Here is a 52,407-nt window from a genome sequence, read left to right on the forward strand (position 1 = left end):
GCGGCCAACCCCGCGCCGCCGGTCGGCCCGGCGCTGGGTCAGCACGGCGTCAACATCATGGAGTTCTGCAAGGCCTACAACGCCGCGACCGAGTCGCAGCGCGGGGACGTCGTCCCGGTCGAGATCTCCGTCTACGAAGACCGGTCGTTCGACTTCAAGCTGAAGACGCCGCCGGCCGCCAAGCTGCTGCTCAAGGCCGCGGGCGTGGAGAAGGGCTCCGGCGAGCCGCACAAGACCAAGGTCGCCAAGGTCACCTGGGACCAGGTCCGCGAGATCGCGAAGACCAAGGAGACCGACCTCAACGCGCACGACATCGACCAGGCCGCGAAGATCATCGCCGGCACCGCCCGTTCCATGGGCATCACGGTCGAAGGCTGACTTTCAAAGCAACCCGTGGGAGAGCCAGTGCTGGCTCGCCACCACACTGATCCATTGATTTGAGGACAGAAGCATGACCAAGCACAGCAAGGCCTACCGCCAGGCCAGCGAGCTGATCGACAAGGCGCGCCTGTACGCGCCGCTCGAGGCCGCGAAGCTGGCGAAGGAGACCTCCAAGACGAAGATGGACGCGACCGTCGAGGTCGCGATGCGTCTCGGGGTCGACCCGCGCAAGGCCGACCAGATGGTCCGCGGCACCGTGAACCTGCCGCACGGCACCGGCAAGACCGCCCGCGTCATCGTTTTCGCCGTCGGCGACAAGGCCGCTGAGGCCGAAGCCGCCGGCGCGGACGCGGTCGGCACCGACGAACTGATCGAGCGCATCCAGGGTGGCTGGCTCGACTTCGACGCCGCGATCGCGACGCCGGACCAGATGGCCAAGGTGGGCCGCATCGCCCGCATCCTCGGCCCGCGCGGCCTCATGCCGAACCCGAAGACCGGCACGGTGACCCCTGCGGTCGAGAAGGCCGTGAAGGACATCAAGGGCGGCAAGATCAACTTCCGCGTCGACAAGCAGGCGAACCTGCACCTGGTGATCGGCAAGGCGTCGTTCGACACCGAGAAGCTGGTGGAGAACTACGCGGCCGCGCTGGACGAGATCCTGCGCGCCAAGCCGTCGTCGGCGAAGGGCCGCTACGTCAAGAAGATCACCTTCACCACCACGATGGGCCCGGGCATCCCGGTCGACCCGGCGCGGACCCGCAACCTCCTCACCGAGGACTCGGCGGTCTGAGTCGCACATCACGCGAAAGGGTGGTCACGCTTCGTGCGTGACCACCCTTTTTTCGTGTCTCATGGACATATGCCAACGACGTTCATCGCCCCCGACGGGCTCCAGCTGAGCTACACCGTCTGGGAGGGCGACGGACGGCACCGGCGGCCCGTCGTGCTGCACCACGGTTTCGCCGCCGATTCCCAGGTGAACTGGGTCAACCCCGGAGTTGTGGACGCGCTGGTCAAGGCGGGCTTCACGGTGATCGCGCTGGACGCGCGCGGGCACGGCGAGTCGGAGAAGCCGCACGATCCGGCGGCCTACGGCGAGGACATCATGGCCGCGGACCTGACCGCGCTGTTCGACGAACTCGGTCTCGAAGAGGTCTGCCTGGCGGGCTATTCGATGGGCGCGATCGTCTCGCTGCTGGTGGCTACGCGTGACCGGCGAGTCCGCTGCCTCGCGGTCGGCGGGGTCGGGGCGGGAATCGTGGACTTCGGCGGAGTGGACGCCCGGGTGGTCAACCGGAGCCAGATCGCGGCGGGGCTGCTGGCCGAAGACCGGTCGGAGGTGCCCTCGGCGGCGCGCCCGTTCCGCCGCCTGGCCCGCCGGGCGGGCGCGGACGTCGAAGCGCTGGCCGCGGTCATGCACGCGACCCCGCACGGCCCGATGCGGCTGTCGAACCTCTCGGCGGCGACGCTGATCCTGGCCGGGGAATCGGACGAACTCGCGACTCAGCCGGAGCGTCTCGCGGCGGGGATCGCGGGCGCACGACTGGTGCGGGTCCCGGGGAACCACATGGAAGCGGTGGCGCACCCGGCTTTCGCGGCGTCGCTGGTGGACTTCTTCGCGTACTCGGACACGGGGGAGACCCGGTTGCCGATCAGTTCGCCTGCCTGACGGTCAGCCCGGAGTAGAGGTCGCCGTGGGTGCGGGGCACTTCTCGGGGCCGGACGAATGGCCGGTGATCAGCCACTGGCCTTTGTCCACTTTGGTCACCTCGAACACGCCGAGCGCCGGACCGCCGCTGACGCTGAACGCGCAGGAATCGATCTTCACCACCGGCGGGGGCGTCGGGCCGGAGACATAGGACGGGAGCGACTCGGCGTAGTCGTTCACGTTCTTCACCTGCGCGTGGAGCTTTTCGACCGCGACCTTGCAATCCGGCTGACCAGTGGTGTCCTTGGCGAACTTGTCCTGAACGTCCTCGCGGAAACGCCCGCAAGCGTCGTCGACCCGGCCCTGGGCGATGTTGTGGTAGACGAACCGCACCGCCTCGTTCGGATTGGTCGAGAAGATGTGGTTCGTGTGGTAGGTCCCGCCGCCCTCGGCGGCGATCTGGGCTGAGGTCTTGCCGTCGTCGCTGGGGAAGATCTGGTGGTAGCCCCAGTTGATCAGGATGCCGAGGATGACCAGGGCGATCACCCAGCCCAGGATCTTCCCGCCGAGGCGCTTCACCCAGCGCGGCACCGGGCGGCGCTCGCGCGGCGGCTCCTCGTACGCGGTCAGCGCGCCCGGCTGGTTCGGCGGGGCTGGCGGCTGGCCGCCGGCGAGCGGCTGCGGCTGGCGGTTGCCGACCGGGACCAAGCCCGCGTCGGGGGCCGGAGCCGGTTCGGTGCCCTGCTGGGACTGGGTGAACCGCAGGTACTCCTGGAACCGCTGGAATTCCTGGAACTGGCGCAGCTGCTCGGGATTCAGCTGGGGCTCGGCAGATCCGCTCGGCTGCGGAAGCGCGGGCGGCTCGTTCGGAGCCGCCGGTTGAGCGGGAGTCCGCGGCGCGACCTCGGCCCCGCCCGGCTGCGGAAGTGCGGGCGGCTGCGCCGAGGACCCACCCGGGCCGGGAGGGGGAGTTTCTTCCGGCTTTCCGTGATCACGCTGTTCCGCCACGTCACCAATGATGCCCGCTCCGCCGCGATTTCCCGAGACTGCCCCGGTTCTCGCAGCTCAGCCAGGGGGTGCCCGCGAACCTCGAACCGCCCTCCCGTATGCTGGTCGACGGTTCTACCAAAGACCGCTGGTTTTCTCCGGATTCCCGGGGAACGAAGGTTCCGTAGTACGGCGGACGGCCTGCGCAGGAGGAACGAGGCTTTCACCCCGGTCGCGAGACTGGGCAACGCCCCGCGTCTGCTGCGCGTGGGCGTTTTTGTCGTTCGGAGGCGCCTCCGTCATGGCCAGTGGTGACACTAGCCAAGAGAGGAGGCGACCATGGCGAAGCCCGACAAGGTGGCGGCCGTCGCCGAGATCGCGGAGAGCTTCCGCAGCAGCTCGGCCACCGTCGTTACCCAGTACACCGGCCTCTCCGTGACTCAGCTGTCCCAGCTGCGCCGCGCTCTCGGCACCAGTGCCAAGTACCGGGTCGCGAAGAACACCCTCGTCAAGCGTGCCGCTGAGGACGCCGGCCTCGAGGGGATCGAGGACCTGTTCGTCGGCCCTACCGCGATCGCCTTCGTGCAGGGCGAGGCAGTCGACGCCGCGAAGGCACTTCGCGACTTCGCGAAGGACAACAACGCGCTTGTCATCAAGGGCGGCTACATGGACGGCCGCGCGCTGTCCGTGGACGAGATCTCCAAGATCGCTGATCTCGACAGCCGTGAGGTGCTGCTCTCCAAGGCGGCGGGCGCGTTCAAGGCGAAGCTTTCCCAGGCCGCGGCGCTGTTCCAGGCGCCGGCGTCCCAGGTTGCCCGCCTGGCTGCCGCGCTGGAGGAGAAGCAGCGCAACGCCACCGGTACCGAAGCAGCCGAAGCACCCGCCGAGAGCTGAACCACCCCACCCCGAACGTTTTAGTTCGTTTTTCTGAGAGGAAGCCATCATGGCGAAGCTGAGCACCGCCGAGCTGATCGACGCCTTCAAGGAGCTGACCCTCCTCGAGCTGTCGGACTTCGTGAAGGAGTTCGAAGAGGTCTTCGACGTCACCGCCGCCGCCCCGGCCGCCGTTGTCGCGGCCGCCCCGGGCGCCGCTCCGGCCGAGGCCGCCGCGGAGCAGGACGAGTTCGACGTCGTCCTCGACTCGGCCGGCGACAAGAAGATCCAGGTCATCAAGGTCGTCCGCGAGGTCGTCTCCGGTCTGGGCCTGAAGGAGGCCAAGGAGCTGGTCGAGGCCGCTCCGAAGGCGCTCCTGGAGAAGGTCGACAAGGAGGCCGCCGAGGCCGCCAAGGAGAAGCTCGAGGCCGCTGGCGCCAAGATCTCCATCAAGTGATCCCGGGCGCGCAAGCGCCTGCGTCACGTCGAAAAGGGCGGACACCCGACACGGGTGCCCGCCCTTTTTGCTGTCCGGAACAAAAAGACGCACAGTCGCCGAACCGGATCGCGAGCGCCCTCGTTCAGGCGAACAAATCGTTCACCCGACGGGTCCGGGTCACCCCCTGTTTGCCGCGTTTCCGCCGGTTAACCCGTCAGGGTGAGTGTCGGTCGGCCATCTGGATCTGCGCCCGAACGTGACGTGCACTACCGTGCTGCCAGCGGTCGCCGTACTGGATCCCCGTCGCGTGAGGTGTGCACGGGGGCTGGCCAGAGAACAAAACTGGTGAGTAACCTGTTCGCGCTCAGCTCGTTGCACCTGGTTGAAGCGGAGTTCGCCGCGCGAGCTCCGCCGCTGCCAGCGGTGACGGGGCGGCGGTGCGCGACGACGCGGAACAGCTCCTGGAGGTGCGATGGGTGCCGAGGTGGTCATCGAAGGTCTGACGAAGTCCTTCGGAAAGCAGACCATCTGGCGGGACGTGACGCTGACCCTGCCTCCCGGCGAGGTCTCGGCGATGCTCGGCCCGTCCGGAACCGGCAAGTCCGTGTTCCTGAAGTCGATGATCGGCCTGCTCAAGCCGGACCGCGGACGGTGCGTCATCAACGGCGTCGACATCGTCACCTGCTCCGAGCACAAGCTGTACGAGATCCGGAAGCTCTTCGGCGTCCTCTTCCAGGACGGCGCGCTGTTCGGCTCGATGAACCTCTTCGACAACGTGGCCTTCCCGCTGCGGGAGCACACGAAGAAGTCCGAGACCGAGATCCGCCGGATCGTGCTCGAGAAGCTCGAGATCACCGGCCTCGCCGGCGCGGACAAGAAGCTCCCCGGCGAGATCTCCGGCGGTATGCGCAAGCGCGCCGGCCTCGCCCGCGCCCTCGTGCTGGACCCGGAGATCATCCTGGTCGACGAGCCGGACTCCGGTCTCGACCCGGTCCGCACGACCTACATCTCGCAGCTCTTCCTGGACGTCAACGCCCAGATCGACGCGACGTTCCTGATCGTGTCGCACAACATCAACCTCGCCCGCACGGTGCCGGACAACCTCGGCATGCTGTTCCGCAAGGAACTCGTCATGTTCGGCCCGCGCGAGGTGCTGCTGACCAGCGACGAACCGGTGGTCGAGCAGTTCCTCAACGGCCGCAAGCTCGGCCCGATCGGCATGTCCGAGGAGAAGGACAGCGCCCAGATGGCCCGCGAGCAGGCCGAGGCCGAGGCGGGCCACGGCGACGTGCTCAACGAGGACGTGCGCGGCGTCGTGCCGCAGATGCAGGTCAGCCCGGGCGTGCCGGAGCGCGGCGGGGCCAAGCGCCGGATGGACCGCGTGATGCGGATCCTGCACACGCTCCCGGCGGCGGCGCAGGAGGGGATCATCGAATCCCTCACCCCGGAGCAGCAACGGCACTACAACGTGCGGCCCAACCCCGGTGCGTTCCACCACCAGGCTGGCCCCGAGGACACCCAGCAGCTGCCCCCGGTCAGCGCGCCGGGTCCGGTGCCGAACCAGCACCAGGGACAGCTTCCCGCCGACCAGGTCGCGCGCATTCCGGGCGCGGACCGCCGGTCGCCCCGGCACGGGCAGGGTGGCGCGTGACCACCAGCACGGCCAAGATCCCCGGCTACGGAATGCTGCGGGAGACCGGGAACCTGTTCGCGCTCGGCCTCGACATCATCCGCGGCATCTTCCAGCGCCCGTTCCAGTTCCGCGAGTTCATCCAACAGGCGTGGTTCGTCGCGAGCGTGACGATCCTGCCGACCGCGCTCGTCGCGATCCCGTTCGGCGCGGTCATCTCGCTGCAGTTCGGCGCGCTCGCCCGCCAGCTCGGCGCGCAGTCCTACACCGGTGCCGGTTCGGTGCTGGCGACCGTGCAGCAGGCCAGCCCGCTGGTCACCGCGCTGCTGGTGGCCGGTGCGGGCGGCAGCGCGGTCTGCGCGGACATCGGCGCGCGGACCATCCGCGAGGAGATCGACGCGATGGAGGTGCTGGGCGTCTCCGCGGTCCAGCGCCTGATCGTGCCCCGCACGCTCGCCATGATGCTCGTCGCGCTCCTGCTCAACGGCATGGTCAGCGTCATCGGCGTGCTCGGCGGCTACTTCTTCAACGTCGTGCTCCAGGGCGGCACTCCTGGCGCGTACCTGTCCAGCTTCTCCGCGCTCGCGCAGCTGCCCGACCTCTGGGTCGGCGAGATCAAGGCGCTGATCTTCGGCTTCATCGCCGCGGTCGTGGCGGCCTATCGAGGCCTGCACCCGAGCGGCGGCCCGAAGGGCGTCGGCGACGCGGTGAACCAGTCGGTGGTCATCACGTTCCTGCTGCTGTTCGTGGTGAACTTCGTGATCACGCTGATCTACTTGCAGCTCGTGCCCGGAAAGCTGGACTGACCATGACGTTCCTTTCGGGGGCGAAGCGGATCGCCAACCGCCCGCTGGAGACCCTGGACACGCTCGGCGACCAGATGTCGTTCTACGGCCGGGCTCTGCTGTGGACGCCGCGCACGCTGCGCCGCTACACCAAGGAAGTGCTGCGGCTGCTCGCCGAGGTGAGCTTCGGCTCCGGCTCGCTCGCGGTCATCGGCGGCACGGTCGGCGTGATGGTCGGCCTGACGCTGTTCACCGGTGTCCTCGTCGGCCTGCAGGGCTACTCGGCGCTGAACTCGATCGGCACCTCGGCCTTCACCGGCTTCCTCACCGCGTTCTTCAACACCCGCGAGATCGCACCACTGGTTGCCGGGCTGGCGCTGTCGGCGACGGTCGGCGCGGGCTTCACCGCGCAGCTCGGCGCGATGCGGATCTCCGAGGAGATCGACGCGCTCGAGGTGATGGGCGTGCCGAGCCTCCCGTACCTGGTGACCACGCGGATCATCGCCGGGTTCGTGGCCGTGATCCCGCTGTACGTGATCGGCCTGCTGAGCTCGTACCTCGCCTCGCGGCTGGTCGTTATCTATATCTACGGACAATCCGCGGGTACCTACGACCATTACTTCGACCTGTTCCTACCACCGCAAGACGTGCTCTATTCGTTCATCAAGGTGCTGATCTTCAGCGTTTTGATCATTCTTTCGCACTGTTACTTCGGGTACCGGGCCAGCGGCGGGCCCGCCGGGGTGGGCGTGGCCGTCGGCCGCGCGGTGCGGCTTTCCATCGTCACGGTTTCGGTCGTGAACTTCTTCATCGGTTTCGCGATTTGGGGAACCGACGTCACGGTGAGGATTGCGGGATGACCACACTACGGCGCAGGTTGCTCGGCCTGCTGCTGGTGGCGGTGCTCGTCGGCGGGATCGCGCTCAGCATCGCGATGTACGACAAGGCGTTCAGCAAGTTCGTCACCGTGAAGCTCGACGCGGGCCACATCGGCAACCAGTTGCTCAAGCAGTCGGACGTGAAGGTCCGCGGTTTGATCGTCGGTTCGGTGCAGGACATCAAGGCGACCGAGAACGGCGCGGAACTGACGCTGGCGATGGACCCGGAGTCGGTGAAGCTGATTCCGGAGAACGTGTCCGCGCGATTCCTGCCGAAGACGTTGTTCGGCGAACGCTATGTGTCGCTGCAGATTCCGCAGGACCCGTCGGGCAAGACGCTTTCCCAGGGCGACGTGATCACCCAAGACCGCACGTCCGGCGCGGTCGAACTGGACCAGGCGCTCGAACACCTGATGCCGGTGCTGCAGGCGGTGCAGCCGCAGAAGCTGTCCAGCACGCTCACCGCGATCTCGACCGCGCTGCAGGGCCGGGGCAAACCGCTCGGCGAGACGCTTTCGCAGCTCGGCCAGTACATCGGCGACCTGAACCCGCACGAGCCGGAACTGCAGCACAACCTGCAGGCGCTCGCGGAGTTCTCCGGCCACCTGAGCAACGCGACGCCGGATCTGGTGCAGAGCCTGGACAACCTGAGCACGACCACCCGCACCGTGGTGGCCGAGCAGGGGAACCTGTCCAGCCTGTACGGCAACCTCACCACCGCGTCGCAGGACCTGCAGTCGTTCCTGGAGGCGAACTCGCAGAACCTCATCAGCCTCGCCAGCACCGCGCGGCCGACCGCCGAGCTGCTCGCGAAGTACTCGCCGGAATACCCGTGCGTGCTGAAGCAGATGGCGAAGGTCGTGCCGACGGCGGACGCGGCGCTGGGCAAGTTCAACGGCAAGCCCGGCCTGAACGCCACCATCGAGATCGTCGTGAACCGCGGGCCGTACAAGCCGGGCGAGGAGCCGAGGTTCGAGGACAAGCGCGGTCCGCGCTGCTACGACCTCAACCCCGCGCCGGACCCGTTCCCGCAGCAACCGCCGGACGGCCCGTTCAAGGACGGCACCAAACAGGGCGCGGCCCCGAAGACCGTCGGCGAGGGCCTGAACCCGGCCAACTTCAAGGCGGACGCGGCCGGGATCAACGGCGGCGGCGCCGCGGGCGGCAACCCGGTCAACACCGCGGCTGAGAACAACTTCCTCGCCGCGCTGGTCAGCCCGGAGACGGGGATGTCGCAGAACCAGTTCCCGGGCTGGGGCTCGCTGCTCGTCGGCCCGCTCTACCGGGGCACGGAGGTGACGGTCAAGTGAGGGGACTCGCCGCACCGCTGATCAAGCTGGCGATCTTCGTGGTGATCACGGTGCTGTTCACGACCGTGCTCGGCATCAGCATCGCGAACATCAACACCACCAGCACCAGCTCCTACTCCGCGCGGTTCACCGACGCCACGCTCCTGCTGCCGAACGACGACGTGCGCATCGCGGGCGTCCGCGTCGGCCAGGTCAAGGACGTGAAGATCGTCGACAAGCGCCAGGCGCAGGTGGACTTCGAGGTCGACTCGGGACGCAAGCTCCCGGCGGGCGTCACCGCGCAGATCAAGTTCCGCAACCTGGTCGGCCAGCGTTACGTCTCCCTCGGCGAGGGCGACGACACCAGCGGCGCGACGCTCAAGCCGGGCGATTCCATCCCGCTCGAGCGCACCACGCCCGCGCTGGACCTGACCGAGCTGTTCAACGGCTTCAAGCCGCTGTTCACCGCGCTGAACCCGGCCGACGTGAACAAGCTGTCGTACGAGGTCATCCAGGTGCTCCAAGGCGAGGGCGGCACGGTGCAAAGCCTGCTGTCGCACACTGCCTCGCTGGCCACCACGATCGCGAACAAGGACCAGGTGATCGGCGAGGTCATCGACAATCTCAACTCGGTCCTCGACACGGTCAACCAGCACACCCCGCAGCTCAACGACCTGATCGCGAAGCTGCAGCAGCTGGTGTCCGGCCTCGCCGCGGACCGCAAGCCGATCGGCGACGCGATCGAGGGGCTGGGCAACCTGGCCACCACGACCGCCGGGCTGCTGACCGACGCGCGGGCTCCGCTGAAGGACGACATCGCGGCCCTTGGCAAGCTCACCACGAACCTGAACCAGAACGAACCGCTCGTCGAGCACTTCATCCAGTTCATGCCGAAGAAGGTCAGCGCGCTCACCCGCACCGCCGACTACGGCTCGTGGTTCAACTTCTACGCGTGCGAGATGACGGGGACGGTCGGCGCGCCGCCGCTGCTGCCGAACACGAACTTCACGCTCTTGCCGACGAACCGGGACAGGTGCAAGGGATGAAGTCCTTCCAGAAACGCAACCCGATCCCGATCGCGCTGGTCGGCATCGCGGTCATGGCGCTCGGCCTCGTCGCCGCCATGAACTCCGAGGACCTGCCGGTGATCGGCGGCGGCACCACCTACAGCGCGGACTTCTCCGAAGCGGCCGGGCTGCAGAAGGACAACGACGTGCGGATCGCCGGCGTGAAGGTCGGCAAGGTGTCCGACATCAAGCTGGACGGCGCGTCGGTCAAGGTGTCGTTCAAGGTCAAGGACGCCTGGATGGGCGACAAGACCACGGCGGCGATCAAGATCAAGACGCTGCTGGGCCAGAAGTACCTCGCGCTCGACCCGCAGGGCAACGGCAACCTCGACCCCGGCGCGCCGATCCCGCGCGACCGCACGATGTCGCCGTACGACGTGCTCGACGCGTTCCGCGGCCTGTCGCAGACGGTCGACGCGATCGACACGAACCAGCTGTCGAAGAGCTTCGAGGCGATCACCCAGACGTTCTCGAACACGCCGCAGGACGTGAAGGGCGCGCTGTCCGGGCTGTCGAAGCTGTCGGACACGATCGCCAAGCGCGATTCGCAGCTGGCGAACCTGCTGGCCAACACGCGCCAGGTGTCGCAGACGCTGGTCGACCGCGACGCCGAGGTGCAGAAGCTGATCACCGACGGCAACCAGCTGCTGGACGAGATCGGCAAGCGCGAGCAGGCGATCAAGACGCTGCTGGAGGGTTCGAAGCAGCTGTCGACGCAGTTGCAGGGCCTGGTCGACGACAACGACGGCCAGCTGAACCCGGTGCTCACCCAGCTCGACCAGCTCACCTCGATGCTGCAGCGCAACCAGGATTCGCTGGCACAGGGGATCCAGAAGTTCGCCCCGTTCATCCGGGTCTTCAACAACACGATCGGCACCGGGCACTGGTTCGACAACTACATCTGCGGCCTGGTGCTTCCCTCGGTCGGCCCGCTCAATCCGGAGGGGTGCAACTCCAAATGACCGACACCCGCTTCGGCCAGTCGCTCACCCGCGGCTTCACGATCGCGATCGTGCTCGCGCTCGTGGTCGCGGGCGCGCTCTGGTGGACCCTCAAGGACGCCGGCCGCAACCACCTGACCGCGTACTTCGCCGGCGCCGTCGGCCTCTACGAGGGCAACAGCGTCCGGATGCTCGGCGTGGACATGGGCACGGTGACCAAGATCCAGCCGATGGGCAACCAGGTCAAGGTCGACCTCGAATACGACCGCTCGGTCGCGGTGCCCGCCGACGCGAAGGCGCTGATCGTGTCGCCGTCGCTGGTCAGCGACCGCTACATCCAGCTCGCCCCGGCCTACACCGGCGGCCCGCGCATCTCCGACGGCGCGACGATCGGCCTCGACCGCACCGAGGTGCCGCTCGAGGTCGACCAGCTCGCCTCCAGCCTCGCCAAGGTCAGCGAGACGCTGGGACCCAACGGGGCCAACAAGAACGGCTCGCTCTCGGACCTGCTGAACACCGCGGCGAACAACCTCGACGGCAACGGCAAGGCCCTGCACGACACGATCACCAAGCTCGGGCAGGCGTCCGGCACGCTGGCGGGCAACAAGGACGACCTCTTCCAGACGGTGCAGAACCTCGGCAAGTTCTCCCAGTCGCTCGCGGGCAGCGACGGCCAGGTGCGCCAGTTCGAGAGCCAGCTCGCCGACGTGAGCGGATTCCTGGCCGGGGAGAAGGACAATCTCGCCCAGACCGTGCAGCAGCTCGGCACCACGCTGCAGTCGGTGCAGGGCTTCATCGAACGCAACCGCGGTCGGTTGAAGTCCAATGTGGACAAACTGGCCAGCGTGACCAAGGTGCTGGTGGACCAGCGCAGCTCGCTCGCCGAGATCCTCGACGTCGCGCCGGTCGCGCTGTCCAACATCGTCGGCGTCTACAACGGCTCGTCCGGCACGCTCGACGCGCGGCCGAACCTCAACGAGCTGACCCAGCCGCCGCTGGTGATGATCTGCAGCCTGCTCAAGCAGACCTCGGTGACCAAGCAGCTGCTCGGCAATGCCTGCGACGGCATCGCGAAGGTGGTCGACGGCGTGGTTCCGCTCCCGTCCACCGCGCAGGTGCTGCAGGCGATGCAGAACGGCCAGCTGCCGCCGCTGCCGCTCCCGCTGCAGGGCCAGGTCTACGGGACGCAGGGGAGCTGACGTGAAGCGACTGACGAAGTTCGCCGCGGGCGGGGCGCTCACCACGGTGACCGCGCTCGTGCTGAGCGGCTGCGCGTTCAACGGCGTCTACGACGTCCCGCTGCCCGGCGGGGCCGACCTCGGCAGCCATCCGTACACGCTGAAGATCCAGTTCAAGGACGTGCTCGACCTCGTTCCGCAGTCCGGGGTGAAGGTCAACGAGGTGCCGGTCGGGCAGGTCAAGGCGATCGGGCTGACGCCGGACGGCTGGCACGCCGAGGTGACCGTCGAGGTCAACGGCGACGTGAAGCTGCCCGCCAACGCGATGGCCAACGTGAAGCAGTCGAGCCTGCTCGGCGAGAAGTACGTGGAACTGGCCTCGCCGGGCGGCACCGAGGCGACCGGGCAGCTGGCGAACGGGGCGACCATCCCGCTCGCGCGCACCGGCCGCGACGTCCAGGTCGAGGAGGTGCTCGGCGCGCTGTCCCTGCTGCTCAACGGCGGCGGCGTGGAGCAGCTCAACACGATCACCAAGGAGCTCAACAACGCCACCGCCGGCCGCGAGCCGGACATCAAGGCGCTGCTGTCCAACGCGAACGAGCTGGTGACGAACCTCGACAACCAGTCGGCCAACATCACCCGCGCGCTTGACGGCCTCAACCGGCTGTCGATGACCCTGCGGGACCAGAAGGACAAGCTGGTCGGCGCGGTCGACAACCTCGGGCCCGGGCTCGGGGTGCTGGAGCAGCAGCGCGGCCAGCTGGTGACCATGCTGAACGCGCTCAACAACCTCTCCGGCGTCGCGACCGACACGGTGAACAAGAGCAAGGCGGACCTGGTGGCCGACCTGAAGGCGCTCACGCCGACGCTGCAGAAGCTCGGCGAGGCGGGCAGCGACCTGCCGAAGGCGCTGGAGATCCTGCTGACCTATCCGTTCACCGACCAGGCCTACAACGACGTCAAGGGCGACTACTTCAACCTGTTCGCCAAGGTCGACCTGAACCTGAAGAACGTCATCGACAACCTCGGCCGCAGCAGGCAGAACGGGCTCAACGGCCTGGTCCCGGTTCCCGGGCTGACCGGCGGCGTCGAGGGCACGCCGTCGAACCAGCCGCCGCCGCTGTCGTTCCCGGGCAGCCAGCCCGCGCCGCAGCAGCAGGCTCCGTCCTCGACCGGCGGCCAGGGCGGCGGGCAGCCGTCGCAGGGCGGGTTGTCCGGCCTGTTCGGGGTGCTTTCCGGAGGTGCTGGCTGATGTTGCTGCGCAGGACGAAAATCCAGCTGGTGCTGTTCGCGATCATCTCGGTCGTGGCCATCGTGTACGCGCTGATCCGCTTCGCCGGCCTCGGCACGGTGTTCGGCAGCAGCGGCTACACGGTGAAGCTGCAGCTCAACGAATCCGGCGGGATCTTCACCAACGCCGAGGTGACCTACCGCGGCTTCAACGTCGGCCGCGTCGGGCAGTTGCGGCTGACCCAGACCGGCCTCGAAGCCGACCTGAACATCGACCCGTCGGCCCCGCGCGTGCCGTCCGACCTCGACGCGGTGATCGCCAACCGGTCCGCGGTCGGCGAGCAGTACGTCGACCTGCGGCCGAAGAACGACCAGGGCCCCTACCTCGCGGGCGGTTCGGTGATCCCGGCCGCGCGCACGACGACTCCGGTCAGCACCGACCGGCTGCTCGGCGACCTCGACTCGCTGTCGGCCTCGGTGCCCACCGACGCGCTGCGGAAGGTCGTCGACGAGTCCTACGACGCGTTCCGCGGCACCGGCGGCGACCTGCAGCAGCTGCTCGACACCGCGCGCAGCTTCACCACCACCGCGCAGCAGTACCTGCCGCAGACCGTGCAGTTGCTGCAGGCCGGCGGCAAGGTGCTGGACACGCAGAACGACGAGGCGTCGAACTTCGCGTCCTTCTCCAAGAGCCTCAACCAGCTCAGCGGGACGCTCAAGAACTCCGACGGCGACCTGCGCAAGCTGATCGGCGTCACCCCGCAGGTGGCGACCCAAATCAGCCAGGTGGTCAAGGACACCGGGCCCGGCCTCGGCGCGCTGACCGCGAACCTGCTGACGACGGCCAACCTGACCGTGACCCGGCTGGACGGCCTCGAACAGGGCCTGGTGACGTATCCGGCACTGGCGGCCGCCGCGCCGTCGGTGGCCCCCGGCGACGGGACCGCGCACCTCGGCCTGGTGCTGAACCTGTTCAACCCGCCGTCGTGCACGAAGGGCTACGTGCCCTACAGCCAGTACCGTCCGGGCTCGGACACCTCGTACCGCCCGGAGGACGACAAGGCCTACTGTGCCGAGCCGAAGGGGAGCCCGATCAACGTCCGGGGTTCCCAGAACGCGCCCTACAACGGCGTGCCGGTGCAACCGTCCCAGCAGGACATCGCGGCCAACCAGAACCGGCCCGCGCAGCAGTTGCAGGAGCAGCGCGACGCGCAGGTGCCCGGTGTCGTCGGCAGCCCCGGGGTCTCGCTGAACAGCATGGGCTCGCTGCTGGGACTCGGCTGACCGGGATTTGATGACTGTTACCTACTCTGGAGTGTTATGAGTGCCGAGCACGCGGTCGCCGAGGAAGAGGTGACCGCTGATACGCCCGAACCGGCTTCGGCCGGTGCGGCGCAGGAAAAGTGGACGCTTCCCGGATCGCCGCGCGTCTGGCTGCTCGGGTCCGGGGCGTTCGCCCTCGCCGCGCTGGTGGTGGCGATCGTGTTCGGGATCATGTGGCTGGTCGCGGAGATGGACGGCGACCGGGACCTCGCCTCGGCGCGCGACGACGTGCTCAAGGACGGTTCCGCCGCGGTGCTGGCCTACACCCAGGTCGACTACCAGCACCTCGACGACTACTTCGCCAAGCAGAAGTCGGTCTCCAGCGACGACATGGCCAAGCAGATCGCGCAGGCCCAGCCGAACTACTCGAAGGCGCTGACCGACCAGAAGGTCAAGGTCACCACCACGATCCAGGACATCGCGGTCGAGGAGCTCAACGACCACGACGGCAAGGCCAGCTTCCTGGCCGCGATCAGCACGGACACCTCGGCGGGCGGCAAGAACGCCACCAAGGCGCTGCGGCTCGAGGTCCAGATGACCCGGGTCGGCAGCGACTGGAAGCTGTCCGGGATCGACCAAGTGCCGCTCGTCGCCGCCGGCCAGTAGCTTCACCCGCAGATCGGAGTTCCGCAGTGCCCCCCTCCCGTCGCCAGCCACCGCGCAGCAGCAGCACGCCACCGGCTCGCAAGCCGAAGGTCGCCGGGCTGCGCAAGCCGTCGGACCCGGCGGCGCCGGCGGCCTCGCCCAAGCCGCGCCCCCGGCCGCGGCCGCTTCCCGACGCGGATCCGGCCGAGGTGACCCAGGAGCTGCGGATCCCCCGCGGCGGGCTGGTGCGCCCGGCCGAGCCTGAGTCTGTTGATGCCGAGCCCGTGGAGACCGAGGTCGCCGAGACCGCGCCCGCGGTCGAGGAAGACACCGTCGAAGCCGCTGAGCCGGAAGCCGAGGTCTCCGAGGTTTCCGGCGTCAGCAAGGAAGCCCCGGCCGAAGAGGTCGACGCGCTGACCGGCGAGACGGTCGACGAGGAACGACCGAGCCCTCGGCGGAAGAAGCGGGACACCGGTTCGGCGAAGCCCTCCGACGTCGAGGAAGCCGAGACCAAGGCACGGGCCGAGGACGACTCGGTCCCGGCTCAGCGGTCCGCGGTCAGCCGTAACACGGTGCGGGTCGCGCTGCTGCTGGTGGTCGCCCTCGCGCTGGTCGCCGCGGCGGTCATCTTCCAGGTCAAGGGCTCGGACGCGGCCGATTCGACGAGCAACCGCGCGGTGCTCGACGTGGCGAAGACAGCGCAGGTGAAGGACCAGGTCTCGAAGGCGATCGAGACGCTGTTCTCCTACGACTTCAACAACATCAAGAAGACCGAGGACGCGGCCAACCAGCTGCTCGCGACCGACCAGGTCAAGACGAGCTACAACGCGCTGATGGGCCAGGTCAAGAAGCTCGCGCCGCAGCAGAAGGTGGTCGTGACCTGCAAGGTCACCCGCAGCGCGGTGATCCGGCTGAACGGCGACCTCGCCCGGGTGATGCTGTTCATCGACCAGACGTCGACGCGCGCGGACACGAAGCAGACCGCGGCCGGCACGGCGCAGATGCACGTGGACGCCCAGCTGCAGGGCGACACCTGGAAGATCACCGACATGGACACCTACAAGGCCGCCGGACCGGCCGCTGGCGCGCCGGCATCGTCCGCGCCCGCTTCGGCTCCGCCGTCGAAGTAGACAGTCCCCAGCAGACGTCACGGCCCGCTCCCGGAACTTCTGGGGGCGGGCCGTTGTCGTGTCTCGTGATTGCTTATCCCGGTTCTAACCGGGACCAGCACTCACGAGCGCCGCTGAGCGAGCGTCCGGAAAGCCGCCCGGAGCGGCTCCTGTTTCAGCTCGTCCGGCGTTTCCGGCGGTGTGAGGGGTTCGGAGCCGGTCGCGGCCAGCCGGTCCAGCAGAGCGACTGTGAGGCCGTCCAGCTCGGCGCGCAGCACAGACAGGTCAGGGCCGCCGGTCGGCCGGTCTCCGGGATGCTCGGTCCACTGCTCGAAGAGCCGGCGCTGGACCTGCTTGCTCGCGGCGATCTGGTCGGAGAGAAACCCCGCGGCGAGGTCCGGGTCGAGGCCGATTTCGCGGGCCAGGTTCCGGACGCGGGCCAGCTCGCGTTGCTCGCGGACGGGATCGTCGACCGCCCGCCCGGCCCCGAACTTCGCAGCGGCGACCTGCTCGCTGATCGCCAGCCTGCGCAAGACCAGCGCGGGAAGCGAGCCGGCGATTTCCGTCATGCACACTCCTGGCGAATCTCGTGGCCGATTCGTCAATTTACTCCGTAACCGGCAGGGAAATGGCGACCCTGACGCGCATGCCCGGCCACTGCCGGATGGGGCCTGGCTGTGGACGGACGACACCGAGATGGCCTGCTCGCTGTGCACCGTCCTGCGCCGCTACGGCCAGGTCGACCAGGACGCGCTCGCCGCGCATTACGACACGGATCGCGGCTACGCGAGTCCCGTAGGGTTCAATCCCGCGGCTGTTTCGGCTGATACGGGGCGAAGCTGTCGTCGAGACCGATCGCGAAGTTGTCGCCAGGCCGCTGACGAGGCGGCTCGCCGCCTTCACGCGCCCGCCGTTCGTCTCCGCGCCGGAGGGCCTCCTTCAACGCCGCTTGCTGCCGAAGGACCAGGTCCCGGTCTTCCGGGGAGAGATCGTCCAGGTTGGTCTCGTACCTCGCCCGCAGTTCCTCATTGGTCAACGGTCGGTTCTCGGTCATTTCCGCACCTTTCTCCGCCGCGTCGGAACTGGTGAACACGGGCGCTCGGACCTCGCGTCGACGCGGTAGCGATCGAGGAAGTCGCCCATGTCCCCACACTGGTCGTGGATGCCAAGGACCACCTGTCCGCGGAGCGCGGGAAGCGACGCGTCGGGTTCCGGCATCGTGCGCACCTCCGGGAGTTCGGCCCCGCCCAGTTGATCACCGGGACCGCGCCGTTGCCAACCGCTCCCTCCCGCCGCGCGCAACCCCTGCCCGGGGGACCTGGAATCCGGGTTCGAGCTGCCCGAAGTTCCCCTATTCCGCTCTGCCGCTCAGCGCACGACCGCTCGCGGAATGTGATCCATCCCGCGCCCGCCGCGCCGCGCGGAAAATGGCCGTCGCGCGTGCGTGCGGGCCGCCGACCTGCGTCGCGGCCGGGCCGACCTGCGCGGCGGTCCGCGGGTACCCGGCGGTAACCTCGGTGGCCGCCGGATCGGTCACCCTGCGCTGTCCCGCTTCGACGCTGCGCCAACCGGCGGGACCGCCGCGCGGCATCTTGACTCCAAAGCCGCGTGGGTTCACGCTTACTGCCAACGGTCACGGCCGGGGAACGCGAACCTTGCGGGAGGGGCGCGAAAACCCGGGCGAACCGGGAGCCAGAGGACGCAGTGAGGCTCAGGGAGACGCACTGCCCCAAGGTGACGCGATGCAGGCTGGGCCCCGTCGGGAGTGCCCCCTGGACAGACCGCGTCATGGGGGCTAGACTGCTTCTTTGCGCTGCCCTCTTTCAGGCTGCCCGGAGCCGGTAGTTAGGATAGTGGGCACACGGCACCCCTGACAGTCCGCGACAGCTGTTGCCATCGCGGCTGCTCACCGCTCATTGTCCCCGGAAGGACGCATCTTGGCAGTCTCTCCCGCGAACCAGGCCACTGCTGCGACCACCTCGGCTGAATCCCGCGCGCAGGCCACGGGAATCCCCGGAGCGCCCAAGCGGGTCTCCTTCGCGAAGATCCGCGAGCCACTCTCCACCCCGAACCTGCTTGACGTCCAGATCCAGTCGTTCCAGTGGTTCACCGGCAACGAGGCGTGGTTCGAGCGCCGCGTCAACGAAGGCGAAGAGAACCCGGTCGGCGGTCTGGAAGAAGTCCTCAACGAGATCTCTCCGATCGAGGACTTCTCGGGCTCGATGTCCCTCTCCTTCTCCGCCCCGCGCTTCGACGAGGTCAAGGCCTCGATCGAGGAGTGCAAGGACAAGGACATGACGTACGCGGCCCCGCTGTTCGTCACCGCCGAGTTCGTCAACAACAACACTGGCGAGATCAAGAGCCAGACGGTCTTCCTGGGCGACTTCCCGGTGATGACCGACAAGGGCACCTTCATCATCAACGGGACCGAGCGGGTCGTCGTGTCCCAGCTGGTGCGTTCTCCGGGTGTGTACTTCGACAGCAGTGTCGACAAGACGACCGACAAGGATGTCTTCAGTGTGCGCGTGATCCCGAGCCGCGGCGCGTGGCTCGAGTTCGACGTGGACAAGCGCGACACCGTCGGCGTCCGCATCGACCGCAAGCGCCGCCAGCCGGTCACCGTGCTGCTGAAGGCGCTCGGCTGGTCCACCGAGGCGATCCGCGAGCGCTTCTCGTTCTCCGAGACGCTGCTGGCCACCCTCGAGAAGGACCACACCGCGGGCACCGACGAGGCGCTGCTCGACATCTACCGCAAGCTGCGCCCGGGCGAACCGCCCACGAAGGAGAGCGCGCAGACGCTGCTGGAGAACCTGTTCTTCAAGCCGAAGCGCTACGACCTGGCCAAGGTCGGCCGCTACAAGGTCAACAAGAAGCTCGGTCTCGACTCGACCTACGACACCGGCACGCTGACCGAAGAGGACATCGTCTCGGCCATCGAGTACCTGGTCCGGCTGCACGCCGGCGAGGACAAGATGACCAGCTCCGCCGGCGTCGAGGTGCCGGTCGAGACCGACGACATCGACCACTTCGGCAACCGCCGCCTGCGCACCGTCGGCGAGCTGATCCAGAACCAGATCCGGGTCGGCCTCTCCCGCACCGAGCGCGTCGTGCGCGAGCGCATGACCACGCAGGACGTCGAGGCGATCACGCCGCAGACCCTGATCAACATCCGCCCGATCGGCGCGGCGATCAAGGAGTTCTTCGGCACCTCGCAGCTGTCGCAGTTCATGGACCAGAACAACCCGCTGTCGGGCCTGACGCACAAGCGTCGTCTTTCGGCCCTCGGCCCGGGCGGTCTGTCCCGTGAGCGCGCCGGCATGGAGGTCCGCGACGTCCACCCGTCGCACTACGGCCGGATGTGCCCGATCGAGACGCCGGAAGGCCCGAACATCGGCCTGATCGGCTCGCTCTGCTCCTACGCGCGGGTCAACCCGTTCGGCTTCATCGAGACGCCGTACCGCAAGGTCGTCGAGGGCCAGGTCACCGACCAGGTCGACTACCTGACCGCGGACGAGGAAGACCGCTACGTCAAGGCGCAGGCCAACGCGCCGCTGACCGACGACGGGCACTTCGAAGAGGACAAGGTCCTCGGTCGCCGCAAGGGCGGCGAGGTCGAGCTGATCGACCCGCTCGAGATCGACTACATGGACGTGTCGCCGCGGCAGATGGTCTCCGTCGCCACCGCGATGATCCCGTTCCTGGAGCACGACGACGCGAACCGCGCGCTGATGGGCGCGAACATGCAGCGTCAGGCGGTGCCGCTGCTGCGCAACCAGGCTCCGTACGTGGGCACCGGCGTGGAGCTGCGCGCCGCGGTCGACGCCGGGGACGTCCTGGTCGCCGAGCAGGCCGGCGTGGTCGAGGAGCTGTCCGCGGACATCATCACGATCATGCACGACGACGGCACGCGGAAGAGCTACGGACTGTACAAGTTCCGCCGCTCCAACCACGGCACGTGCTTCAACCACCGGCCGATCGTCAACGAGGGAGACCGGGTCGAGCAGGGCCAGGTCATCGCCGACGGCCCGTCCACCGAGAACGGTGAGATGGCGCTCGGCAAGAACCTCCTCGTCGCGGTCATGCCGTGGGAGGGCCACAACTACGAGGACGCGATCATCCTCTCCGAGCGCCTGGTGCAGGACGACGTGCTGACGTCGATCCACATCGAGGAGCACGAGATCGACGCCCGCGACACCAAGCTGGGCGCCGAGGAGATCACCCGGGACATCCCGAACGTTTCCGAGGAGGTCCTGGCCGACCTCGACGAGCGCGGCATCATCCGCATCGGGGCCGAGGTCCGCGACGGCGACATCCTGGTCGGCAAGGTCACGCCGAAGGGCGAGACCGAGCTGACGCCGGAAGAGCGCCTGCTGCGCGCGATCTTCGGCGAGAAGGCCCGCGAAGTCCGCGACACCTCGCTGAAGGTGCCGCACGGCGAGACCGGCAAGGTCATCGGCATCCGGGTGTTCTCCCGCGAGGACGACGACGAGCTGCCCCCGGGCGTCAACGAGCTGGTCCGCGTCTACGTGGCCCAGAAGCGCAAGATCCAGCCGGGCGACAAGCTCGCCGGCCGGCACGGCAACAAGGGTGTCATCGGCAAGATCCTGCCGGTCGAGGACATGCCGTTCATGGAGGACGGCTCCCCGGTCGACATCATCCTGAACACCCACGGTGTTCCGCGACGGATGAACATCGGCCAGATCCTCGAGCTGCACCTCGGCTGGCTGGCCTCGCAGGGCTGGACGATCGAGGGCAACCCGGACTGGGCGAAGAACCTGTCCGAGGAGCTCTACGACGTCGCGCCGAACACGAACACCGCCACCCCGGTGTTCGACGGCGCGAAGGAAGAGGAGCTCACCGGGCTGCTCGGGGCGACCAAGCCGAACCGCGACGGCGAGCGCATGGTCAAGGAGAACGGCAAGGCCACGCTGTTCGACGGCCGCTCCGGCGAGCCGTACCCGTACCCGGTGTCGGTCGGCTACATGTACATCCTGAAGCTGCACCACCTGGTCGACGACAAGATCCACGCCCGCTCCACCGGCCCGTACTCGATGATCACCCAGCAGCCGCTCGGTGGTAAGGCGCAGTTCGGCGGCCAGCGCTTCGGCGAGATGGAGTGCTGGGCGATGCAGGCCTACGGCGCGGCTTACACGCTGCAGGAACTGCTCACGATCAAGTCGGACGACGTGGTCGGCCGCGTCAAGGTGTACGAGGCGATCGTGAAGGGGGAGAACATCCCCGAGCCGGGCATCCCGGAGTCGTTCAAGGTGCTCCTCAAGGAGCTCCAGTCGCTGTGCCTCAACGTCGAGGTGCTCTCCAGCGACGGCGCGGCGATCGAGATGCGCGACTCCGACGACGAGGACCTCGAGCGCGCGGCGGCGAACCTCGGCATCAACCTGTCCCGCAACGAGTCGCCCTCGGTGGACGACGTCGTGCACTGATTCGGTGTCGAGCCGGGATCTGCCTCCCGCGGATCCCGGCTCCACCGCCGACCCCTCCTCTAGCCGAATCAACCCCAAGGGGATCTAGACGTGCTGGACGTCAATTTCTTCGATGAGCTCCGCATCGGTCTCGCGACCGCCGACGACATCCGTCAGTGGTCCTTCGGCGAGGTCAAGAAGCCGGAGACCATCAACTACCGGACCCTCAAGCCGGAGAAGGACGGGCTCTTCTGCGAGAAGATCTTCGGTCCGACCCGGGACTGGGAGTGCTACTGCGGCAAGTACAAGCGCGTCCGGTTCAAGGGCATCATCTGCGAGCGCTGCGGCGTCGAGGTCACTCGCGCCAAGGTGCGCCGTGAGCGGATGGGCCACATCGAGCTGGCCGCGCCGGTCACCCACATCTGGTACTTCAAGGGCGTTCCGTCGCGCTTGGGCTACCTGCTGGACCTGGCGCCCAAGGACCTCGAGAAGATCATCTACTTCGCGGCTTACGTCATCACCGGCGTGAACACCGAGCTGCGGCACAACGACCTGCCGACCCTCGAGAACGAGATCGGCGTCGAGCGCAAGAACCTCGAGACGAAGCGCGACTCCGACATCGAGGCCCGCGCGCAGAAGCTGGAAGCCGACCTGGCCGAGCTGGAGGCGGAGGGCGCGAAGTCCGACGTGCGCCGCAAGGTCAAGGAGGGCGGCGAGCGCGAGATGCGCCAGCTGCGCGACCGCGCCGGCCGCGAGCTGGACCGTCTCGAGGAGGTCTGGACGACCTTCACGAAGCTCGAGCCGCGTCAGCTGATCGCCGACGAGCTGCTCTACCGCGAGCTGATCGACCGGTACGGCGAGTACTTCACCGGCGGCATGGGCGCCGAGGCGATCCAGAAGCTGGCGACCGAGTTCGACGTCGCCGCGGAGGCAGACAGCCTGCGCGACACCATCCGCAACGGCAAGGGGCAGAAGAAGCTCCGCGCGCTGAAGCGGCTCAAGGTCGTCGCCGCGTTCCAGGCGACCGGCAACGACCCGCGCGGCATGGTGCTCGACGCCGTCCCGGTCATCCCGCCGGACCTGCGCCCGATGGTGCAGCTCGACGGTGGCCGCTTCGCCACGTCGGACCTGAACGACCTGTACCGCCGCGTGATCAACCGCAACAACCGGTTGAAGCGGCTGATCGACCTCGGCGCGCCCGAGATCATCGTCAACAACGAGAAGCGGATGCTGCAGGAGGCCGTCGACGCGCTGTTCGACAACGGCCGCCGCGGGCGTCCGGTCACCGGCCCGGGCAACCGGCCGCTGAAGTCGCTGTCCGACCTGCTCAAGGGCAAGCAGGGCCGGTTCCGGCAGAACCTGCTCGGCAAGCGTGTTGACTACTCGGGCCGTTCGGTCATCATCGTCGGCCCGCAGCTGAAGCTGCACCAGTGCGGTCTGCCGAAGGACATGGCGCTCGAGCTGTTCAAGCCGTTCGTCATGAAGCGGCTGGTCGACCTGAACCACGCGCAGAACATCAAGTCCGCCAAGCGGATGGTGGAGCGCTCGCGGCCGCAGGTGTGGGACGTGCTCGAAGAGGTCATCACCGGCCACCCGGTGATGCTGAACCGTGCGCCGACCCTGCACCGGCTGGGCATCCAGGCCTTCGAACCGCAGCTGGTCGAGGGCAAGGCCATCCAGCTGCACCCGCTGGTCTGCGAAGCGTTCAACGCGGACTTCGACGGCGACCAGATGGCGGTGCACCTGCCGCTGTCGGCTGAGGCACAGGCCGAGGCCCGGATCCTGATGCTGTCGGCGAACAACATCCTGTCGCCGGCCTCGGGCCGTCCGCTCGCCATGCCGCGACTGGACATGGTCACCGGTCTGTTCCACCTGACCCGGCTGAACGAGAACGCCGAGGGCGCGGGCAACGCGTACTCCTCGCCCGCCGAGGCGATCATGGCGTTCGACCGCAAGGCGCTGAGCCTGCACGCCCCGGTCAAGATCCGCGTCACCGACCGTCAGCCGGCGAAGGCCGACGAGGCGCGTCTCGCGGAGGCGGGCTGGGAGCCGGGCAAGGCGTGGCTGGCCGAGACGACGCTGGGCCGCGTGCTGTTCAACGACCTGCTGCCGGCGGACTACCCGTTCATCAACGAGCCGATGCCGAAGAAGCGGCAGGCGGCCATCGTGAACGACCTCGCCGAGCGGTACTCGATGACGCAGGTCGCGCAGACGCTGGACAAGCTCAAGGACGCCGGTTTCTACTGGGCGACCCGCTCGGGCGTCACGGTCGCGATCTCGGACGTGCTGACCCCGGTCGGCAAGAAGGCCATTCTCGACGAGTACGAGGGCAAGGCCGACCAGGTCGAGAAGCGCTACCAGCGCGGTCAGCTGTCCCACGCCGAGCGCAACAACGAGCTCGTCAAGGTGTGGACGCAGGCGACCGAAGAGGTCCACAAGATCATGGAGACGGCGCTGCCGGACGACAACCCGATCGCCATGATCGTGAAGTCGGGCGCGGCGGGCAACATGACGCAGGTCCGTTCGCTGGCCGGTATGCGTGGTCTGGTGTCGAACCCGAAGGGCGAGTACATCCCGCGCCCGATCAAGGCGAACTTCCGCGAAGGCCTGTCGGTGGCGGAGTACTTCATCGCCACGCACGGCGCCCGGAAGGGCCTGGCGGACACGGCGCTGCGTACCGCCGACTCGGGTTACCTGACCCGTCGTCTGGTGGACGTTTCGCAGGACGTCATCGTCCGCGAGGTCGACTGCGGCACCACGCGCGGCATCATGATGCCGATCGGCGAGGACCTCGGCGACGGCAAGGTCGTGCGCGACCAGCACGTCGAGACCTCGGTGTACGCGCGGAACCTCGCGACGGACGCGGTGGACGCCAAGGGCAACGTCGTGCTGAACGCGGGCGACGACATCGGCGACCCGGCGCTGGACAAGCTCATCTCCAGCGGCATCACCAAGGTGAAGGTCCGCTCGGTGCTGACCTGCGAGTCGGCGGTCGGCGTGTGCGCGACCTGCTACGGCCGTTCGATGGCGACGGGCGAGCTCGTCGACGTCGGCGAGGCGGTCGGCATTGTCGCCGCCCAGTCGATCGGTGAGCCGGGCACGCAGCTGACGATGCGTACCTTCCACCAGGGTGGTGTCGCCGGTGACGACATCACGACCGGTCTGCCCCGTGTTACCGAGCTTTTCGAGGCTCGGGTGCCGAAGGGCAAGGCTCCGATCGCGGACGTGGACGGCCGCGTGCGGATCGAGGAGAGCGAGCGGTTCTGGAAGATCACCCTGATCCCGGACGACGGGTCGGAGGAGATCGTCTTCGACAAGCTGTCCAAGCGGCAGCGGCTCGCGAACACCCCGAACGGCCCGCTGGGCGACGGCGACCACGTCAACGTCGGCCAGCAGCTGCTCGAGGGCACGCCGGACCCGCACGAGGTCCTGCGCGTCATGGGCCCGCGCGAAGCGCAGATGCACCTCACGGACGAGGTCCAGAAGGTGTACCGGGCGCAGGGTGTGTCGATCCACGACAAGCACATCGAGGTCATCGTGCGGCAGATGCTGCGCCGCGTGACGATCATCGACTCCGGTGCCACGGACTTCCTGCCGGGCGAACTGCCCGAGCGGACGAAGTTCGAGGCGACGAACCGCGCCTCGGTCGCCGAGGGCGGCGAGCCGGCTTCGGGCCGTCCGGTGCTGATGGGCATCACGAAGGCGTCGCTGACCACGGACTCGTGGCTGTCGGCGGCCTCGTTCCAGGAGACCACGCGAGTCCTGACCGACGCGGCCATCAACGGCCGCTCGGACAAGCTCGTGGGCCTCAAGGAGAACGTCATCATCGGTAAGCTCATCCCGGCCGGTACGGGCATCAACAAGTACCGGAACATCCAGGTGCAGCCGACCGAGGAGGCGCGGGTCGCGGCGTACGCGATCCCGTCCTACGACGACGGTTACTACACCCCGGACGTGTTCGGTTCGGGCACGGGTGCCGCGGTTCCGCTGGACGACTACGACTTCGGTCGCGACTTCCGCTGAACCACGCGTAGCTGAACGAAAAGCCCCCGGTCCTCGTGACCGGGGGCTTTTTCGTCGCGCTGCGTAGCCGGTCCGGAGACGGTACTTGTACGGTCGTGGGTCTTCTCCGGTTGGCTTAGATTCGCGCGCGTGGCTGATGTCGTGCCGTTCACGGACAACTTCTCGGATCTCTCCAATGCCCAGGGCTACCAGTTCGAGTTCCACTGCGAGCGCTGCGGAAACGGGTACCGCTCCGCGTTCCAGCGGGACACGATGGAGACCGGGCGCAGCATGCTGCGCGCGGTGGGCTCGTTCTTCGGCGGGACGCTGCAGCAGCTGAGCAGCTCCGCGGACCAGTGGAAATACGACCGCGCGACGAACTCGCCGGCGAAGGACCGCGCGCTGACCGCGGCGGTCGAGGAGATCACCCCGCGCTTCCGGCAGTGTCGCGGCTGCAGCGACTGGATGTGCGCGGATCAGTGCTGGAACGAGGAAATCGGCCAGTGCCTGCGATGCTCGCCCATCGTGGCCGAGGAGATTTCGCGCGCACAGGCGGCGGCGCAGCGCGACCAGATCTGGGACCAGGCGCGCGAGAAGAACTGGACCAAGGACCTGGATCTGGGCACCCGCGCGAAACTCACCTGCCCGGACTGCGGGCTGAAGGTGAACGGCGGGAAGTTCTGCACGGGGTGCGGGAGTTCACTGGCCCCGACTGTCCATTGTGGAGAGTGCGGGAAGGAATCCAAGGCGGGGGCGGTGTTCTGCGCGGATTGCGGACACCGGCTCTGAGGTCAGACCTTGGCGAGGGCTTCGCGCCGCTTCTTCACCTGGGGCGGGAAGCTCGCTCTTGTTCCAGTCAGCGGTGATCTCGCGGGTGCTGCCGTCCTGCTCGTAGGTACCCTCGATCTTGGCTTGATCCTCAGTGCGGGACAGGTCGCCGCTGGTGGTCACGCAATGCCGGGTCCCGCCCTCGCTGACCCGGGTAGCCGTTTGCTTGCACCTGTGGAGCCAGCCTCGTTAGCACGGAGACGTCGCTGACCACGGACTCGTGGCTGTCGGCGGCCTCGTTCCAGGAGACCATTGCATCCCGGACGTGTTCGGTTCGGGCATCGCTGCCGCGGTTCCGCTGGACGACTACGACTTCGGTCGCGACTTCTGCTTAACCTCGCGTAGCTGAGCGAAAAGCCCCCCCGTCGGGACTCCCGGCGAGGGCTTTCGCGTTGGTGGCTAAACAGTTGCGAGAGTCTTGCGCATCTTGCGGACCCGCCGGGGCGGGCGGGCCAGGTACGTGCGCTTTGCGAGGCACAGGCCCGGAATGAGCCAGACCAAGGCAATCAGCAAATCGATCGAGGCGGACGACGGCCAGTCAGCCTGGTAGGCGATGTCTCCCCACAACGGTCCCAACGAGACCTCGACTGTGTCGCCCCTCCGGGGCAGATCACCGACCCATCCGATGGTGATCTGACGAGTGGTGCCGTCCTGGCTGACCGTCCCTTGCACACTGGGCTGTTCGGTGATGCACCGGTAATTGCCGGCGGCGCTGAAGCAATGCTGGGTGCCGCCCTCACTCATCGTGGTGACCGTGAGCTGGACGTGGGAAGCCAGCCCGGTCATCGCTGCTGACGCGTTGACCGCGGGACCGATCCCGATGGCCAGCAGACCGAGCGCGAGCAACGACCGCATGGTCAGCGAAATCGACGTCACCGGTTGCCGGCCGGCGGCTTCGCGGCGGCGGTTCACCGGCGTGCGGATGAAGCCGCCGCGCTTGCCGAACCAGGCGTCGTAACTCGTGTCGGACCGTGTGACGACGCCATGGAAATCCGGTCTCCGCCCCATACTTCCCACACCGGCGCCGGAACGACGGCCGCCAGCATCGCGAGGCGGCGGGAGTTGCCGAACATCCGGTCCTCGGTGAGGCCGCCGGCGTCCGTAGTCCACAAAGCGTTTCCGTAGAACGCCACTTGATGGACGCGGAACCACGGGTCATTCATGATCATTTCGCGGCATTCGCCGGTGAGCACCGCCGCGGCGAACTCCGGGTCCGACGTATAGACGGAGAACCGGCGGTCGAACTCGGGGTCGACCTTGAAACTGTGCAGCGTCGTATCCGGCCTTAGCCAGCCGAACTGGTTGCGGACGATCCGGGCATCCTCGAGCGGGGTGAAGAAGTCCGGCTCGAACGCCTGCGTGTTCGGCGAGATCGTGAGGGCTGGCACCTCAGGGACGCGAACTTCGACGACCGCGCTGATCGAATCGAGCTCTTCGGACACTTTTCCGAGTTGTTCGAACGTCTCGTTCCGGAATGGCGATTGGGTGGAGTACTCCATGCCGAGCAGGCGGTGGCCTTGGTGCGTGAACTCGACAGTGGTTCGCCGAGGCCAGGGATCGGGATGGTCAAGTGCCACCGCGCGGCCGTTGTGCGGCAGGAAACCGAAGGTCGGTTCTCCGGCCGAATCGAGACGTTTGATCCAGCTTCGTTGATGCCAGCCCCGCCACGAGATCAACGCCGTGACGACGAGCGGGAAGGCGATCCATCCGAACAGCGGGATCGCACTGGCCGTGCTGGCTGACAGCCAATAGAGGCTCGTCAGCGAAAACGCGATCCCGGAGAACGCATAGCAGACTGCGGCCCTGGTCGAACGGCGCTCCTCGAGCCAGTTCGCGAGCCACATCAGGCCGAAGGAGAGCGCGTAACCACCGACGACGAGCCAGGGACCGAGCAGATCCGCCATCCGCTTACTGTCCCATGTCGAGATCTTCGCGCGTTTCCTCGGAGCTTTGGCCGTTCCCGGGATGCTCGCGCTTGAGCTGGTCGACCGTCTTGTTCGCCCCCTTGTAGGCGGCCTTGCCGGTGTACGCCGAGCCCTTCGACAGGTCGCCAGGGGTGATCCCGGTCGTCTCTTTGACGGTTTCGTCGAAGAACTTGCGCGGCACGCTCGTGAACACGTCTTTCGCCGCCTGCCCGTACGCGGCACCCTGTGCGTTCAGGCCCTTAGCCAATGCGCCGGTGAGCGCCTTCTCCTCGCCGGGAGTCATGCCGACCTTGCCCGCCTTGGTGAGTTTCGAACCCTGCTTGACCAGATCGTCGCTCCACTTCATCAGGAAGCCCATGAACTTGTCGAGCAGCTTGCCGAGCCTGCCGAGATGCTTGGTGATTTTGCCGAGTGCGCTCGCCGCCTTCGCGACCGATGCCGCCATCGCCCCCGCGACCGACGAGCCGAAGCTCACGATCGAAGCGGCCAGTGCCGGCAGCCAGATGTAGATGAGCCAGCTGACCAGCTCCGAAATGATGGCCTTGATGACCTCTTCGATGACGGTCATGACCATCGACCACATCTGCAGCGTGTCGGCGACCGCGCCGGCGGCGGAGCCGATGCCCTCGATGCCCTGTGCGAACTCGGCCAGTGCCTTCTTGGCCGCCCCGCCTCCCTCGCCTTCCCAATCCTTGAGCGCTTCGTCCCCGACCTGGACGAACTCCTCGGCCAGGGTGACGAAGCCCTTGCCGATCGTGACGAAGTTGCCGGAGGCCGTCTTGAGCACGGGGCCGTCCCCAGTCGCCATGTGCAGCCCGTCCTGGAGGGGCTGGATCAGCTCGAGGAGCATGTTGAGGCCGTTGCTGACCAGCCAGCCGACCGGGTCGAGCGCGAAGCTGGCCATGTCCAAGGTCGCGCCTGCCACGAAGCCCGCGCCGTCCTGCAACAACTGCCCGCTCGCCGCGGCGACATCGCCGACGTCCTTCGCGGAGCCGAATTTCTTGTAGGCGTTCTCGATCGTTTCGGCGCCCTTGCCGACAACCGGCGCCTTCTTGACGGTGTCGCCGACATTCTTCAGGAAGCTGTCGTCGTAGCCTTTGAGGTTGTTCTTGACGCCGTCCGCGACGCTGTCCTGCCCCATGCTTCCCCCTTGCTCAGAGCGGTCCGTCGATGTCGGCCTTGAACTTGCCGAAGGTCATCACGGTGTCCTTTTCATGGCCGTCGTAGATGCTCGCGGCTTGATTGAGCTTGCCCTGGAACGCGCCGACCCCGGTCTTCATCAGCTCCAGCAACTGCTTGAGCTCGTCGAGCTTGCTCGTATAGGTCTGCTTGACCGCCAGCCCGATCAATCCCCACGACCGGTCGGTGACGTCGGCCTGGTTCACGAGGTCGCCGAACTTGGCCGCTTCTCCCGTGTAGTGATCGAGGCCGGTGGCGTACTTCGTGATCGCGGCGGTGTCGACCTTGTGGCCGCCGTTCGTCGGGCTCATCGGTGCCCCTCCTCGTCGTCGAACAAGTTCTGGAGGAACTGGTCGCCCGACGAGCCGGAGGGCGGCGCCGACGGAGGTGCCTGAGCCGTCCGCCCGTCGTCGCGAAGCAGATCGTTGTTCGCGAAGTCCTCGTCGTCCCGGGCCGGTGCTGCCTGCCGCGGCTGCTCCTCCGGCAGATTGGACTCCAGTTCTTCGACAGTGGTTCCCAAACCAGCTGCCTGGGCTTCCAGGACCTGATCGGACACGTTCAACCCGAAGGCCGTGCCCACGTGCTCGTCGACGATCCCGGCCTGCTTGCGAGCGGATTCGGCCACGGCCTTGTGCAGGGTTGCCAGAATCGAGGTCGCCAGCTGGTCGGGCTGCTGCCGGAGCGCGTCCGGGGTGAGCCGGAGGTCTTTGATCGATCCGCTGGGGCCCGCGACGACGGTGACCGCCCGGTCCGGCGACATCACTTCGGCCTCGAGCGCGCTCAGCTCCTCCTGCATGTCGCCGACTTTCGCGAACTGCGCTTCGGCCTGCTTGAGCTTCGTCTGGAACTTGTCGAACTCCGCGACGAGTCGTTCCATCTCTGCCGACACCGGCGCTCACCCCTTCCCCTGGTCCCTCACCTGATGTGCGGATTATGCCGCTTCTGTCAGATTCGCGCCGCAGGGTCAGCGAATCCGGCATGGGTGATTCATCGTGGGGTCGGGGCGAAAGTTCCCGGCATTTGATCACGAAAAGGTAACGAACATATCGGGCGAACAGCCCCACCCCGGACGCCGAAGCGGCGAACATACTTTGGGCCGAACGGAGCATCGCAGGTCAGCGCCGCGACCTCGGCCGGTCGCGGGGCGAGGGGCGGGCAACTCGGCCCATCTCGTGGGATATTCACTCCTTCGGTCGACGTTCCCACGATTGATCACCGCATTGACAGTGGGTGCGGTTCGCCAGAGTATTTCGCGCATGTCCTTTCCGGTTGCCCTGGTGTGGCGTCTGCACGTGGATCTGCGCCAGCAGGCCAGCGCGCTGTGTAGGGATTCCTGACCTTTTCTCCCGGCCGCGTCCGGCTGGCTGATTTCTCTTTCCCCGCAACGGGTTTCTCTGACCCGAGGGGATGAACGCTTTCTCTGTTCGGCGTGGGTTTCGCGCGGGTTTCGTGCTGCCCTCAGAACGGGGAAAGAAGTGCCTTCGCGGGCGCTTCACGGGAACACAAACAGGGAGACACCATGCGATTCAGCTCCTCCTCGGGCGCCCCGCCCCGATGGCGGAAAGCGCTGACCGTCGCCGGCGCGGTCGCGCTCGCGATCGGTGCGGTGACCTACACCGGGTCCACCACCAGCGCTTACGCCGACGTTCAGGTGGTCACCGACGCCAAAACCGCGTCCGACGGCAAGCAGTACTGGGTGCAGAACCACCTGGTCAGCAAAGACCTTGCCGCGCAAGCGCGTTCCGCCGACGGCACGCCGAAGAAGTGGCTGCTGGTCTGGGCAGGCGACGAGAACATCGCCGACACCGCGGTGAAGGACGTCAAGAACCTGCCGGGTTCGCTCGGCGGCGGCCTCGGCAAAGTCAAGAATGCCTTGCCCGGTCCCGATTTCCTCGCGGTGATCGACGCGACGCAGGGCTCGCCGACGTACGGCAAGGTGGTGAACACCGCGACCGTCGGGCCGCTTGTCGAGAACGAGCCGCACCACATGCAGTACGTGTGGCACAAGGGCGACACGATCTACGCCGGCGCGTTGTTCGCCGCGGCGACGTACGCGTTCGACGTCAGTGCGTTGCCACAGCTCAAACTTAAGGGCATCAGCCTGCCGACGCAGACGCTCGGCGGTTCCGTGCCCGACGCGTACTGGGTGTTGAAGGACGGCACCGCGTACGGCACGTACATGGGTGGTCCGGTCGTGCCCGGTCCGTACGCGTACCAGGACGGTTCCACGCAGATCGGCAACGGTTTCGCCGGCAGCCCGGGCGAGGTCGTGCACTTCGACCAGAACGCGCAGGTGCTGTCGCAGAATCCGGCGGCGACCCCGCAGGGCGACAACGCGAAGCTGTGCGACAACCTGCCACAGCTGGGCAAACCGTCCTGCGCGAACCCGCACGGCGTCCAGGCGCGCGAGGATCTCAACACCCTCGTCACCAGTGACTACGCCGAACCGCGCAACATCATTCTCGACCCGGTGAAGCAGCCGTCGCCGTATCTGCGCCGGCCGACGATCCGCACCTGGGACATCTCCGACCGCAATCACCCGAAGCTGAAGGCGGTGTCCTACCTGCAAGACGGGCCGCGGGCGAACCCGGCGGACCCGCTGCACTCGGAAAGCCGCGCGGTCATGGAGACCACGGTGACGAACAAGCCCGGCCACAAGGGCGCGTTCGCCGAGACGATGCAAGGCGGCGCGATCTTCTACACGCCGGACATCACGGCGAAGGATCCGCACTGGATCGAGGTGTTCGACGACGGCACCGCGGGCAAGCCGATCTACTCGCAGAACGACTCCAACGGCGCCAGCTCCAACGGCGGCTGGCTGCAGACCAGCCCGGACGACCGGTTCCTCTACCACGCGGTGCAGGGCAGGCAGAAGGGCGCGCTCGGCCCGGACGACCCCGGCACCACCGGCGGCGTGTACGTGCTCGACATCCAGAAGCTGGTCGCGGCCGGCGACAAGGTCGAGGACATCAAGGGTCGCGTCGACACCAAGGAGAAGGCGCAGCAGGGCGGCGGGGGAGACCTGCCGACCGTCGTCGGCTCCGCGCCGATCAACCCGGGCGTGCCCGGGGCCGGCCCGCACTGGGGCGCGTACGACAACTTCGCGCTCGGCCAGGACGGTCTCTACCACGAAACCGAACAGCCGCAGCACATCGCGGTGTCGAACTACTTCGTCGCCCGGTCCGGTTTGGACGGTGACCACAAGGTCAACCTGCTGAACCTGTCGCCGGACGGGAAGGTCGTGGTCGATCAGAACTTCCGCGACGAGTTCACCGGGCAGGTCGGCCTCAACTTCAACCGGAAGTCGTGGCCGCACGGGGACTTCGGCAACGCCAAGCCGCACTCCGAGCTGTTCGTGGTCGCAGACCAGAACGTGAAGTAACTCCCGCTGGCCGCGTGCCGTGAAGGACTCCTTGAGGGAATCAGATTCCCTCAAGGGGCCCTTCACGGACCGGCTCCGAGGACAAGTCCGGAAGGTCTCCATGGATCACCACGTCACTCCGGTCGCCACCGGATCGTCCGGTGTGGACAGTGCCGCGCTGGTGCTGCGGCTGATATTGCTGCTGGCGACGGCATTCCTCGCCGGTACCGGGATTCTGCGCCCGCTCGTCGGTCCGCTGCCGCGCAAGCTGTGGATCACCACCGGCGCGCTGGGTGTCGGGTCGGCGGTGCTGGCCGCGGTGTCGGCGGCGACGGTCGACGTCAACCTCGTCGCGCTGATCGTCCACGTCGTGCTCGCGCTGGCGGTGCCGGTGCTGCTGCGGTGGCCCTCGGCCGGTCGATGGGCTTCGCTCGCGCTGGTCGTGCTCGTGGTGCTGGAAACCTCCGTCGATGGTTCGGGTATCTCCTTCGCCATCGACACTGTGTACGTCGCGGCGGCCGCGCTGTGGTTCGGCGTGACGCTGCTGTCGGCTTGGGTGCCGGTGGAGCAGTGGCGGTCGACGCCGTTGCGCGTCGGTCCGCTTTCGGTGAGTCTCGCCGGACTGCTGACGCTCGCGGGGGTCGTGCAACTCGGCGTCTCCGGGGTTGCTTTCGACCGACGGTTGTACGAAACGCTCTTCGGCGTCTCGCTGATCGTGGTGGTCCTGCTTCCCGCAGCAGTGACCGTGGTGTCGGCGATCTTGTTGTCTCGCAACGCTTCCATTCGTGGCTATCGCTATGGCGTTGCCGGGGTCGCGCTCGGTTTCGTCGCGTGGAGTGCGCTCGCCGCGGTGCCGCATCCAGCGCCGTTGCCGGTGCCCGGAGTGCCGGTCCTGGCCGACGCGACGGTCGGCGGCGCGACCGTGCCGGTGCTGGTCAGCCCGCACCGGCCCGGGCGCAATCTCGTGCACTTCCCTTCGAGCGCGGGTACGGACCTGTCCGCTGGCGTCGAGGGCGGGATCGTGACCACCGCGGCCGCGCGTCCCGGCGCGGAAGGCAGCTGGGCTGAGGTCGAACTTCCGGCCGGACGCAGCACTCTCGTGGTGCATAAGGGCGATGCGACCGCCGCGGTCGACGTCGACGCGGGTACTGAGACGGGCCCGGCGGTTTCGGACGCCGACGCGCCGGAATGCGCGGAAGCCGCGCTCGGCGGTCTGGTGGCGCAGAAACGCGACGTGCTCACCAGTTGCCCGGCAGAAGCGTTGTCGCCGGAGGACCGCGGTTCGCTGGTGAAGCTGGTCGAGTTCCTCGCCTCGCGGAAGCCGTCGGCGATCACGCTGGTCGAAGACAAGTCGCCGCGTGGCGTGCAGGCCGCGCAGCTCGTCCGAGACACCGCTGCGCGCGTCGGTCTGCCGGTGCGCCCGGACGCGGCGGCGGACACCGCGCTGGTGGTCGTCTCCGGCTGGAGCGACGGGTACCTCGCGATGAGCCGCGCCGCCGAGTCGCAACGGCTCAAACCGACTCACCAGTTCGGCCTGTACCTCGCTCCGTGGCTGCTCAACGGACCCATTGTCAACACCGTGGCCAGCGCGGCCATGCCGCTGCGCTTCGACCCGCGCGACCAGCTCGCGGTGAGCTACGCGGTGGCCGTCGGCAACAGCTTCGGCGGGGAAAGCCCGTCGCTAGGCGGTTTCCGGACCTGGCTCGGTCCACAGTGGACATCCGTGAACGGCGAGGTGCAGCTGTTCGCGGCTGCGCAGGTCAACGCGATGCCGATGTACCCCAACGAACCGCACGCGCCCGGCATGCAGGCCGCGCGCGACTACGCCGGGCAGTGGATCCCCGACGGAACCATCGTCCCGATCAGCGGCGCGCTCCGCTGACCACCGTTCCCCGAAAAACCCCGAAGAAAGGAAAACCCTGATGAAACGCATTGCCGCCCGGATCCTGCTGCCGCTCGCCGCGGCCGGGGCGTTCGCCGGATTCGCCGGGGGAGCGGCCGACGCCGCCACCCCGGAGACGTCCGCTCAGCCCGCTGGATTGCCTTCGCTGCCGACCGGCGGCCTTCCCTCGCTGCCGACCGGCGGCTTGCCCACGCTCCCGACGGGCGGCCTCCCGTCCCTCCCGACGGGCGGACTGCCGTCGCTGCCTTCCGTGCCGAACCTGCCCGCCCCGGGCCTGCCCGGCGTCCCGGGAGCACCGACCGGCGGCGGCCCGTCGGTCTGGGTCGTCCCCGGCCTCGACGCGGGCAGCCTCCTCGGCCCGACCACCCAAGCCCCGGCCCAGCTCCTCGCGCCGGTGTTCAACGCCATCACCGCCGTTTCCTGACCACAGAAGGAGAAAGCCATGAAGAAGACCGTCATCCGAGCCTTGGCCGCCACCGCACTCGCCGGAGCCGCGGTGCTCGGCGCCGCCGCGCCCGCGCTGGCCGCGACCCAGGACCAGCCCGGTGTCACCGTCGTCGACGAGCCGGACACGTCGAACCTGAACAACATCTGGACGTTCGCGCCGCTGGGCGTCCCGGCGCTGGGCCTGATCCAGTCGCTGAACGGCGTCCCCGGCCGGATCCTGCCCGGCTGACCCTGTCTCCGCCGGTGGTTCCCCCCGTCCCCGGGAGCCACCGGCGGATCCCGGCGAAAGAACGAGGAACATGGACAGACAGCTGATCGGCAGGCTCGCGATCGCGGCCATCGCGGTGGCCGCCGTCGCCGCGACCGTAGTAATCCTCGGCACCGGCGACGACCCAGCGCCCGCTCCGGCCGCGATATCCGTGCCGACCACCGAAGTGCCGCAGCGCGCCCCAGACCGCACCGTCACCCGCACTCTGGCCCCCACGACGTCCACCGCACCGGCCGCGCCCGCGCCGTCCAGTTGGCAGATCACCTACGAACTCACGGGCTCCGGCACCGCCACCGTGGTCTACGACGACAACGGCCTCGGCCTGGTGCACCAGGAGCTGTCGGTGCCGTTGCCGTGGAGCAAGACCCTGACCTGGCCGAAGACCGCCGTCGCGCCGACTGTGCAGCTGATGGGCCAGTCGAGCGGCGCGGTCGAATGCCGGATCTCGGTGAACGGCGTGCTGGCGCGGTCCGCGAAAGCCACCGGCGGCGACGTGGTCAACTGCGCGGGACGGCTCAGCTGAGGTCCTTGGAGAACCAGTGCTCGGCGTACTGGTCGTTGTTGAACGCCTCGACCTCCGCGTAGCCCATCGACGCGTAGAGCGCGCGTGCTTCGACCAGGTCGTCGCGGGTGTCCAGCCGCATCCGGGTCGAGCCCAGCCGCTTCGCCGCTTCTTCAGCCGCCGCGACGATGACCTTGCCGCCGCCGTGTCCGCGATGCTCCGGGCGCACGTACACCTTCGTCAACGCGCTCAGCCCGGGCCCGACCATCCGCACCCCGATGCAACCGGCGGGCTTCCCCTCGCGATAAGCCACAAGGAACGCCCCGGTCGGCGCTGCGAGGCCGTCGCTGGGCTCATCGGCCAGCGCCGCGTCCACTTCCGCAGGCGTCGCGGGGCGGCCGTGATACCGCGACGCCAGCTCGTCCATGTATTCGCGCAGGATTGCCGCGGAGTCGGGGTGTTCGGCCGGGAATTCGCTGATCTTCCAGTCCACGTCCCTCATCTTGGGGAGTCCGTCCACCGATTTCCCCGGCAGGTACCGTGCAGACCGGCAGGGGAACCGAACGAGGAGGCGACATGGACGGCAGCGAGAACGTCGACCAGCCGGGGGACAAGAAGACCGGCGGCAGCCATGCCGCGCCGGAGGGGGCTGGAGTGCACCCGCTGATCGATCTGTCGCGCGACCCCAACCCGGGCAAGCCCGACCACGCGAAGCCCGACGAGGACTGACCCGCGGCCCGGCCCGGCGGGTGCACACCGCCGGGCCGGGTTTCGCGATTCCGCCCCGGTGAGGTGATTGTCACCCCGGGACGCGGGTCCATTGTGGAACAGCCGGCGGCTCTTCTCCTTGCCGCCGAAGAATTTCTCTCGCGTTCTTAACGCCGCCGCCAGTCTCGGCGCAGCACCCGGGCGAACCGCCCTGATGGGCTTTCTCGGCACCGGGGCGCGGTGTCGGTGGTGCGCAGGGGTCTTGCGCGAAGCCGAAGGTACGTGAGGGGAACCCTGAGGGAATCAGAGTTCCTCAGGGTTCCCCTCACGGCCCTTTCTCGGCAACGGAGCCACGCCCGTATCGCCAGGCTGTGCTCCGCGTCCCCTGGCCAGCACGGCACAACGAACCCGCCACACACCGCGCCGCTGAGAACACCCCAATGTGGCATTGGGTGCATCTGACGCACCGAACGCCACATTGGGTGCGCTGAACGCACCGAACGCCACATTGGGGCGCGGGAAGCCGCGAGGCCCGGCGCGCGTCCATTCGCTGGGCGTCCCGTCCCGGCATGCGAGCCGAGTGCCCTCTGACCGCGGGAACCCGCTCCGGAATAGCGTCCCGGAGCCCGGCGTTCTGCATCTCGGGAAGTCCCGCGCGGCGCCGTCTCAAGGCCCCGATCTGGGGTTACGATGACCGGTCGGCGACCGTAGCGACCCCCCGCCCGGACCGCTCCGCGAGTGGACGGGTATCTTTGGAGACCGTGCCCGGCAGGCGTCGGGCCGCTCCGCGTGCCGTTGGGCATGAGCGGGGTGCTTTTGCACCCGGTTCACCAGCCTCGCCACGTGGGGTTCCGACGGAAAATCCCTCCGGGAAGTTACCGGTCGAGAGACCGTGACGCGGGCCGACACGCCCGACCGCGGGGACCGGTGAAGACACGAAGAAGCAAGATCACGACAGGAAGCTGGTCCATTGCCCACGATCCAGCAGCTGGTCCGCAAGGGCCGCCAGGACAAGGCTGCCAAGCAGAAGACCGCGGCCCTCAAGGGGAGCCCGCAGCGTCGTGGCGTGTGCACCCGCGTGTACACCACGACTCCCAAGAAGCCGAACTCGGCCTTGCGCAAGGTTGCTCGTGTGAAGCTGACCAGCGGTATCGAGGTCACCGCGTACATCCCGGGTGAAGGCCACAACCTCCAGGAGCACTCGATGGTGCTCGTGCGCGGCGGCCGGGTTAAGGACCTGCCGGGTGTTCGCTACAAGATCATCCGCGGTTCGCTCGACACCCAGGGTGTGAAGAACCGTAAGCAGGCGCGCAGCCGGTACGGCGCGAAGAAGGAGAAGAGCTAATGCCTCGCAAGGGTCCGGCGCCGAAGCGGCCGCTGATCTCCGACCCCGTCTACGCCTCCCCGCTGGTCACCCAGCTGGTGAACAAGGTGCTGAAGGACGGCAAGCGGTCCCTGGCCGAGCGCATTGTCTACGGCGCTCTCGAAGGCGCTCGCGAGAAGACGGGCACCGACCCGGTCGTCACGCTGAAGCGCGCGCTCGACAACGTGAAGCCCACCATCGAGGTGAAGAGCCGCCGCGTCGGTGGCGCCACCTACCAGGTGCCGATCGAGGTCAAGCCCGGTCGTTCCACCACGCTGGCGCTGCGCTGGCTGGTGTCGTTCTCGCAGGCCCGCCGCGAGAAGACGATGATCGAGCGGCTGCAGAACGAGCTGCTGGACGCGAGCAACGGCCTTGGCGCCAGCGTCAAGCGCCGCGAAGACACGCACAAGATGGCCGAGTCGAACAAGGCCTTCGCGCACTACCGCTGGTGATGACCGCCCGGCTGCCGATAGAAGCCATGCCGGGCCCCACGTTCGAGACAGGGGAACATTCTCGTGGCACGTGAAGTGCTGACCGACCTCAACAAGGTCCGCAACATCGGCATCATGGCGCACATCGACGCCGGTAAGACCACCACCACCGAGCGGATCCTGTTCTACACCGGGATCAACTACAAGCTCGGCGAAGTCCACGACGGCGCCGCCACCATGGACTGGATGGAGGAGGAGCAGAAGCGGGGCATCACCATCACCTCGGCTGCCACCACCACCTTCTGGAACGACTACCAGATCAACCTGATCGACACCCCCGGGCACGTCGACTTCACCGTCGAGGTGGAGCGCAACCTGCGGGTGCTCGACGGCGCGGTCGCGGTCTTCGACGGCAAGGAAGGCGTCGAGCCGCAGTCCGAGCAGGTCTGGCGGCAGGCGGACAAGTACGACGTCCCGCGCATCTGCTTCGTCAACAAGATGGACAAGCTGGGTGCGGACTTCTACTACACCCTGCAGACCATCACGGACCGTCTCGGCGTCCGGCCGCTGGCCATCCAGCTGCCGATCGGCGCGGAGAACGACTTCGAGGGCGTCATCGACCTGGTTCGGATGAAGGCCCTGGTCTGGCGCGGCGAGGTGCAGAAGGGCGACGACTACGCCGTCGAGGACATCCCGGCCGAGCTGGCCGACCGTGCCGCCGAGTACCGCGAGAAGCTGGTCGAGGCCGTCGCCGAGACCGACGACGCGCTGATGGAGAAGTTCCTCGAGGGCGAGGAGCTGACCCAGGACGAGATCAAGGGCGGCATCCGCCACCTGGTCGTCACCCGCGAGGCGTTCCCGGTGCTCGCCGGCTCCGCGTTCAAGAACAAGGGCGTGCAGCCGATGCTGGACGCGGTCATCGACTACCTGCCGTCGCCGCTCGAGGTGCCGCCGGTCGAGGGCCTGCTTCCGGACGGCGAGACCCCGGTCACCCGGCACGCGACGACCGAGGAGCCGTTCTCGGCCCTGGCGTTCAAGATCGCCGCGCACCCGTTCTTCGGCAAGCTGACCTACATCCGGGTCTACTCGGGCAAGGTCGCCTCCGGCGCCCAGGTCGTCAACGCGACCAAGGAGCGCAAGGAGCGCATCGGGAAGATCTTCCAGATGCACTCCAACAAGGAGAACCCGGTCGACGAGGCCCTGGCCGGCCACATCTACGCGGTCATCGGCCTGAAGGACACCACGACCGGTGACACCCTTGCCGACGCGCAGAACCCGGTCGTCCTCGAGTCGATGACCTTCCCGGACCCCGTTATCCGGGTGGCCATCGAGCCGAAGACGAAGGCCGACCAGGAGAAGCTGTCCCTGGCGATCCAGAAGCTCGCCGAGGAGGACCCGACTTTCCAGGTCCAGCTCGACGAGGAGACCGGTCAGACGATCATCGCCGGCATGGGCGAGCTCCACCTCGAGGTGCTCGTCAACCGGATGAAGTCCGACTACAAGGTCGAGGCGAACATCGGCAAGCCGCAGGTCGCCTACCGCGAGACCATCAAGAAGACTGTGGAAAAGCTCGACTACGTCCACAAGAAGCAGACCGGTGGTTCCGGCCAGTTCGCGAAGGTCATCGTGAAGCTGGAGCCGCTCGAGCGCACCGACGGTGCTCTCTACGAGTTCGACAACAAGGTGACCGGTGGCCGCGTGCCGCGGGAGTACATCCCGTCGGTCGACGCGGGCGCCCAGGACGCGATGCAGTACGGCATCCTGGCCGGCTACCCGCTCGTCGGGTTGAAGTTCACCTTGTTGGATGGCGCGTACCACGAGGTCGACTCTTCCGAAATGGCCTTCAAGATCGCCGGCTCCATGGCGATGAAGGAAGCCGCCCGGAAGGCCGGCCCGGTCATCCTCGAGCCGATGATGGCCGTCGAGGTCACGACTCCCGAGGACTACATGGGCGACGTGATCGGCGACCTCAACTCCCGCCGTGGCCAGATCCAGGCCATGGAGGAGCGCGCCGGTACCCGTGTCGTGAAGGCACTGGTCCCGCTGTCGGAGATGTTCGGCTACGTCGGCGACCTGCGGTCCCGTACCCAGGGCCGGGCGAACTACTCCATGGTGTTCGACTCCTACGCCGAGGTTCCCGCGAACGTCGCGAAGGAAATCATCGCGAAGGCGACGGGGGAGTAACTCCCTCACCGCGCGCGGGCATTAAGGAACTCTCCTGAACGTCCGCAGCAACGACGAAGGAACATTCGTGGGGCAGCAGCCACGCTGCCCCACGAGCACAACGCGAAATCAGTCCAGGAGGACATTCCAGTGGCGAAGGCGAAGTTCGAGCGGAGCAAGCCGCACGTCAACATCGGCACCATCGGTCACGTCGACCACGGCAAGACCACGCTGACCGCGGCGATCACCAAGGTTCTGCACGACGCGTACCCGGAGCTGAACGAAGCCCGTGCGTTCGACCAGATCGACAACGCGCCGGAAGAGAAGCAGCGCGGCATCACGATCAACATCTCGCACGTCGAGTACCAGACCGAGAAGCGTCACTACGCGCACGTGGACGCCCCCGGCCACGCTGACTACATCAAGAACATGATCACCGGTGCCGCGCAGATGGACGGCGCGATCCTGGTGGTCGCGGCGACCGACGGCCCGATGCCGCAGACCCGCGAGCACGTGCTGCTGGCCCGCCAGGTCGGCGTGCCCTACATCGTGGTCGCGCTGAACAAGTCCGACATGGTCGACGACGAGGAAATCCTCGAGCTCGTCGAGCTGGAGGTCCGCGAGCTGCTGTCCTCGCAGGAGTTCCCGGGCGACGACGCTCCGGTCATCCGCGTGTCCGGCCTCAAGGCGCTCGAGGGCGACCAGAAGTGGGCCGACGCCGTGCTCGAGCTGATGCACGCCGTCGACGACAACGTGCCGGACCCGGTGCGCGAGCTCGACAAGCCGTTCCTCATGCCGATCGAGGACGTCTTCACGATCACCGGCCGCGGCACCGTGGTGACCGGTCGCGTCGAGCGTGGCGTGGTCAACGTGAACGAAGAGGTCGAGATCGTCGGCATCCGCGAGAAGTCGACCAAGACCACCGTCACCGGTGTCGAGATGTTCCGCAAGCTGCTGGACCAGGGCCAGGCGGGCGACAACGTCGGCCTCCTCGTCCGCGGCATCAAGCGCGAGGACGTCGAGCGCGGCCAGGTCGTCGTGAAGCCGGGCACCACCACCCCGCACACCGAGTTCGAGGGCCGGGTCTACATCCTGTCCAAGGACGAGGGCGGACGGCACACCCCGTTCTTCAACAACTACCGCCCGCAGTTCTACTTCCGCACCACGGACGTGACCGGCGTCGTGACGCTGCCCGAGGGCACCGAGATGGTCATGCCGGGCGACAACACGGACATCAGCGTCGTGCTGATCCAGCCGGTCGCCATGGACGAGGGTCTGCGCTTCGCCATCCGCGAGGGTGGCCGGACCGTCGGCGCGGGCCAGGTTACCAAGATCAACAAGTGACGTCGGCGCCCTGAATTCGGGTCAATACACCCCCGAGTTCAGGGCGTCAACTCACGTGTGCGACACTATTCAGGTTGCTCGTCCTGGGGCGGCCGAACCCTTCGGGGTTCCGGCCGCCCTGGCACGAGTGGCCACGGTCCGTGGAGCTCGTCCTTCGGGTGAGGCTAGCGGGCAAGGCCAGTAGGGACGACTCTCGCGTCGGCCCGCGGCCTCCTCACGTAGAGGAAGACCAGGCAAGACGACGATCCTTAGGGATCCGTCTGTGCGGCGGGCGCGACACGCCCGACCGCGTGGACCGGGGACAGGGCCGTTGAACTGCTGAAACCCGGGCTCCGGCCCAGGTTGACGAGACAAAGCGGCACGAGACGACAAGGAACGCAGCCACCATGGCGGGACAGAAGATCCGCATCCGGCTCAAGGCCTACGACCACGAGGCGATCGACACCTCGGCGCGCAAGATCGTGGAAACGGTCACGCGCACCGGCGCCCGTGTTGTCGGGCCGGTGCCGCTGCCTACCGAGAAGAACGTTTACTGCGTCATCCGCTCGCCGCACAAGTACAAGGACTCGCGCGAGCACTTCGAGATGCGCACGCACAAGCGTCTGATCGACATCCTCGACCCGACGCCGAAGACGGTGGACGCGCTCATGCGCATCGACCTCCCGGCGAGCGTCGACGTCAACATCCAGTAAGCGTTGGGCGAGCGGCGGAGATAAGAACTCATGTCTGACAGGCAAATGAAGGGCATCCTGGGCACCAAGCTCGGCATGACCCAGGTCTTCGACGAGCAGAACCGGGTCATCCCGGTCACTGTCGTCAAGGCCGGACCGAACGTGGTGACCCAGGTTCGGACCACTGACAAAGACGGCTACGCGGCCGTGCAGCTGGCGTTCGGCGCGATCGACCCGCGCAAGGTGAACAAGCCGCGCACCGGCCACTTCGACAAGGCCGGCGTGACCCCGCGTCGCCACGTTGCCGAGCTGCGCACCACCGACGCCGAGACCTACGAGGTCGGCCAGGAGATCACCGCCGAGGTGTTCGAGGCCGGGACCTCGGTCGACGTGACCGGTACCAGCAAGGGCAAGGGCTACGCGGGCGTCATGAAGCGCCACGGCTTCAAGGGCCAGGGCGCGAGCCACGGTGCGCAGGCCGTGCACCGCAAGCCGGGTTCCATCGGCGGCTGCGCCACGCCGGGCCGCGTGTTCAAGGGCCTGCGCATGGCGGGCCGGATGGGTAGCGACCGGGTCACCACGCAGGGCCTGACCGTGCACGCGGTGCGTGCCGAGGACGGCCTGCTGCTGATCAAGGGCGCGGTGCCCGGTCCCAAGGGCGGCCTGCTGTTCGTGCGCAGTGCCGCGAAGGGTGGAAACTGACGATGACGAACGTCGAGCTGAAGACTCCGGCCGGTAAAGCCGACGGCACCGTCGAGCTCCCCGGGGAGATCTTCGACGTGCAGGCCAACGTCGCGCTGATGCACCAGGTCGTGGTGGGCCAGCTGGCCGCCGCGCGCCAGGGCACGCACGACACGAAGACCCGCGGTGAGGTCTCCGGTGGCGGCAAGAAGCCGTACCGGCAGAAGGGCACCGGTCGCGCCCGCCAGGGTTCGACCCGCGCGCCGCAGTTCGCCGGCGGTGGCGTCGTGCACGGCCCCACGCCGCGCGACTACACCCAGCGCACCCCGAAGAAGATGAAGGCCGCCGCTCTGCGTGGCGCCCTCTCGGACCGGGCCCGCGCCGGCCAGCTGCACGTCCTGACGGAACTGGTCACCGGCGAGAAGCCGTCGACCAAGACCGCCAAGACGGCGATCGCCGCCGCGACCCAGGCCAAGCGCGTTCTCGTGGTCCTGCACCGCGACGAGGAGCTCGCCTGGGTGTCCGCGCGGAACCTGCCGTACGTGCACCTGATCTGGGCTGACCAGCTCAACACCTACGACGTCCTGGTCAACGACGACGTCGTGTTCACCAAGGCCGCTTACGACGCGTTCGTGGCAGGCCCCGTCCGCGGGAAGGTCGTCAAGGCCCTCGCGCGTTCGAGCGAGGTTTCGGAAGGGAGTGACGAGAAGTGAGCTCGGTCGCCATTCCGGACCCCCGCGACATCCTGCTCGCGCCGGTGATCTCCGAGAAGTCCTACGGACTGCTCGAGGACCACAAGTACACGTTCATCGTCCGTCCGGACGCCAACAAGACCCAGATCAAGATCGCGGTCGAGAAGGTGTTCGGCGTGAAGGTCGTCAGCGTCAACACGGCCAACCGCCAGGGCAAGCGGAAGCGGACTCGTACCGGCTTCGGCAAGCGCAAGGACACCAAGCGCGCCATCGTGACTCTTTCGCCTGAGAGCAAGGCGATCGAGATCTTCGGCGGACCCACCGCGTAAAGGACTGAGCTGACAATGGGCATCCGCAAGTACAAGCCGACGACCCCGGGTCGTCGCGGTTCGAGCGTCTCGGACTTCGCCGAGATCACCCGGTCCACGCCGGAGAAGTCGCTGCTGCGTCCGCTGAGCAAGACCGGCGGCCGCAACGCCTCGGGCAAGATCACCACCCGGCACAAGGGCGGTGGCCACAAGCGCGCCTACCGCGTGATCGACTTCCGTCGCCACGACAAGGACGGCGTGCCGGCCAAGGTCGCGCACATCGAGTACGACCCCAACCGCACCGCGCGCATCGCGCTGCTGCACTACGCCGACGGCGAGAAGCGCTACATCATCGCGCCGGAGAAGCTGAAGCAGGGCGACACGGTTGAGAACGGCCCCCGCGCCGACATCAAGCCGGGCAACAACCTGCCGCTGCGCAACATCCCGGTCGGCACCGTGATCCACGCGATCGAGCTCCGCCCCGGCGGCGGCGCGAAGATGGCCCGGTCCGCCGGCGCCCGCGTGCAGCTCGTCGCCAAGGACGGTCCTTACGCCCAGCTGCGTCTCCCCTCGGGCGAGATCCGCAACGTGGACGTGCGCAACCGCGCGACCGTCGGCGAGGTCGGCAACTCGGAGCACTCGAACATCAACTGGGGCAAGGCGGGCCGCAACCGCTGGCGCGGCAAGCGCCCGACTGTCCGCGGTGTCGTGATGAACCCGGTCGACCACCCGCACGGTGGTGGCGAGGGCAAGACGTCCGGTGGTCGCCACCCGGTGAACCCGAACGGCAAGCCCGAAGGCCGCACCCGCAAGAGCAAGCCGTCCGACAAACTGATCGTCCGCCGCCGGCGTACCGGCAAGAAGCGCTGAGCAGGGAGGTAGAAGCACATGCCACGCAGCCTTAAGAAGGGCCCGTTCGTGGACGACCACCTGCTCAAGAAGGTGGACGCTCTCAACGAATCGGGCAAGAAGACCGTGATCAAGACTTGGTCGCGGCGCTCCACGATCATCCCGGACTTCCTGGGTCACACGATCGCGGTGCACGACGGCCGCAAGCACGTCCCGGTGTTCGTCACCGAGGCGATGGTGGGTCACAAGCTGGGCGAGTTCGCCCCGACGCGGACCTTCAAGGGCCACATCAAGGACGACCGCAAGTCGCGCCGCCGCTGAGCGGGCCAGAGAAAGTTAAGGGAAGCAGATGAACGCCCAGTCAAACGCCACGGCCACGGCAGAAGAGCTGCCCACGGCCGTCGCGCGGGCTCGCTTTGTCCGGGACGCGCCGATGAAGGTGCGCCGGGTGATCGAGCTCGTCAAGGGTCGTAGCGTCAGCGAGGCCTTGGCCGTGCTCCGGTTCGCGCCGCAGGCTGCCAGCACGCAGCTCGCGAAGGTCATCGCCAGCGCGGCGGCCAACGCCGAGAACAACCTCCAGCTGGACCCGGAGACGCTCTGGATCAAGTCCGCGACCGCCGACGAGGGCCCGACCCTCAAGCGCATCCGTCCGCGTGCCCAGGGCCGTGCGTACCGGATCCGCAAGCGCACCAGCCACATCACCGTGGTGGTCGAGTCGCGGCCTGCGGAGAAGAAGAGCAACAAGAAGGCAGGTGGCCGGTAGTGGGCCAGAAGATCAACCCGCACGGCTTCCGCCTGGGTATCACCACTGACTGGAAGTCGCGCTGGTACGCCGACAAGCAGTACGCGGAGTACGTGGCCGAGGACGTCAAGATCCGCAAGCTGCTCTCCACCGGCATGGAGCGCGCCGGCATCTCCAAGGTCGAGATCGAGCGCACCCGTGACCGCGTCCGCGTCGACATCCACACCGCCCGGCCGGGCATCGTCATCGGCCGCCGCGGCGCGGAGGCCGACCGGATCCGCGGCGCGCTGGAGAAGCTGACCAAGAAGCAGGTCCAGCTGAACATCCTCGAGGTGAAGAACCCCGAGGCCGACGCGCAGCTGGTCGCCCAGGGTGTCGCGGAGCAGCTGAGCAACCGCGTGGCGTTCCGCCGCGCGATGCGCAAGGCGATCCAGACCTCCATGCGCTCGCCGCAGGTCAAGGGCATCCGCGTGCAGTGCGGCGGTCGTCTCGGCGGTGCCGAGATGTCCCGCTCCGAGCACTACCGCGACGGCCGGGTCCCGCTGCACACGCTGCGCGCCGACATCGACTACGGCTTCTTCGAGGCCAAGACGACGTTCGGTCGCATCGGCGTGAAGGTGTGGATCTACAAGGGCGAGCTGGTCGGCGGACTGAAGGCGCGCGCCGAGCGCGACGCCGCCGCGTCGGCCGCGGACCGCGCGCCGCGCCGCGACCGCGGCGACCGGCCGTCCCGGCCGCGCCGCTCCGGCTCGTCGGGCACGACCCCGACCTCGACCGAGGCCGGCCGCGCCGCCGCCGCTGCGAAGAGCGACAACGCGACCGAGGCGGCTCCGGCCACCGAGACCGCAGAAAAGACGGAGGGCTGAGACGTGCTCATCCCGCGCAGGGTCAAGCACCGCAAGCAGCACTCCCCGAAGCGCCACGGCGCCGCCAAGGGCGGTACCAAGGTCAGCTTCGGCGAGTACGGCATCCAGGCGCTTGAGCACAGCTACGTGACGAACCGGCAGATCGAGTCCGCTCGTATCGCCATGACCCGTCACATCAAGCGCGGCGGCAAGGTGTGGACCACGATCTACCCGGACCGCCCGCTGACCAAGAAGCCGGCGGAAACCCGCATGGGTTCCGGCAAGGGTTCGCCCGAGTGGTGGATCGCCAACGTGAAGCCGGGTCGCGTGATGTTCGAGATCAGCTTCCCGAACGAGGAGACCGCCCGCGAGGCGCTCCGTCGCGCGATCCACAAGCTGCCCATGAAGTGCCGCATCGTGACCCGGGAAGGTGAGTTCTGATGGCTAACGGAGCCGCACAGGCATCCGAGCTGCGTGAGCTCACCGCCGAAGAGCTCGTGCTGCGTCTGAAGGAATACAAGGAGGAGCTCTTCAACCTCCGCTTCCAGATGGCGACCGGGCAGCTGGACAACAACCGTCGGCTGCGCACCGTCCGCACGGACATCGCGCGGATCTACACGGTCATGCGCGAGCGCGAGCTCGGCCTGTCCGTGGCGCCCGACGCCGAAAGTGAAGGTGCCGCATGAGCGAGGCTGCCACCGAGAAGACCGCCCGGAACTACCGCAAGGTCCGCGAGGGTTACGTCGTCTCGGACAAGATGGACAAGACGATCGTGGTCGAGCTCGAGGACCGCAAGAAGCACCCGCGCTACTCGAAGGTTCTCCGCAGCACCACCAAGGTCAAGGTGCACGACGAGAACAACGAGGCGGGCGTAGGCGACCGGGTCACGCTGATGGAGACCCGGCCGCTGTCGGCGACCAAGCGCTGGCGTCTGGTGCAGGTCGTGGAGAAGGCCAAGTAAGCAGGGCTCTTTCGGGAGTCCTTGGTTCCGCAAGGCTCGCGACAGCGAGAACCAGCGCGACATACAGGAGTTGACGTGATCCAGCAGGAGTCGCGGCTTCGGGTTGCCGACAACACGGGCGCGAAGGAAATCCTTTGCATCCGCGTGCTCGGCGGCTCCGGGCGGCGCTACGCCGGCATCGGCGACATCATCGTCGCCACCGTGAAGGACGCCATCCCGGCCGCCGGGGTGAAGAAGGGCGATGTCGTCAAGGCTGTCATCGTCCGCACGGTGAAGGAGCGCCGTCGTCCGGACGGTTCCTACATCCGGTTCGACGAGAACGCCGCCGTGCTCATCAAGAACGACAACGAGCCCCGGGGCACCCGCATCTTCGGCCCGGTGGGCCGCGAGCTGCGCGACCGAAAGTTCATGAAGATCATTTCGCTCGCGCCGGAGGTGCTGTGATGAAGGTGAAGAAGGGCGACACGGTCGTCGTCATCGCCGGCAAGGACAAGGGCGCGAAGGGCAAGGTCATTCAGGCCTACCCCGAGCGGGAGCGCGTGCTGGTCGAGGGTGTCAACCGGATCAAGAAGCACACCCGGATCACCCAGACCCAGCGTGGCGCCCAGTCCGGCGGCATCGTGACGCAGGAAGCGCCTATTCACGTGTCGAACGTGATGGTCGTGGACTCGGACGGCAAGCCGACCCGGGTGGGCTACCGCATCGGCGAGGACGGCAAGAAGGTCCGGGTCTCGCGCCGGAACGGCAAGGACATCTGACATGACCACCGCAGAGAAGATCGCGCCGCGTCTGAAGACCCGGTACCGCGAAGAGATCAAGGGCGAACTCCAGAAGGAGTTCTCCATCCCCAACGTGCACCAGATTCCCGGCGTCGTGAAGATCGTCGTGAACATGGGTGTCGGGGACGCCGCCCGGGACAGCAAGCTGATCGACGGCGCGGTCCGCGACCTCGCCCTGATCACCGGGCAGAAGCCGGAAATCCGGAAGGCCCGCAAGTCCATCGCGCAGTTCAAGCTCCGCGAGGGACAGCCGATCGGTGCGCGCGTCACGCTGCGCGGCGACCGGATGTGGGAGTTCCTCGACCGGCTGCTGACCATCGCGCTGCCCCGTATCCGCGACTTCCGCGGGCTTTCGCCCAAGCAGTTCGACGGCAACGGCAACTACACGTTCGGTCTCAACGAGCAGTCGATGTTCCACGAGATCAACCCGGACGACATCGACCGCCCTCGCGGCATGGACGTCACCGTCGTCACGACCGCCACCACCGACGACGAGGGCCGGGCGCTGCTGCGCAAGCTCGGTTTCCCGTTCAAGGAGAACTGAGCCGATGGCTAAGAAAGCGCTAGTCAGCAAGGCTTCGAAGAAGCCGAAGTTCGCGGTGCGCGGCTACACCCGGTGCAACCGGTGCGGCCGTCCGCACTCGGTCTACCGCAAGTTCGGCCTGTGCCGGATCTGCCTCCGGGAGATGGCGCACGCGGGCGAACTGCCCGGTGTCCACAAGTCCAGCTGGTAAGGCTCGAAACTCTATTCCCAGTTCGCCACAGGCCCCGCCGCCCCGGCCGGAGACCTCTCCGGCCGGGCGAGGCGGGGAACCAGGCGAGAAAGGTTGACAGGTCACCATGACGATGACCGACCCGATCGCAGACTTCTTGACCCGTCTGCGCAACGCGAACTCGGCGTACCACGACGAGGTCGTGCTTCCGCACTCGAAGATCAAGGCGAACATCGCCGAGATCCTCAAGCGCGAGGGCTACATCGCGAGCTACCGCGACGAGCCGGGCGAGAAGCACAAGAACCTCATCGTGGAGCTGAAGTACGGCCCCAACCGCGAGCGGAGCATCGCCGGCCTTCGCCGCGTCTCCAAGCCGGGTCTGCGGGTCTACGCAAAATCGACCGAACTGCCGAACGTTCTCGGCGGCCTCGGCGTCGCGATCATCTCGACGTCCGGCGGCCTGCAGACCGACCGGCAGGCCAAGCGCAACAACGTGGGCGGCGAAGTCCTCGCCTACGTCTGGTAAGGAAGGGGGCACAGACATGTCACGCATCGGAAAGCTGCCGGTCGCCGTCCCCTCCGGGGTCGAGGTGACCATCGACGGCCAGAACGTCAAGGTCAAGGGGCCGAAGGGCACCCTGGAGCACACCGTCGCCGAGCCGATCTTCGTCGAGCGCGACGAGGACGGCACGCTGCTGGTGAAGCGTCCGGACGACGAGCGCACGAGCCGTGCCCTGCACGGTCTCACCCGCACGCTGGTGAACAACCTCGTGGTGGGCGTGACCGAGGGCTACGAGAAGAAGCTCGAAATCCACGGCGTCGGTTACCGCGTGCAGGCCAAGGGTTCGGACCTCGAGTTCGCCCTCGGCTACAGCCACCCGGTCAAGATCGAGGCCCCGGAAGGCATCACCTTCAAGGTGGAGTCGCCGACCCGGTTCTCGGTGTCCGGCATCGACAAGCAGAAGGTCGGCCAGATCTCCGCGGTCATCCGCAAGCTGCGCCGCCCGGACCCGTACAAGGGCAAGGGCCTGCGCTACGAGGGTGAGAAGATCCGCCGCAAGGTCGGAAAGACGGGTAAGTGATGAGCGACACGACTATCACCAAGCGCAAGCCGGTCGGCAAGGACATCTCGACCCGCCGCCGCGTCGCCAAGACCCGTCGGCATTTCCGCCTCCGCAAGAAGATCAGCGGGACGCCGGTGCGTCCCCGCATGGTCGTCAAGCGGTCCTCGCGGCACATCACCGTGCAGGTGATCGACGACCTCGCCGGTCACACGCTGGCGTCGGCGTCCACCCTCGAAACCGACCTCCGGTCGTTCGAGGGCGACAAGAAGGCCAAGGCGGCGAAGGTCGGTGAACTGGTGGCTTCGCGCGCCAAGGACGCCGGCATCGAAGCCGTGGTGTTCGACCGTGGCGGCAACGCCTACCACGGCCGCATCGCCGCGCTTGCCGACGCCGCCCGTGAGGCGGGGTTGAAGTTCTGATGCACATGCTCGTGAATGGAAGGAAAGCCTGATGCCGGGACGTACACGGCAATTCGGCGGCGGCCAGGGCGGACCGGGCGGTCAGGGCGGCAACGACCGCAACGACCGCCGCGGTGGCGGCCGGGACCGCCGCGACGGCGGCCGTGGCGGGGCCGGCCAGGACAAGACCCCGCACCTTGAGAAGGTCGTGACGATCAACCGCGTCGCCAAGGTCGTCAAGGGCGGTCGTCGCTTCAGCTTCACCGCCCTGGTGGTCGTCGGCGACGGCGACGGTCAGGTCGGCGTCGGCTACGGCAAGGCCAAGGAAGTTCCCGCGGCCATCGCCAAGGGCGTCGAGGAAGCGAAGAAGAACTTCTTCCGCGTTCCGCGCGTCGCCGGCACCATTCCGCACCCGATCCAGGGTGAGGAAGCCGCCGGTGTCGTGCTGCTCCGTCCCGCCTCCGCTGGTACCGGCGTCATCGCCGGCGGCCCGGTGCGCGCGGTGCTGGAGTGCGCGGGCGTCCACGACGTGCTGTCGAAGTCGCTCGGCTCCGACAACGCGATCAACATCGTGCACGCGACCGTGGCGGCCCTGAAGGGCCTGCAGCGTCCGGAGGAGGTGGCCGCTCGCCGCGGTCTGCCGCTCGAGGACGTCGCCCCGGCCCGGATGCTGCGTCAGCGTGCCGGCCAGGGGGTCTGACATGGCTCAGCTCAAGGTCACTCAGGTCAAGAGCAAGATCGGCACGAAGCACGCTCACCGCGAGTCGCTGCGCACCCTCGGGCTGCGCAAGATCCGCCAGAGCGTCGTGCGTGAGGACACCCCCCAGGTGCGCGGCCTGATCCACACCGTCCGCCACCTGGTGGAGGTCGAGGAGGTCCAGGCATGACCGCCATCAAGATCCACCACCTTCGTCCGGCTCCTGGCGCCAAGCGCGACAAGATCCGCGTCGGCCGTGGTGAGGGTTCGAAGGGCAAGACCGCCGGTCGCGGCACGAAGGGCACCAAGGCCCGGAAGAACGTGCCCGCCGGGTTCGAGGGTGGGCAGATGCCCATCCACATGCGGCTGCCGAAGCTGCGTGGATTCAAGAACCGGTTCCGCACCGAGTACCAGCCGGTGAACGTGGGCGACATCGCCCGCGTGTTCGCCGACGGTGGCAAGGTCGGTCCGGAGGAGCTGGCCGCGAACGGTCTCGTTCGCAAGGGCAAGCTCGTCAAGGTTCTCGGCAACGGGGACCTGAACGGGGTCAAGCTCGAGCTGACCGCGCATGCCTTCTCCGGCTCTGCCAAGGAGAAGATCGAGGCTGCTGGTGGTTCGGCCACCGTTAGCTGATCTGGCTGCGTTAAGCGGGCCCGTCCGGTTTCTTACCGGGCGGGCCCGCTTTTTTTGGCTGCTCGGCTCGTCGCCTGGCGGCGACATTGCCGTGGTGGTTGCGTGGGGCACCCCGAAGTTTGATTGTGCTGACGGTTCGGGGGTGCTTGTCAAGGCGGGAAAGATGCCTTGACAAGCACAGATAGGA

The 52,407-nt window shown here is 67.6% G+C and carries 59 protein-coding genes (1 of these 59 only partly in view); 51 read left to right on the forward strand and 8 right to left on the reverse strand.

Annotated features, from left to right (window positions below):
- From rplK to ABZX37_RS17395, 3 genes are all read left to right on the forward strand, one after another.
- A protein-coding gene (gene rplK / locus ABZX37_RS17385; RefSeq protein ID WP_009072206.1) for a 50S ribosomal protein L11 crosses the window boundary here: on the forward strand, positions 1-378 show its 3' portion. The gene continues 57 nt to the left of window position 1, outside the view; 378 of the gene's 435 nt are visible here — the last part of the coding sequence; the start codon falls outside the window, past its left edge; it ends in the stop codon at positions 376-378.
- Positions 379-451: 73 nt separating this feature from the next.
- A complete protein-coding gene (rplA, locus tag ABZX37_RS17390) occupies positions 452-1,171 on the forward strand; it encodes a 50S ribosomal protein L1 (RefSeq protein WP_354740566.1) in 720 nt (239 codons plus the stop codon).
- 69 nt (positions 1,172-1,240) lie between these two features.
- Complete coding sequence (locus ABZX37_RS17395) at positions 1,241-2,050, forward strand: alpha/beta hydrolase (protein WP_344270011.1); 810 nt, start codon at positions 1,241-1,243, stop codon at positions 2,048-2,050.
- Positions 2,051-2,053: 3 nt separating this feature from the next.
- Here ABZX37_RS17395 and ABZX37_RS17400 read toward each other — a convergent pair whose 3' ends face one another.
- On the reverse strand, positions 2,054-3,037 hold the full coding sequence (locus ABZX37_RS17400) for a hypothetical protein (RefSeq protein WP_354740569.1): 984 nt from the start codon (positions 3,035-3,037) through the stop codon (positions 2,054-2,056).
- A gap of 318 nt (positions 3,038-3,355) precedes the next feature.
- Between ABZX37_RS17400 and rplJ the strand changes: the two genes are divergently transcribed.
- The 13 genes from rplJ (at position 3,356) to ABZX37_RS17465 (ending at position 16,364) form a co-directional block, all read left to right on the forward strand.
- Positions 3,356-3,910: a 50S ribosomal protein L10 gene (gene rplJ, locus ABZX37_RS17405; RefSeq protein WP_354740571.1), complete on the forward strand. Its 555-nt coding sequence runs from the start codon at positions 3,356-3,358 to the stop codon at positions 3,908-3,910.
- A 49-nt stretch (positions 3,911-3,959) separates the two neighbouring features.
- Positions 3,960-4,346, forward strand: a complete 387-nt coding sequence (rplL, locus tag ABZX37_RS17410; RefSeq protein WP_354740573.1) for a 50S ribosomal protein L7/L12 — start codon at positions 3,960-3,962, stop codon at positions 4,344-4,346.
- Positions 4,347-4,800: 454 nt separating this feature from the next.
- Positions 4,801-5,979, forward strand: coding sequence for an ABC transporter ATP-binding protein (locus ABZX37_RS17415; protein WP_354740575.1), 1,179 nt, complete (start codon positions 4,801-4,803; stop codon positions 5,977-5,979).
- Between the two features lie 32 nt (positions 5,980-6,011).
- Positions 6,012-6,764 (forward strand): ABC transporter permease, encoded by a 753-nt coding sequence (locus ABZX37_RS17420; protein WP_051165981.1) that lies wholly within the window; start codon positions 6,012-6,014, stop codon positions 6,762-6,764.
- A 2-nt stretch (positions 6,765-6,766) separates the two neighbouring features.
- On the forward strand, positions 6,767-7,603 hold the full coding sequence (locus ABZX37_RS17425) for an ABC transporter permease (protein WP_037360186.1): 837 nt from the start codon (positions 6,767-6,769) through the stop codon (positions 7,601-7,603).
- Positions 7,600-8,931, forward strand: a complete 1,332-nt coding sequence (locus ABZX37_RS17430) for an MCE family protein (protein WP_354740577.1) — start codon at positions 7,600-7,602, stop codon at positions 8,929-8,931. The genes ABZX37_RS17425 and ABZX37_RS17430 overlap by 4 nt, the downstream gene beginning before the upstream one ends.
- Entirely contained in the window at positions 8,928-9,956 is a 1,029-nt protein-coding gene (locus tag ABZX37_RS17435) for an MCE family protein (protein ID WP_354740579.1), read from the forward strand. The genes ABZX37_RS17430 and ABZX37_RS17435 overlap by 4 nt, the downstream gene beginning before the upstream one ends.
- The gene (locus ABZX37_RS17440; RefSeq protein ID WP_344270034.1) at positions 9,953-10,939 is read left to right on the forward strand and encodes an MCE family protein; all 987 of its coding nucleotides are present in this window, start codon (positions 9,953-9,955) and stop codon (positions 10,937-10,939) included. The genes ABZX37_RS17435 and ABZX37_RS17440 overlap by 4 nt, the downstream gene beginning before the upstream one ends.
- On the forward strand, positions 10,936-12,117 hold the full coding sequence (locus ABZX37_RS17445; protein WP_354740581.1) for an MCE family protein: 1,182 nt from the start codon (positions 10,936-10,938) through the stop codon (positions 12,115-12,117). Before ABZX37_RS17440 ends, ABZX37_RS17445 begins: the two co-directional genes overlap by 4 nt.
- Before the next feature lies 1 nt (position 12,118).
- Positions 12,119-13,348, forward strand: coding sequence for an MCE family protein (locus tag ABZX37_RS17450; RefSeq protein WP_354740583.1), 1,230 nt, complete (start codon positions 12,119-12,121; stop codon positions 13,346-13,348).
- Positions 13,348-14,610, forward strand: a complete 1,263-nt coding sequence (locus ABZX37_RS17455; RefSeq protein ID WP_354740585.1) for an MlaD family protein — start codon at positions 13,348-13,350, stop codon at positions 14,608-14,610. The genes ABZX37_RS17450 and ABZX37_RS17455 overlap by 1 nt, the downstream gene beginning before the upstream one ends.
- Before the next feature lie 36 nt (positions 14,611-14,646).
- A complete protein-coding gene (locus ABZX37_RS17460; protein WP_354740587.1) occupies positions 14,647-15,255 on the forward strand; it encodes a hypothetical protein in 609 nt (202 codons plus the stop codon).
- Between the two features lie 26 nt (positions 15,256-15,281).
- Positions 15,282-16,364: a hypothetical protein gene (locus tag ABZX37_RS17465; RefSeq protein WP_354740589.1), complete on the forward strand. Its 1,083-nt coding sequence runs from the start codon at positions 15,282-15,284 to the stop codon at positions 16,362-16,364.
- Between the two features lie 101 nt (positions 16,365-16,465).
- Here ABZX37_RS17465 and aroQ read toward each other — a convergent pair whose 3' ends face one another.
- Positions 16,466-16,912, reverse strand: a complete 447-nt coding sequence (aroQ, locus tag ABZX37_RS17470; RefSeq protein WP_354740591.1) for a gamma subclass chorismate mutase AroQ — start codon at positions 16,910-16,912, stop codon at positions 16,466-16,468.
- On the opposite strand from aroQ, the gene ABZX37_RS17475 reads away from it, so the two are divergent.
- The 4 genes from ABZX37_RS17475 (at position 16,911) to ABZX37_RS17490 (ending at position 26,554) form a co-directional block, all read left to right on the forward strand.
- Positions 16,911-17,432, forward strand: coding sequence for an ADP-ribosylglycohydrolase family protein (locus ABZX37_RS17475; protein WP_354740593.1), 522 nt, complete (start codon positions 16,911-16,913; stop codon positions 17,430-17,432). The two genes, aroQ and ABZX37_RS17475, sit on opposite strands and share 2 nt — an antisense overlap.
- A gap of 848 nt (positions 17,433-18,280) precedes the next feature.
- Positions 18,281-21,784, forward strand: a complete 3,504-nt coding sequence (locus tag ABZX37_RS17480) for a DNA-directed RNA polymerase subunit beta (protein ID WP_354740595.1) — start codon at positions 18,281-18,283, stop codon at positions 21,782-21,784.
- A 90-nt stretch (positions 21,785-21,874) separates the two neighbouring features.
- Positions 21,875-25,786, forward strand: coding sequence for a DNA-directed RNA polymerase subunit beta' (locus ABZX37_RS17485; protein WP_354740597.1), 3,912 nt, complete (start codon positions 21,875-21,877; stop codon positions 25,784-25,786).
- Between the two features lie 129 nt (positions 25,787-25,915).
- Entirely contained in the window at positions 25,916-26,554 is a 639-nt protein-coding gene (locus ABZX37_RS17490) for a zinc ribbon domain-containing protein (RefSeq protein WP_354740599.1), read from the forward strand.
- 438 nt (positions 26,555-26,992) lie between these two features.
- Here ABZX37_RS17490 and ABZX37_RS17495 read toward each other — a convergent pair whose 3' ends face one another.
- Genes ABZX37_RS17495 through ABZX37_RS17515 form a run of 5 tightly spaced genes read right to left on the reverse strand, consistent with a single transcriptional unit; the run spans position 26,993 to position 30,586 of the window.
- Positions 26,993-27,505: a hypothetical protein gene (locus ABZX37_RS17495; RefSeq protein ID WP_354740601.1), complete on the reverse strand. Its 513-nt coding sequence runs from the start codon at positions 27,503-27,505 to the stop codon at positions 26,993-26,995.
- Positions 27,502-28,497: a hypothetical protein gene (locus ABZX37_RS17500; protein ID WP_354740603.1), complete on the reverse strand. Its 996-nt coding sequence runs from the start codon at positions 28,495-28,497 to the stop codon at positions 27,502-27,504. Before ABZX37_RS17500 ends, ABZX37_RS17495 begins: the two co-directional genes overlap by 4 nt.
- Positions 28,498-28,501: 4 nt before the next feature.
- Positions 28,502-29,659, reverse strand: a complete 1,158-nt coding sequence (locus ABZX37_RS17505; protein WP_354740605.1) for a hypothetical protein — start codon at positions 29,657-29,659, stop codon at positions 28,502-28,504.
- 13 nt (positions 29,660-29,672) lie between these two features.
- A complete protein-coding gene (locus ABZX37_RS17510; protein ID WP_344270069.1) occupies positions 29,673-30,008 on the reverse strand; it encodes a type VII secretion target in 336 nt (111 codons plus the stop codon).
- Entirely contained in the window at positions 30,005-30,586 is a 582-nt protein-coding gene (locus ABZX37_RS17515; protein ID WP_354740607.1) for a YbaB/EbfC family nucleoid-associated protein, read from the reverse strand. Before ABZX37_RS17515 ends, ABZX37_RS17510 begins: the two co-directional genes overlap by 4 nt.
- A 630-nt stretch (positions 30,587-31,216) precedes the next feature.
- Between ABZX37_RS17515 and ABZX37_RS17520 the strand changes: the two genes are divergently transcribed.
- The 5 genes from ABZX37_RS17520 (at position 31,217) to ABZX37_RS17540 (ending at position 36,199) form a co-directional block, all read left to right on the forward strand.
- Positions 31,217-33,079 (forward strand): hypothetical protein, encoded by a 1,863-nt coding sequence (locus tag ABZX37_RS17520; RefSeq protein ID WP_354740609.1) that lies wholly within the window; start codon positions 31,217-31,219, stop codon positions 33,077-33,079.
- Between the two features lie 100 nt (positions 33,080-33,179).
- Positions 33,180-34,940 carry a hypothetical protein gene (locus tag ABZX37_RS17525; RefSeq protein WP_354740611.1) on the forward strand — a complete coding sequence of 587 codons (1,761 nt, stop codon included), beginning with the start codon at positions 33,180-33,182 and terminating at the stop codon, positions 34,938-34,940.
- A 40-nt stretch (positions 34,941-34,980) separates the two neighbouring features.
- The gene (locus tag ABZX37_RS17530) at positions 34,981-35,385 is read left to right on the forward strand and encodes a hypothetical protein (RefSeq protein WP_354740613.1); all 405 of its coding nucleotides are present in this window, start codon (positions 34,981-34,983) and stop codon (positions 35,383-35,385) included.
- Positions 35,386-35,403: 18 nt separating this feature from the next.
- The gene (locus tag ABZX37_RS17535; protein WP_354740615.1) at positions 35,404-35,637 is read left to right on the forward strand and encodes a hypothetical protein; all 234 of its coding nucleotides are present in this window, start codon (positions 35,404-35,406) and stop codon (positions 35,635-35,637) included.
- Between the two features lie 70 nt (positions 35,638-35,707).
- Complete coding sequence (locus ABZX37_RS17540) at positions 35,708-36,199, forward strand: MmpS family transport accessory protein (RefSeq protein WP_354740617.1); 492 nt, start codon at positions 35,708-35,710, stop codon at positions 36,197-36,199.
- On the opposite strand, the gene ABZX37_RS17545 is transcribed toward ABZX37_RS17540, so the two are convergent.
- Positions 36,192-36,671 carry a GNAT family N-acetyltransferase gene (locus ABZX37_RS17545; RefSeq protein ID WP_354740619.1) on the reverse strand — a complete coding sequence of 160 codons (480 nt, stop codon included), beginning with the start codon at positions 36,669-36,671 and terminating at the stop codon, positions 36,192-36,194. The two genes, ABZX37_RS17540 and ABZX37_RS17545, sit on opposite strands and share 8 nt — an antisense overlap.
- Positions 36,672-36,754: 83 nt before the next feature.
- Between ABZX37_RS17545 and ABZX37_RS17550 the strand changes: the two genes are divergently transcribed.
- From ABZX37_RS17550 to rplO, 26 genes are all read left to right on the forward strand, one after another.
- The gene (locus ABZX37_RS17550; RefSeq protein ID WP_101436018.1) at positions 36,755-36,907 is read left to right on the forward strand and encodes a hypothetical protein; all 153 of its coding nucleotides are present in this window, start codon (positions 36,755-36,757) and stop codon (positions 36,905-36,907) included.
- A gap of 949 nt (positions 36,908-37,856) precedes the next feature.
- Complete coding sequence (gene rpsL, locus ABZX37_RS17555) at positions 37,857-38,231, forward strand: 30S ribosomal protein S12 (protein ID WP_003102113.1); 375 nt, start codon at positions 37,857-37,859, stop codon at positions 38,229-38,231.
- Positions 38,231-38,701, forward strand: coding sequence for a 30S ribosomal protein S7 (rpsG, locus tag ABZX37_RS17560; RefSeq protein ID WP_007031033.1), 471 nt, complete (start codon positions 38,231-38,233; stop codon positions 38,699-38,701). The genes rpsL and rpsG overlap by 1 nt, the downstream gene beginning before the upstream one ends.
- Before the next feature lie 63 nt (positions 38,702-38,764).
- Entirely contained in the window at positions 38,765-40,864 is a 2,100-nt protein-coding gene (gene fusA, locus ABZX37_RS17565) for an elongation factor G (protein ID WP_354740622.1), read from the forward strand.
- Positions 40,865-40,993: 129 nt separating this feature from the next.
- On the forward strand, positions 40,994-42,187 hold the full coding sequence (gene tuf / locus ABZX37_RS17570; protein WP_354740624.1) for an elongation factor Tu: 1,194 nt from the start codon (positions 40,994-40,996) through the stop codon (positions 42,185-42,187).
- Positions 42,188-42,573: 386 nt separating this feature from the next.
- The gene (rpsJ, locus tag ABZX37_RS17575; RefSeq protein ID WP_003102098.1) at positions 42,574-42,879 is read left to right on the forward strand and encodes a 30S ribosomal protein S10; all 306 of its coding nucleotides are present in this window, start codon (positions 42,574-42,576) and stop codon (positions 42,877-42,879) included.
- Positions 42,880-42,909: 30 nt separating this feature from the next.
- On the forward strand, positions 42,910-43,560 hold the full coding sequence (rplC, locus tag ABZX37_RS17580; RefSeq protein ID WP_344270152.1) for a 50S ribosomal protein L3: 651 nt from the start codon (positions 42,910-42,912) through the stop codon (positions 43,558-43,560).
- A 2-nt stretch (positions 43,561-43,562) separates the two neighbouring features.
- Complete coding sequence (rplD, locus tag ABZX37_RS17585) at positions 43,563-44,252, forward strand: 50S ribosomal protein L4 (RefSeq protein WP_116204578.1); 690 nt, start codon at positions 43,563-43,565, stop codon at positions 44,250-44,252.
- On the forward strand, positions 44,249-44,560 hold the full coding sequence (gene rplW / locus ABZX37_RS17590; RefSeq protein ID WP_009072304.1) for a 50S ribosomal protein L23: 312 nt from the start codon (positions 44,249-44,251) through the stop codon (positions 44,558-44,560). Before rplD ends, rplW begins: the two co-directional genes overlap by 4 nt.
- A 15-nt stretch (positions 44,561-44,575) precedes the next feature.
- Positions 44,576-45,409 carry a 50S ribosomal protein L2 gene (gene rplB, locus ABZX37_RS17595; RefSeq protein ID WP_037816266.1) on the forward strand — a complete coding sequence of 278 codons (834 nt, stop codon included), beginning with the start codon at positions 44,576-44,578 and terminating at the stop codon, positions 45,407-45,409.
- Positions 45,410-45,427: 18 nt separating this feature from the next.
- Complete coding sequence (rpsS, locus tag ABZX37_RS17600) at positions 45,428-45,709, forward strand: 30S ribosomal protein S19 (RefSeq protein WP_003102083.1); 282 nt, start codon at positions 45,428-45,430, stop codon at positions 45,707-45,709.
- Between the two features lie 28 nt (positions 45,710-45,737).
- Positions 45,738-46,151, forward strand: coding sequence for a 50S ribosomal protein L22 (rplV, locus tag ABZX37_RS17605; protein ID WP_344270166.1), 414 nt, complete (start codon positions 45,738-45,740; stop codon positions 46,149-46,151).
- On the forward strand, positions 46,151-46,996 hold the full coding sequence (gene rpsC, locus ABZX37_RS17610) for a 30S ribosomal protein S3 (protein WP_009072311.1): 846 nt from the start codon (positions 46,151-46,153) through the stop codon (positions 46,994-46,996). Before rplV ends, rpsC begins: the two co-directional genes overlap by 1 nt.
- A 3-nt stretch (positions 46,997-46,999) precedes the next feature.
- Positions 47,000-47,416: a 50S ribosomal protein L16 gene (gene rplP / locus ABZX37_RS17615; RefSeq protein WP_020662795.1), complete on the forward strand. Its 417-nt coding sequence runs from the start codon at positions 47,000-47,002 to the stop codon at positions 47,414-47,416.
- Positions 47,416-47,661: a 50S ribosomal protein L29 gene (gene rpmC, locus ABZX37_RS17620; protein ID WP_009072314.1), complete on the forward strand. Its 246-nt coding sequence runs from the start codon at positions 47,416-47,418 to the stop codon at positions 47,659-47,661. The genes rplP and rpmC overlap by 1 nt, the downstream gene beginning before the upstream one ends.
- Entirely contained in the window at positions 47,658-47,936 is a 279-nt protein-coding gene (gene rpsQ / locus ABZX37_RS17625) for a 30S ribosomal protein S17 (protein WP_116204582.1), read from the forward strand. Before rpmC ends, rpsQ begins: the two co-directional genes overlap by 4 nt.
- Before the next feature lie 75 nt (positions 47,937-48,011).
- Positions 48,012-48,380 (forward strand): 50S ribosomal protein L14, encoded by a 369-nt coding sequence (gene rplN, locus ABZX37_RS17630; protein ID WP_004558867.1) that lies wholly within the window; start codon positions 48,012-48,014, stop codon positions 48,378-48,380.
- Positions 48,380-48,694: a 50S ribosomal protein L24 gene (rplX, locus tag ABZX37_RS17635; RefSeq protein WP_033291190.1), complete on the forward strand. Its 315-nt coding sequence runs from the start codon at positions 48,380-48,382 to the stop codon at positions 48,692-48,694. Before rplN ends, rplX begins: the two co-directional genes overlap by 1 nt.
- 1 nt (position 48,695) lies before the next feature.
- Positions 48,696-49,259 (forward strand): 50S ribosomal protein L5, encoded by a 564-nt coding sequence (gene rplE, locus ABZX37_RS17640; protein ID WP_354740630.1) that lies wholly within the window; start codon positions 48,696-48,698, stop codon positions 49,257-49,259.
- Positions 49,260-49,263: 4 nt separating this feature from the next.
- Positions 49,264-49,449, forward strand: coding sequence for a type Z 30S ribosomal protein S14 (locus ABZX37_RS17645; protein WP_116204585.1), 186 nt, complete (start codon positions 49,264-49,266; stop codon positions 49,447-49,449).
- Positions 49,450-49,555: 106 nt separating this feature from the next.
- Positions 49,556-49,954 carry a 30S ribosomal protein S8 gene (gene rpsH, locus ABZX37_RS17650; RefSeq protein ID WP_354740633.1) on the forward strand — a complete coding sequence of 133 codons (399 nt, stop codon included), beginning with the start codon at positions 49,556-49,558 and terminating at the stop codon, positions 49,952-49,954.
- 16 nt (positions 49,955-49,970) lie between these two features.
- Entirely contained in the window at positions 49,971-50,510 is a 540-nt protein-coding gene (gene rplF / locus ABZX37_RS17655; protein WP_354740635.1) for a 50S ribosomal protein L6, read from the forward strand.
- A complete protein-coding gene (gene rplR / locus ABZX37_RS17660; protein ID WP_354740637.1) occupies positions 50,510-50,911 on the forward strand; it encodes a 50S ribosomal protein L18 in 402 nt (133 codons plus the stop codon). Before rplF ends, rplR begins: the two co-directional genes overlap by 1 nt.
- Positions 50,912-50,942: 31 nt before the next feature.
- Complete coding sequence (gene rpsE / locus ABZX37_RS17665; protein ID WP_067583695.1) at positions 50,943-51,590, forward strand: 30S ribosomal protein S5; 648 nt, start codon at positions 50,943-50,945, stop codon at positions 51,588-51,590.
- Between the two features lies 1 nt (position 51,591).
- Entirely contained in the window at positions 51,592-51,777 is a 186-nt protein-coding gene (gene rpmD, locus ABZX37_RS17670) for a 50S ribosomal protein L30 (protein WP_004558875.1), read from the forward strand.
- The gene (gene rplO, locus ABZX37_RS17675; protein WP_009072329.1) at positions 51,774-52,220 is read left to right on the forward strand and encodes a 50S ribosomal protein L15; all 447 of its coding nucleotides are present in this window, start codon (positions 51,774-51,776) and stop codon (positions 52,218-52,220) included. Before rpmD ends, rplO begins: the two co-directional genes overlap by 4 nt.
- Positions 52,221-52,407 lie beyond the last annotated feature (187 nt).

It is taken from the genome of Amycolatopsis sp. NPDC004079, from assembly GCF_040610415.1.
GTDB classification, from domain to species: domain Bacteria; phylum Actinomycetota; class Actinomycetes; order Mycobacteriales; family Pseudonocardiaceae; genus Amycolatopsis; species Amycolatopsis halotolerans.

Coding starts and splice junctions, on each gene's coding strand:
- ABZX37_RS17530 (WP_354740613.1), top strand. CDS start 34,981: ATGAAACGCATTGCCGCCCGGATCCTGCTGCCGCTCGCCGCGGCCGGG.
- rplL (WP_354740573.1), top strand. CDS start 3,960: ATGGCGAAGCTGAGCACCGCCGAGCTGATCGACGCCTTCAAGGAGCTG.
- rplF (WP_354740635.1), top strand. CDS start 49,971: ATGTCACGCATCGGAAAGCTGCCGGTCGCCGTCCCCTCCGGGGTCGAG.
- ABZX37_RS17395 (WP_344270011.1), top strand. CDS start 1,241: ATGCCAACGACGTTCATCGCCCCCGACGGGCTCCAGCTGAGCTACACC.
- rplE (WP_354740630.1), top strand. CDS start 48,696: ATGACCACCGCAGAGAAGATCGCGCCGCGTCTGAAGACCCGGTACCGC.
- ABZX37_RS17500 (WP_354740603.1), bottom strand. CDS start 28,497: ATGGCGGATCTGCTCGGTCCCTGGCTCGTCGTCGGTGGTTACGCGCTC.
- ABZX37_RS17505 (WP_354740605.1), bottom strand. CDS start 29,659: ATGGGGCAGGACAGCGTCGCGGACGGCGTCAAGAACAACCTCAAAGGC.
- rpsJ (WP_003102098.1), top strand. CDS start 42,574: ATGGCGGGACAGAAGATCCGCATCCGGCTCAAGGCCTACGACCACGAG.
- rpsQ (WP_116204582.1), top strand. CDS start 47,658: ATGAGCGAGGCTGCCACCGAGAAGACCGCCCGGAACTACCGCAAGGTC.
- rplJ (WP_354740571.1), top strand. CDS start 3,356: ATGGCGAAGCCCGACAAGGTGGCGGCCGTCGCCGAGATCGCGGAGAGC.
- ABZX37_RS17550 (WP_101436018.1), top strand. CDS start 36,755: ATGGACGGCAGCGAGAACGTCGACCAGCCGGGGGACAAGAAGACCGGC.
- ABZX37_RS17540 (WP_354740617.1), top strand. CDS start 35,708: ATGGACAGACAGCTGATCGGCAGGCTCGCGATCGCGGCCATCGCGGTG.
- rpmC (WP_009072314.1), top strand. CDS start 47,416: ATGGCTAACGGAGCCGCACAGGCATCCGAGCTGCGTGAGCTCACCGCC.
- rplR (WP_354740637.1), top strand. CDS start 50,510: ATGAGCGACACGACTATCACCAAGCGCAAGCCGGTCGGCAAGGACATC.
- ABZX37_RS17440 (WP_344270034.1), top strand. CDS start 9,953: ATGAAGTCCTTCCAGAAACGCAACCCGATCCCGATCGCGCTGGTCGGC.
- ABZX37_RS17475 (WP_354740593.1), top strand. CDS start 16,911: ATGCACACTCCTGGCGAATCTCGTGGCCGATTCGTCAATTTACTCCGT.
- ABZX37_RS17415 (WP_354740575.1), top strand. CDS start 4,801: ATGGGTGCCGAGGTGGTCATCGAAGGTCTGACGAAGTCCTTCGGAAAG.
- aroQ (WP_354740591.1), bottom strand. CDS start 16,912: ATGACGGAAATCGCCGGCTCGCTTCCCGCGCTGGTCTTGCGCAGGCTG.
- ABZX37_RS17430 (WP_354740577.1), top strand. CDS start 7,600: ATGACCACACTACGGCGCAGGTTGCTCGGCCTGCTGCTGGTGGCGGTG.
- rplO (WP_009072329.1), top strand. CDS start 51,774: ATGACCGCCATCAAGATCCACCACCTTCGTCCGGCTCCTGGCGCCAAG.
- rplV (WP_344270166.1), top strand. CDS start 45,738: ATGAACGCCCAGTCAAACGCCACGGCCACGGCAGAAGAGCTGCCCACG.
- rplC (WP_344270152.1), top strand. CDS start 42,910: ATGTCTGACAGGCAAATGAAGGGCATCCTGGGCACCAAGCTCGGCATG.
- rplX (WP_033291190.1), top strand. CDS start 48,380: ATGAAGGTGAAGAAGGGCGACACGGTCGTCGTCATCGCCGGCAAGGAC.
- rplA (WP_354740566.1), top strand. CDS start 452: ATGACCAAGCACAGCAAGGCCTACCGCCAGGCCAGCGAGCTGATCGAC.
- ABZX37_RS17445 (WP_354740581.1), top strand. CDS start 10,936: ATGACCGACACCCGCTTCGGCCAGTCGCTCACCCGCGGCTTCACGATC.
- rpsE (WP_067583695.1), top strand. CDS start 50,943: ATGCCGGGACGTACACGGCAATTCGGCGGCGGCCAGGGCGGACCGGGC.
- ABZX37_RS17455 (WP_354740585.1), top strand. CDS start 13,348: ATGTTGCTGCGCAGGACGAAAATCCAGCTGGTGCTGTTCGCGATCATC.
- ABZX37_RS17510 (WP_344270069.1), bottom strand. CDS start 30,008: ATGAGCCCGACGAACGGCGGCCACAAGGTCGACACCGCCGCGATCACG.
- rpsG (WP_007031033.1), top strand. CDS start 38,231: ATGCCTCGCAAGGGTCCGGCGCCGAAGCGGCCGCTGATCTCCGACCCC.
- rpsS (WP_003102083.1), top strand. CDS start 45,428: ATGCCACGCAGCCTTAAGAAGGGCCCGTTCGTGGACGACCACCTGCTC.
- rpmD (WP_004558875.1), top strand. CDS start 51,592: ATGGCTCAGCTCAAGGTCACTCAGGTCAAGAGCAAGATCGGCACGAAG.
- ABZX37_RS17645 (WP_116204585.1), top strand. CDS start 49,264: ATGGCTAAGAAAGCGCTAGTCAGCAAGGCTTCGAAGAAGCCGAAGTTC.
- ABZX37_RS17520 (WP_354740609.1), top strand. CDS start 31,217: ATGCGATTCAGCTCCTCCTCGGGCGCCCCGCCCCGATGGCGGAAAGCG.
- rplD (WP_116204578.1), top strand. CDS start 43,563: ATGACGAACGTCGAGCTGAAGACTCCGGCCGGTAAAGCCGACGGCACC.
- ABZX37_RS17525 (WP_354740611.1), top strand. CDS start 33,180: ATGGATCACCACGTCACTCCGGTCGCCACCGGATCGTCCGGTGTGGAC.
- ABZX37_RS17420 (WP_051165981.1), top strand. CDS start 6,012: ATGCTGCGGGAGACCGGGAACCTGTTCGCGCTCGGCCTCGACATCATC.
- rpsH (WP_354740633.1), top strand. CDS start 49,556: ATGACGATGACCGACCCGATCGCAGACTTCTTGACCCGTCTGCGCAAC.
- ABZX37_RS17425 (WP_037360186.1), top strand. CDS start 6,767: ATGACGTTCCTTTCGGGGGCGAAGCGGATCGCCAACCGCCCGCTGGAG.
- ABZX37_RS17460 (WP_354740587.1), top strand. CDS start 14,647: ATGAGTGCCGAGCACGCGGTCGCCGAGGAAGAGGTGACCGCTGATACG.
- rplB (WP_037816266.1), top strand. CDS start 44,576: ATGGGCATCCGCAAGTACAAGCCGACGACCCCGGGTCGTCGCGGTTCG.
- ABZX37_RS17535 (WP_354740615.1), top strand. CDS start 35,404: ATGAAGAAGACCGTCATCCGAGCCTTGGCCGCCACCGCACTCGCCGGA.